Source organism: Gimesia benthica, from assembly GCF_009720525.1.
Classification (GTDB): Bacteria; Planctomycetota; Planctomycetia; order Planctomycetales; family Planctomycetaceae; genus Gimesia; species Gimesia benthica.
Map to the genome: position 1 here is coordinate 1,878,186 of NZ_CP043930.1, position 57,671 is coordinate 1,935,856.

37 protein-coding genes (2 of these 37 cut by a window edge) are annotated in these 57,671 nt (G+C 56.2%); 19 read left to right on the forward strand and 18 right to left on the reverse strand.

Annotated features, from left to right (window positions below; translation table 11 throughout):
• From F1728_RS07135 to F1728_RS07160, 6 genes are all read right to left on the reverse strand, one after another.
• Positions 1–1,230, reverse strand: partial view of a DUF1501 domain-containing protein gene (locus tag F1728_RS07135; RefSeq protein ID WP_155363529.1) — the 5' portion only. It extends 186 nt beyond the left edge of the window; 1,230 of the gene's 1,416 nt are visible here — the first part of the coding sequence; its start codon is at positions 1,228–1,230; its stop codon lies beyond the left edge, outside the window.
• Positions 1,231–1,281: 51 nt separating this feature from the next.
• Entirely contained in the window at positions 1,282–4,620 is a 3,339-nt protein-coding gene (locus F1728_RS07140; RefSeq protein ID WP_155363530.1) for a DUF1553 domain-containing protein, read from the reverse strand.
• A gap of 418 nt (positions 4,621–5,038) precedes the next feature.
• On the reverse strand, positions 5,039–7,489 hold the full coding sequence (gene pheT / locus F1728_RS07145; protein ID WP_155363531.1) for a phenylalanine--tRNA ligase subunit beta: 2,451 nt from the start codon (positions 7,487–7,489) through the stop codon (positions 5,039–5,041).
• A gap of 53 nt (positions 7,490–7,542) precedes the next feature.
• Complete coding sequence (gene pheS, locus F1728_RS07150; RefSeq protein ID WP_155363532.1) at positions 7,543–8,526, reverse strand: phenylalanine--tRNA ligase subunit alpha; 984 nt, start codon at positions 8,524–8,526, stop codon at positions 7,543–7,545.
• A 298-nt stretch (positions 8,527–8,824) separates the two neighbouring features.
• Positions 8,825–10,234, reverse strand: coding sequence for a DUF1501 domain-containing protein (locus tag F1728_RS07155; protein ID WP_155363533.1), 1,410 nt, complete (start codon positions 10,232–10,234; stop codon positions 8,825–8,827).
• Positions 10,235–10,295: 61 nt separating this feature from the next.
• Positions 10,296–13,277: a DUF1553 domain-containing protein gene (locus tag F1728_RS07160; protein ID WP_194242722.1), complete on the reverse strand. Its 2,982-nt coding sequence runs from the start codon at positions 13,275–13,277 to the stop codon at positions 10,296–10,298.
• Positions 13,278–14,442: 1,165 nt separating this feature from the next.
• Here F1728_RS07160 and F1728_RS07165 point away from each other — a divergent pair.
• The gene (locus F1728_RS07165; RefSeq protein ID WP_155363535.1) at positions 14,443–15,753 is read left to right on the forward strand and encodes a Gfo/Idh/MocA family protein; all 1,311 of its coding nucleotides are present in this window, start codon (positions 14,443–14,445) and stop codon (positions 15,751–15,753) included.
• Positions 15,754–16,457: 704 nt separating this feature from the next.
• Positions 16,458–17,306: a type II and III secretion system protein family protein gene (locus tag F1728_RS07170; protein WP_155363536.1), complete on the forward strand. Its 849-nt coding sequence runs from the start codon at positions 16,458–16,460 to the stop codon at positions 17,304–17,306.
• Positions 17,307–17,649: 343 nt separating this feature from the next.
• Here F1728_RS07170 and F1728_RS07175 read toward each other — a convergent pair whose 3' ends face one another.
• Positions 17,650–19,014 carry a hypothetical protein gene (locus F1728_RS07175; protein WP_155363537.1) on the reverse strand — a complete coding sequence of 455 codons (1,365 nt, stop codon included), beginning with the start codon at positions 19,012–19,014 and terminating at the stop codon, positions 17,650–17,652.
• A 187-nt stretch (positions 19,015–19,201) separates the two neighbouring features.
• Between F1728_RS07175 and F1728_RS07180 the strand changes: the two genes are divergently transcribed.
• The 3 genes from F1728_RS07180 (at position 19,202) to F1728_RS07190 (ending at position 22,905) form a co-directional block, all read left to right on the forward strand.
• Positions 19,202–20,308, forward strand: a complete 1,107-nt coding sequence (locus tag F1728_RS07180) for a saccharopine dehydrogenase family protein (RefSeq protein WP_155363538.1) — start codon at positions 19,202–19,204, stop codon at positions 20,306–20,308.
• Between the two features lie 24 nt (positions 20,309–20,332).
• Positions 20,333–21,871: an L-piperidine-6-carboxylate dehydrogenase gene (gene amaB / locus F1728_RS07185; protein WP_155363539.1), complete on the forward strand. Its 1,539-nt coding sequence runs from the start codon at positions 20,333–20,335 to the stop codon at positions 21,869–21,871.
• A 536-nt stretch (positions 21,872–22,407) separates the two neighbouring features.
• Positions 22,408–22,905, forward strand: coding sequence for a hypothetical protein (locus F1728_RS07190; RefSeq protein WP_155363540.1), 498 nt, complete (start codon positions 22,408–22,410; stop codon positions 22,903–22,905).
• Between the two features lie 406 nt (positions 22,906–23,311).
• Here F1728_RS07190 and F1728_RS07195 read toward each other — a convergent pair whose 3' ends face one another.
• Genes F1728_RS07195 through F1728_RS07210 form a run of 4 tightly spaced genes read right to left on the reverse strand, consistent with a single transcriptional unit; the run spans position 23,312 to position 30,180 of the window.
• On the reverse strand, positions 23,312–24,766 hold the full coding sequence (locus tag F1728_RS07195) for a DUF1501 domain-containing protein (protein ID WP_155363541.1): 1,455 nt from the start codon (positions 24,764–24,766) through the stop codon (positions 23,312–23,314).
• Positions 24,767–24,780: 14 nt separating this feature from the next.
• Positions 24,781–27,858: a PSD1 and planctomycete cytochrome C domain-containing protein gene (locus F1728_RS07200; protein ID WP_155363542.1), complete on the reverse strand. Its 3,078-nt coding sequence runs from the start codon at positions 27,856–27,858 to the stop codon at positions 24,781–24,783.
• Between the two features lie 34 nt (positions 27,859–27,892).
• A complete protein-coding gene (locus F1728_RS07205; RefSeq protein ID WP_155363543.1) occupies positions 27,893–29,653 on the reverse strand; it encodes a FecR domain-containing protein in 1,761 nt (586 codons plus the stop codon).
• A complete protein-coding gene (locus tag F1728_RS07210) occupies positions 29,650–30,180 on the reverse strand; it encodes a sigma-70 family RNA polymerase sigma factor (RefSeq protein ID WP_155363544.1) in 531 nt (176 codons plus the stop codon). The genes F1728_RS07205 and F1728_RS07210 overlap by 4 nt, the downstream gene beginning before the upstream one ends.
• Before the next feature lie 663 nt (positions 30,181–30,843).
• On the opposite strand from F1728_RS07210, the gene F1728_RS07215 reads away from it, so the two are divergent.
• Positions 30,844–31,326 carry a hypothetical protein gene (locus F1728_RS07215; protein ID WP_155363545.1) on the forward strand — a complete coding sequence of 161 codons (483 nt, stop codon included), beginning with the start codon at positions 30,844–30,846 and terminating at the stop codon, positions 31,324–31,326.
• A gap of 168 nt (positions 31,327–31,494) precedes the next feature.
• Here F1728_RS07215 and F1728_RS07220 read toward each other — a convergent pair whose 3' ends face one another.
• The 3 genes from F1728_RS07220 to F1728_RS07230 form a co-directional block, all read right to left on the reverse strand.
• Positions 31,495–33,804, reverse strand: coding sequence for an SGNH/GDSL hydrolase family protein (locus F1728_RS07220; RefSeq protein WP_155363546.1), 2,310 nt, complete (start codon positions 33,802–33,804; stop codon positions 31,495–31,497).
• A 430-nt stretch (positions 33,805–34,234) separates the two neighbouring features.
• Positions 34,235–35,107 carry an alpha/beta hydrolase gene (locus tag F1728_RS07225; protein ID WP_155363547.1) on the reverse strand — a complete coding sequence of 291 codons (873 nt, stop codon included), beginning with the start codon at positions 35,105–35,107 and terminating at the stop codon, positions 34,235–34,237.
• A gap of 322 nt (positions 35,108–35,429) precedes the next feature.
• Complete coding sequence (locus tag F1728_RS07230; protein WP_155363548.1) at positions 35,430–37,310, reverse strand: FAD-dependent oxidoreductase; 1,881 nt, start codon at positions 37,308–37,310, stop codon at positions 35,430–35,432.
• A 100-nt stretch (positions 37,311–37,410) separates the two neighbouring features.
• Here F1728_RS07230 and F1728_RS07235 point away from each other — a divergent pair, with 100 nt between their 5' ends.
• The 5 genes from F1728_RS07235 to F1728_RS07255 all read left to right on the forward strand — a co-directional run bounded on the left by F1728_RS07235 (position 37,411) and on the right by F1728_RS07255 (position 44,814).
• On the forward strand, positions 37,411–38,124 hold the full coding sequence (locus F1728_RS07235) for a FadR/GntR family transcriptional regulator (protein WP_155363549.1): 714 nt from the start codon (positions 37,411–37,413) through the stop codon (positions 38,122–38,124).
• A 26-nt stretch (positions 38,125–38,150) separates the two neighbouring features.
• A complete protein-coding gene (locus F1728_RS07240; RefSeq protein WP_155363550.1) occupies positions 38,151–39,224 on the forward strand; it encodes a hypothetical protein in 1,074 nt (357 codons plus the stop codon).
• Between the two features lie 34 nt (positions 39,225–39,258).
• Complete coding sequence (locus F1728_RS07245) at positions 39,259–40,377, forward strand: sialidase family protein (protein WP_155363551.1); 1,119 nt, start codon at positions 39,259–39,261, stop codon at positions 40,375–40,377.
• Between the two features lie 107 nt (positions 40,378–40,484).
• Positions 40,485–43,499: an outer membrane protein assembly factor BamB family protein gene (locus F1728_RS07250; RefSeq protein WP_155363552.1), complete on the forward strand. Its 3,015-nt coding sequence runs from the start codon at positions 40,485–40,487 to the stop codon at positions 43,497–43,499.
• 211 nt (positions 43,500–43,710) lie between these two features.
• Positions 43,711–44,814 (forward strand): EF-hand domain-containing protein, encoded by a 1,104-nt coding sequence (locus F1728_RS07255; RefSeq protein WP_194242723.1) that lies wholly within the window; start codon positions 43,711–43,713, stop codon positions 44,812–44,814.
• 83 nt (positions 44,815–44,897) lie between these two features.
• On the opposite strand, the gene F1728_RS07260 is transcribed toward F1728_RS07255, so the two are convergent.
• Together F1728_RS07260 and F1728_RS07265 are read right to left on the reverse strand one after the other, a co-directional pair.
• A complete protein-coding gene (locus F1728_RS07260; protein WP_155363554.1) occupies positions 44,898–45,287 on the reverse strand; it encodes a hypothetical protein in 390 nt (129 codons plus the stop codon).
• A 91-nt stretch (positions 45,288–45,378) separates the two neighbouring features.
• Positions 45,379–46,335, reverse strand: a complete 957-nt coding sequence (locus F1728_RS07265) for a DUF1559 domain-containing protein (RefSeq protein ID WP_228030538.1) — start codon at positions 46,333–46,335, stop codon at positions 45,379–45,381.
• A 766-nt stretch (positions 46,336–47,101) separates the two neighbouring features.
• On the opposite strand from F1728_RS07265, the gene F1728_RS07270 reads away from it, so the two are divergent.
• Entirely contained in the window at positions 47,102–48,514 is a 1,413-nt protein-coding gene (locus F1728_RS07270; protein WP_155363556.1) for a response regulator, read from the forward strand.
• A gap of 265 nt (positions 48,515–48,779) precedes the next feature.
• Positions 48,780–50,099, forward strand: a complete 1,320-nt coding sequence (locus tag F1728_RS07275; protein ID WP_228030810.1) for a neutral/alkaline non-lysosomal ceramidase N-terminal domain-containing protein — start codon at positions 48,780–48,782, stop codon at positions 50,097–50,099.
• 22 nt (positions 50,100–50,121) lie between these two features.
• Here the strand turns inward: F1728_RS07275 and F1728_RS07280 are convergent, their stop codons facing one another.
• Positions 50,122–51,033 carry a dihydrodipicolinate synthase family protein gene (locus F1728_RS07280; protein ID WP_155363558.1) on the reverse strand — a complete coding sequence of 304 codons (912 nt, stop codon included), beginning with the start codon at positions 51,031–51,033 and terminating at the stop codon, positions 50,122–50,124.
• A 27-nt stretch (positions 51,034–51,060) separates the two neighbouring features.
• Complete coding sequence (locus F1728_RS07285; protein ID WP_155363559.1) at positions 51,061–52,113, reverse strand: pyridoxal-phosphate dependent enzyme; 1,053 nt, start codon at positions 52,111–52,113, stop codon at positions 51,061–51,063.
• A gap of 321 nt (positions 52,114–52,434) precedes the next feature.
• Between F1728_RS07285 and F1728_RS07290 the strand changes: the two genes are divergently transcribed.
• The 6 genes from F1728_RS07290 to F1728_RS07315 form a co-directional block, all read left to right on the forward strand.
• Positions 52,435–53,175: a FadR/GntR family transcriptional regulator gene (locus F1728_RS07290; RefSeq protein ID WP_155363560.1), complete on the forward strand. Its 741-nt coding sequence runs from the start codon at positions 52,435–52,437 to the stop codon at positions 53,173–53,175.
• A 201-nt stretch (positions 53,176–53,376) separates the two neighbouring features.
• Positions 53,377–54,288, forward strand: a complete 912-nt coding sequence (locus tag F1728_RS07295; RefSeq protein WP_145181509.1) for a DUF1559 domain-containing protein — start codon at positions 53,377–53,379, stop codon at positions 54,286–54,288.
• An 86-nt stretch (positions 54,289–54,374) separates the two neighbouring features.
• Entirely contained in the window at positions 54,375–54,797 is a 423-nt protein-coding gene (locus F1728_RS07300; RefSeq protein WP_155363561.1) for a hypothetical protein, read from the forward strand.
• Positions 54,798–54,828: 31 nt separating this feature from the next.
• A complete protein-coding gene (locus F1728_RS07305) occupies positions 54,829–55,899 on the forward strand; it encodes a sialidase family protein (protein ID WP_155363562.1) in 1,071 nt (356 codons plus the stop codon).
• Between the two features lie 150 nt (positions 55,900–56,049).
• On the forward strand, positions 56,050–56,988 hold the full coding sequence (locus F1728_RS07310) for a sugar phosphate isomerase/epimerase family protein (RefSeq protein ID WP_155363563.1): 939 nt from the start codon (positions 56,050–56,052) through the stop codon (positions 56,986–56,988).
• 35 nt (positions 56,989–57,023) lie between these two features.
• On the forward strand, positions 57,024–57,671 hold the 5' end (the start) of the coding sequence (locus F1728_RS07315; protein WP_194242724.1) for a PSD1 and planctomycete cytochrome C domain-containing protein. The gene runs 1,905 nt beyond the window's last position; the window shows 648 of its 2,553 coding nt (coding positions 1–648); its start codon is at positions 57,024–57,026; its stop codon lies beyond the right edge, outside the window.

Consider the following 57,671-nt stretch of genomic DNA (forward strand, 5'->3'; position numbering starts at 1 on the left):
CAGGCCTCCTTTGATTCCGCCCCCGGCCAGCCACATGGTATAGCCCTGCGGGTTATGGTCCCTGCCGTCCGCTCCCTGGCTCACAGGGGTCCGACCGAATTCGCCACCCCAGAGCACCAGCGTGTCTTCCAGCAGGCCCCGTGATTTCAGATCTTTAATCAGGGCCGCAATCGGCTGATCCACTTCCTGACAGTTTCGTGGCAACGCGGTCTTTAATCCGGAATGCTGATCCCACTTGTAACTGTGCGTAATCTGCACGAACCGCACGCCCCGCTCCGCGAACCGCCGCGCCATCAGACACTGCCGCCCGAAGTTTTTCGTCACGTCTTTATCAAGTCCATACATCTTCTGAGTCGCTTCCGACTCATCACTGATGTCCTGCAGCTCCGGAGCCGTCGTCTGCATCCGGTACGCCAGTTCGAACGAGTTGATCCGCCCCTCCAGTGCCGCATCAGGACCCGCTTCACTCAGGTGCTCCCGGTTCATCTGCTGCAGAAAGTCGAGTTCCTTCCGCTGCGTCGCCAGCGGCACACCACTCTTGTTCTTGATAAACGGAATCAGCGCCTTGTCCGCAGGAATACTCGCATTGCCGATCGGCGTCCCCTGGTAATCGGCTGGTAGAAACGACGAGCTGTAGGCATTCACGCCCCCATGCGTCAGCGTCGGACAGACCGTGATAAAGCCGGGCAGATCCTGGTTCTCCGATCCCAGGCCGTATGTGATCCACGAGCCCATACTCGGACGCACAAACGTGTCACTCCCGGTATGCAGTTCCAGCAGTGCTCCGCCATGCCGCGAGTTCGAACCGTACATCGAGTTAATGATACACAGGTCATCCACGCAGCCCGCCACATGCGGAAAGAGTTCGCTCACCCAGGCGCCGCTCTCACCATGCTGCTTGAACTTCCAGGGAGAACCGAGCAGGTTACCCGTCTGGGCAGAAAATATCTTCGGTTTATCAAAGGGGAGCGGCTTCCCGCTGTCTTTCTGCAGCTGCGGTTTGTAATCGAACGTATCCATGTGCGAAGGACCGCCGTGCATGAACAGAAAGATCACGCGTTTAGCTTTGGGCGCGAAGTGCGGCTGCTGTGCCAGTGACGTTCCGGCCGCCTGGCTTTCGCTCCCCAACAGTCCCGCCAGTGCCAGACTGCCAAACCCGGCTGAACTCCGTCGCAGCATTTCCCGCCGCGAGATCCTGGCCGGTCCCTGATGATGATTTCCGTGTTTCATATCTCGTTCCATTTCCTACGGAGGGAATCTTTATTCCCGCAATGTTTTCCCTCAATCCACAAACAGAAACTCGTTCGAAGAAATCAGTACCCGGCACAGGCTCTGCCAGGTCCGCTGCTCCTGCTCTTCCGGTTTCATCTTCAGCGGCTCGAGTTCCTGCCTATACTGATCCAGGTAAGCCAGTGCCCGCGACACCTCTAACTCGCTCGCCGGCCGACTGTAAACCCGCTCGTAAACCAGCTTAACCTTCCCCGCCCGATCCAGGTGCGTCTCGTGCAGCACCTGCTCCGCGAAGTCGCCGGTCTGCTGCATGATGAAATCGCTGTTCATCATAAATAACGCCTGCGGTGCGACCGTCGTATGTACCCGGTTCCCGGACAGCACACTCGGATCGGCAAAATCAAAGGCCTGCAAAACTTCATACAACGCACTTCTCACAATCGGCAGATAAACCGAACGCCGGTTGGTCTGATACATTACAGGATTGACGTTTCGCGTACTGGTGACGTACTTCCGATTCTCGACCCCCAGCATCGAACCGCCCATCTCCAGGTCTAGATTGCCGCACACCTTCAGAATCGAATCCCGAATCGCCTCCGCTTCCAGACGCTTGCGATTCACCCGCCACATCAGACGGTTCTCGGGATCACGTGCCGCCAGCTCCGGATTGTACTCAGAACTCATCTGGTACGTCGACGAAAGCATGATCAGCCGATGCATCTCTTTGATCGACCAGCCCTGCTTCACAAACTGCACTGCCAGCCAGTCCAGCAGTTCTGGATGCGTGGGACGTTCTCCCAGATTTCCAAAGTTGTCCGGCGTTCTGACCAGTCCGTCACCAAAGTGCCACCGCCAGATCCGGTTCACCATCACGCGAGCCGTCAGCGGATGCGAACCGCTGGTCAGCCACTCTGCCAGCTGCAGTCGACCGCTGTGCTGGTCATCGATGGGGGTCTGCTCTTCGCCCTCAATGATCTGCAAAAATTGCCGGGGGACTTCTTTCCCCAGCGTGAAATGACTGCCCCGCAAATGCACTTTCAAGTTTTCCGGCTTCTGCTCGGAGACCGACATCGCCGTCGGGTAGACGGGCAAAGCCGCTTCCTGTTTTTTCTTCTGCTCACGCCGGGCTGTCAGTTTCTTTTGAGCCGCCTCTGCATACCAGGTCTCCCGATCTGAAGGCAAGGCAAACAGGGACTTCGTATCGGTCAGCATCTGCCGCAGCTTTTCCCGCTGTGGCTCAGGCAGTCCCTTCGCCTCTTTCCCGGCTTCCGTTTTCTGATAAGCCTCCCACTCTGCCTGCACTTCCTCAAACAGATCCCCGTAAAGCGCAGCGGCTTTCAGAATCCGATCTTTCTCCGGAAGTTCATTCAATCCACTGAAGCGTTCCCAGGTGGGACTCAACGTTTCGGGTACCGATCCTTTTTGAATCAGATGATTCCAGATGGCAAACGGCGAATCCGGGTCTTCGGCGGACTTTTTAATCAATGAAGCCCACTGCAGCGTCAGACTCGAAACCAGATTCTCCGGAACCGGGATCTCAGCCAGCACACCACCGGGCTGCTCAGTCGCGGTGCGGGGCTCTGCAACCAGCAGCTTGTCAATGTGCGGGAAAGGAATCTTGCTCTCCAGCCGTACCCGGTTCTTCCCCTGCTTCAATGCATAGAAACCTTCCACCTTCCACTCTTGCGACTTGGGATACCAGCTGCCGGTCACCGCGCTGGCCGCATCTTTCTTGACCAGCTCACCGTTGATCGAAAGTTCCACCGGCCGGGACTGAGCCGCCGCATAGCGAATTTCCAACTGATAGCGGCCGGCTTTCGGGACCTCAATTTCATACTCGGCAATGTTGGGCAGTGTCCCCTTGTTATAGATGACGCCAATCCCCTCGCCGTACCCGGTCGTCGCTTTCTTCACGTTACCGGTCTGAAAGTTTTCCGCTTCGACCAGGATAGCCGCGTGAGACTTATAAGCACCGGGGTCGGCACCAATCGGACCGGTCGATTTCAACAGTTGATCGTGATAGTTTTTAATCGCAGACGCCAGGAGATAATCGCGGGACCGCTTTCGCGCCGCACTCAGAAACCGTTCATCGGCCTGTTTCACAATCTGCTTAATCTCAGCATCCAGCTTCGCGATCTGCTGTTTCTGCTGTTCCAGCGCCTGGATCTCTTCCGGACTGGCCAGCATCTGTTCCTGCCAGCGGGCGACCACCTTGAAGTTCTCCATCGTCTTCGTACTTTTGAAGATCCCCGCCAGCGAGTAGTAATCTTCAATCGGAATCGGATCGAACTTATGCGAATGGCAGCGGGCACACCCCAGGGTCAGCCCCATGAAAGTCCGCCCCACCGTATCCAGCTGTTCGTCGATGATATCCATCTGCATTTTGACCTGATCATCTTCGGCCAGCATCTTGGCCCCGATCGACAGGAAGCCGGTCGCTGTGATTTTTTCGGGACGGTTCTCAGCCCCCGGTTGATTCGCAAGAATGTCTCCCGCCAGCTGTTCCTGCACAAACTGATCGAAAGGTTTATCCTGGTTGAAGGCAGCGATCACATAATCCCGATAGCGGAACGCGTTCGCGTACGACAGGTTTTCATCGAGACCGTTCGAATCCGCATAACGTGCCACATCCAGCCAGTGCCGCCCCCAGCGCTCACCATAGCGCGGTGATGCCAGCAGACGGTCAATCACTTTCGCAAACGCATCCTGGGAATCGTCGGCCAGAAATGCTTCGACTTCCTTACTCGTTGGAGGCAGGCCGATCAGATCGAACGTCGCCCGCCTGATCAGCGTCCGCTTATCCGCGCGTGAGGCCGGCTCCGCGTCCGCCTGTTCCAGACGCGCCAGTACAAACTGATCCAGAGGCTGCTGTGCCCACTCCCGATTGCGGGTTTGCGGCACCGCAGGTTCCCGCGGCGGTTGAAAGGCCCAGAACTCCTGCTCTGCTTTCGTAAACAGCGGCCCTGTCTCCCCCGCGGCTTCTTTGCGGATTTCCGAGATCGGCTTCGCATTCGGCCAGTAAGCGCCTGCCTCAACCCATTGAATCAGATCGGCAATCGCCTTCTGGCTCAACTTATCTTTCAGGGGCATATGCAACTGCCCGCTGTGCTGGACCGCGCTGATCAGCAGGCTCTCTTTCGGCTTGCCCGGCACCAGGGCAGGACCCCGCTCGCCTCCTCGAATCAATCCTGACAGCGAATCCACTCGTAACCCACTCTCGATGGAATCTTCACTGTGGCAATCATAACATTCGGCAATCAGCAACGGACGAATCCGTTTCTCGAAGAATTCCGCCTGCTTCAGATCCGCTTCCGCCGCGAATAACGTACGTTTCTCGACCGCAGAAACGAGGCAGAAGAATCCAAATGCCAATAGCAACAGTCGTCTCATAGCTCAGCATCCTGGCACGCTTGTAATGTAACTGACAATACTTAGGCGCTTGATTGATTACACGGGAATGAAGCTTGGGTCGGAAGGATCAGCCTGACAGCAAACTGATTATATATAATATATAATCTATTCCAGATGCACTTTCAACCACAGTCTGAAAGATCTTCGGCACTTTCTGAAATTGCCGGAATCTGCCTCAGTCCGCTCTGATGTGACAGCCGGTCGCCATTCAGCAGAAACGCCGGGATAACAATGCACGACATGGCTCAGGATGACAACCAGTTATACCCTTTGGGACGAACCGAAAAAGGGCAACCTGTTCAGTGAAAGACGCTCTCACCCCAACGAAAAAAGCACACCCCAAACCGTTGAGGTGTGCTTTGAATTCAATCGATTGCATCGGCGGCAGCAGCGACCGTTACCGCTGGACTGCTCCATGTTCGGACTGCAGCTGCTTCACCACAAAGTCCATCAGTTGCTGCGCTTCACCCGAGGTCAACGTGTGGTTCGCATCGCGGAACAGCATCCGGATCGTCAGGCTCTTGGCCCCCTCTCCCACGCTCTCACCGACGAACGTATCGATACAGACCACGTTCTCCAGCTTCGGCTGCAGGCTGATCTCCCCTTCGCTCTCCTTGCGGGGTTCTGTCTCCAGATTCTCCACGGCCGCAGCAAAGGCATTCTCCAGCGACCGCTCGATCTCCAGGTAAGGCAGATCGACGGGTACCAGAATCGAAATATCGCGGGCAATCACCTGGGTTCGTGCCAGACCGGCGAACATCCGGGCCGGTCCTCTCCCCTTCAGCAGCGTCGAGATATCCAGTTCGAAACCATACAGGGGCACGCGTGCCCGGTCTTTGATTCCCAGGGCTCCCAGATCGATGCGGCCCAGCGCCCCGATCCGCTCGCCGTCATGTGAAATCACCGCAAACTCTTCCACCCGGTAACCCAGGGCCGGCTCTTCATTGGTGTAGGTGACCTGCTCGACTTCCAGATGTGCCAGCAGGTTTTCCAGCAGCCCCTTGGCACGCAGGAAGTCGATCTCGCTCTCCCGGGCAATCCAGGCAGCGTCATTGATCGGACCGCCCAGTACGCCGCCGACCATCCACCGCTCATCGTTTTCAGAATTGTTCTCGCGGAAGGTCCGGTCGATTTCGAAGAAGCGGAAACTGCTGGCCCCGCGGCGAGCATTCCGTTCCGCGACTTCCACCAGGCTCCCCACCAGACTCTGACGCAGCGTCGTCATCTCCTTGGAAATCGGGTTCTGCACCTGAATCGATTCGCCCGGCCACTGGCTGAACGCCAGCGCGGTCTGCTCGGTCGTCAGCGGCGGTGTCCGGCTTTCCAGGAATCCGTTTCCGGCCAGGAAGCTCGCAATTTTGCTTCGCAGCGTATCCGCTTCGGAATATCGCCCCTTGGTCGTAGTCGCCACCATCGGCTTCATCACGATACTGTCATAACGCAACAGCCGGGCCACATCCTCGGCCAGCACCACCGGGTTATTCACATCCACCCGCCAGGTCGGCACCGAAATGGTCTTATCGTCGTGCGTCATTTCCAGCTTGGAAAGACAGTCCGTAATCTGCTGATTTGTAATCTCGGCACCCAGGATTTTCGAAATGCGTGGTGCATCCAGGGGGAACTGTGTTGGCTGTTTAACGTTGGGATAACTGTCCGTCACAGGCGAAGCCGGCTTAGCTCCAGAGAGTTCCGGATCCTGCAGCAGCTCCGCAGCCCGGTTGAACGCGCCACTCAGCATCCCGTTCGGATCGGTTCCCCGCTCGAAACGATAGGAAGAATCCGTGCTGATCTTCAGCTTGCGGGACGAAGTCCGGATGCAGACCGGATCGAAACAGGCCGACTCCAGCAGAATCCGTTTCGACTCAGTCGTCGTCTGCGAATCTGAGCCCCCCATGATGCCGGCCAGCGCGATCGGTTTCTCACCATCGGCAATCACCAGCGGCTGCTCTTTGGCATCGATCTCTGTCTCATCCAGCAGTTTCAGGGTTTCGCCCTCTTTAATCCGGCGGACTTCGATCTTGTTCCCTTTCAGGCTGTCAAAATCGAAAGCATGCAGCGGCTGTCCCCATTCCAGCATCACGAAGTTGGTGATGTCGACCACGTTGTTGATCGCACGCAGACCGGCCGTCTGCAACCGGCTCTGCAGCCAGTGAGGTGACTTCCGCACCTGGACGCAGTCAAATACCTGGCATGTATAACGTGAGCAGAGTGAATCGTCGGCAATCTCGACAGCCACAGCGTCACCCGCCCCCGCAGAACTCAATTCACGGGCACTCGGATATTTCAATTCCATGTCGAGAACGGCAGCCACTTCGCGGGCCACACCAATCATCCCCAGGCAGTCGGGACGGTTCGGCAGTACCGAGACTTCCACCAGCGATTCTTCAATCGGAGCGACCGACGGCAGACTGGCTCCCAGCGTCGCTTCGTCTTCGAAGACCTGCAGCCCCGTCGAACGGGCAATCAGCCCCATCTCGCCGTCCAGGCAGATCATCCCCTGGGACAATGTTCCTTTGATCTTGCCTTCGGAAATCAGGGCTCCACTGGGCAGCTTCGTACCGGCCACCGCCACGGGCACGCCCCAGCCCACTTCCACCGGATGCGCGGTCGCACAGACAATGGTAATCAGTTTCCCTTTTTGGATTTCCACCTGGCATTCGAACAGATGATCTGCACCGGCCAGCGGCTTCTTCTCCCGGATAAAACCGATCCGGATGGGCGCCAGGGCCTGGCCCAGGTGATGTTCTTCTTCGATTTCCAGCCCGACCGTCATCAGGGCATCCAGCAGTTCGCTCTCTTTGCAATCCGCCGACAGGTAATCGCGCAACCAACCAGTATTAATGTGCATCGTTTTCTCTCTATGCCAGAAAAATTACGTCAGTGAGTGTTCCGAAAGAATAATTAGAACTGACGTAAAAACGCTTCTTCGTTTTCATACATGTAGCGGATATCGGTAATGCCGTGCCGGATCATCGCCATCCGGTCCAGCCCCAGGCCAAAGGCAAAGCCCTGCCATTTCTCGGGGTCGACACCACCGGCTTCCAGGACTTCGGGACGAATCATTCCCGCGCCCAGAATCTCCAGCCACTTCCCGTTGAACATCACATCCACTTCCGCGCTCGGCGTGGTGAACGGGAAATAACTCGGGCGGAACCGGAGCTGCACATCGTCGCCAAACAGACTGCTGGCCACCTGGTACAACACCCATTTCAGATCCGCAAAACTGATATTCTCATCAATGGCGATCACGTCCAGCTGATGGAAAATCGGGAAGTGCGACGCGTCAATCTCGTCCCGCCGGTAACAGCGTCCCGAGGTCATCGCCCGCAAGGGCGGCGGACCGAACTGCTTCATCGCCCGTGTCTGGAACGCCGAAGTATGGGTTCGCAGCACATTCCCTTTGGTGGTGTAGAACGAGTCGTGCATGTCCCGCGCGGGATGCCAATCGGGCGTGTTCAAGGCATCAAAGTTGAAGAACTCCGATTCGACTTCCGGGTAATCGTCGTAACGAAATCCCAGGCCGAGCAGAATCGATTTCACCTCTTCCATCGTCGCGATCAGCGGATGGCGGTGACCCGGCAGCGTTCGAACGCCGGGCAGCGTCACATCGACCATCTCGAGGTCCGGCCCCGATTTCTCGCTGGCTTCCAGAGCCTCTTTGCGATCATTCAAGGCACTCTGAATTCGTTCCTTGACGCTGTTGAGCATCTTCCCGAATTCACGCTTCTCCTCGGGGGACAGCGATTTCAGTTCGGCCTGCAGGGCTCTCAGTTTTCCCTTTTTCCCCAGGTACTGGACACGCACCTCATCCAGTTCGGCAAGGGTTGTGGCAGCTGCCATACTCTCTACCGCGGTTTCGACCAGCGCGTCGTTGTTGTCAGCCATTATAATTCTTCAGGTTTTCAAAGTTATCTAAGACTGGAATTCAGCACTTTACAGATCCGCAACAGGCACATATCTCAAGGATTGACAACGAGTTGCGCGCAAAGCCCACCAAAGCAAAGGATTGTACCGATTCCAGCGAAATTCTGCAACCACCCACAGCGGGGCCATACGCATCACCAGAACCCCTTAAACACTTTCGGTTTAAGGGCTTTTGAACAGAATCGAGAAACATGACAGGAATCCTTTCCCTGTGGACAGTCTTCAGAATGATCAGGTTCCCTCCTGCGATCGGTCCTGTTTAGCTGGTCATAATCTCATGCACGACTTCGCCGTACACATCGGTCAAACGGAAATCGCGGCCCGCATAACGATAGGTTAGCCGCTTATGATCCATGCCCATCAGATGCAGCAGTGTCGCATGCAGATCGTGGATATGCACCTTGTCCCGGGTCGCGTAGTATCCATACTCGTCGGTCGCTCCGTGCACATGCCCCTTCTTCACCCCGGCTCCCGCCAGCCACATCGTGTACCCCTGCGGATTATGATCGCGGCCGTTCTTCCCCTGGGCAATCGGGGTCCGGCCGAATTCACCGCCCCAGACAACCAGTGTATCTTCCAGCAACCCGCGCTGCTTCAGATCCGCCAACAGCCCGGCGATCGGCTTGTCGACCTGTTGCGAGTTCCGTTCGTGTCCACTCTTGAGTCCGCTGTGCTGATCCCAGCGATTGTTCCCCAGCGCGACTTCGATGTAACGCACGCCCGCCTCGGCGAACCGTCGCGCCATCAGACACTGACGCCCGAAGTTCTCCGTCGTCTTGTCATCGATCCCATATAGCACGTGCGTCTCTTTCGTCTCGGCACTCAAATCCATCAGCGTGGGCACTTCCGACTGCATCCGGAAAGCAAGCTCGTAAGAGTTAATCACCCCTTCGATTTCATTATCGACTTTGACCTCTTTCAGATGTCGTTCGTTCATCGCCTGCAGTAGCGACAGCTGTTTCCGCTGCTCAAGGGCCGACGTGCTGTTGTTCGCCAGGAACTTGATCTGTGCCTCTTTGGCTTTGGTATCCGCATCGCCAATCGCCGTCCCCTGGAAAACCGCAGGCAGAAACGCGCTCCCGTAATTCCGCACGCCCCCATGTCCCCGCGAAGGACAGATCGAGATGAACCCGGGCAGATTGTTGTTCTCGGTCCCCAGTCCATACACCATCCACGATCCGACCGAAGGCCGCACCAGGCTGTCCGAACCGGTATGCAGCTTCATCACCGCCTGCCCGTGCGACTGACCGTTGGTGTGCATCGAATTGATCACGCACAAATCGTCCGCGTGCTCCGCCACGTTATCAAACAGTTCCGAAATCCACAGGCCACTCTCTCCCCGCTGTTTGAATTTCCAGGGAGACTTCATCAGTCGCAAATTTTCCTGCGATGACTTCTCGATGTTCTTCGCCGCCTTGAAAGGCAGACGCTGACCATCCTCTTTGTTCAACCGGGGCTTATAGTCGAACGTATCCACGTGGCTCGGACCGCCATGCATAAACAGAAAGATCACCCGCTTCGCCCGCGGCGCAAAGTGCGGCTCCTTCGACGCCAGCGGCGACGCACTCTTGAGCGCTGCTTCCGCGCTCAAGCCCGCCAGGGCCATATATCCGAAACCACAAGCCGAAGACTTCAACATCTGACGTCGGGAGAAATTCAATGCATCCATAGCCTATCCAACTCTCTCTATAACAGTAAACCAACTCGAAACTCAGGTTTCAGTTGTCAGTCTAATTCAAAAAGCGAAACTCGGTCGAAGCAAACAGAATCTGACAGTACGAAGCCCACGCATTACGACGGGCCTGATTCTTGTCGTCATTCTCCTTCAGATTCAGTCCGAACAGCGAATCGATGTACTGCAACGCCTCGGCCTGCTCTTTGTCACTTGCCTCGCGTCCCAGGCAGGTCAGGTACAATTGTGAGACCCGCTCGCGATCACTCTGCTGCTCGTCTTTTAAAATCCGCTCGGCGGTTGCTTCCGCCTGGGAAATCACAAACGGGCTGTTCATCATAAACAGCGCCTGGGCCGGCACCGTGGTGACCGATCGATTCCCCACCAGCATTTCGGGGGCGGGAAAATCAAACACGGTCAGCGCGGAAGGCACACTCCCCCGCACAATCGGCAGATAAACGCTCCGACGAAACTCGTCCGGATTCGCTCCCAGCTTCTTGTTACTGTTCGGGTTGATCGCCTGCTCCGGGTAATCGGAGACCACCGAACCGCCCATTGTCAGATCCAGCTTCCCGGAAATCGTCAGCACCGAATCACGAATGCTCTCGGCTGACAACCGTCTGCGGTTCATCCGCCACACCAGATGGTTACCCGGATCTTTCTGATACTGATCTGCACTGAAATCCGAACTCATTCGGTAAGCACTGCTCACCATGATTTCACGAATCAACGTCTTCATCGACCAGCCTTCCGAAACGAACCGCTGCGCGAGGTAGTCCAGTAACTCCGGATGCGTTGGCTGCTCACCCAGGTGACCGAAGTTATCGACGCTCCGCACCAGGCCATTGCCAAACAGATGCTTCCAGATCCGGTTCACCATCACACGGCTCGTCAGCGGATTCTGCGAGCGGCTCAGCCACTCCGCCAGTTCCAGGCGTCCACTCTGTTTCGGACTCACCGCAGGCTGCTCTTTCAATGTCGCTATAGTCAGGAAGCCTCGATCAACCTTATCACCCAGTTGGTGAATATTCCCCCGCCGGGCAATCCGATAATCCGCAGGGTCCGGCTGCTCACCCACTGCCAGCGCCATCGGTGCGGGCGGCGGTGCGTTCTCTTTCAACTTCTTAAGGTCCGCCTTCAACTGCTGCACACGAGCCTGCAGGGCTTCAACTTTTTGATCATGTGCCGCTGCAGCAGCCCCGCCAGTCGGCTTCTGCGCCACCAGCACGTCCCGCTGTTTCGGCAGCTTGAATTGCGGCAGGAACTGCATGGCATCGACGACAACGTACCCCAAAGACTCTTTGTTCGAGATCTCCACAAAGCCCGCATCACCGGCGGCAAATTCGAACGTTCCCAGCGAAGTGAAGATCCCATCAATCGGACCCGACTTCGTCTGATCAATGTAGATGGTCTTTGAACCCTGCAACGATTGAATCGTCACCGGTACCCGTTTCGCACGACCTCTGCTTCCCGGAAAGGCAAAACGAACTTCATACTTCCCGGCAGCCGGCAGATCAGGAGTGAACCGAATCGACTTCTTCCCCTGCCCTTCATTCATATCGTGCACATAACCGACACCCAGGTAGTTCTTGGAATAAGTCGATTCCTTCCAGTTTCCTGTTTTCTGGGCCTGAGCATCATCGACGACAATCCCCGTCAGTGCTTCCAGTTTGGTCTGCTGTGGGGTTCCGCCCTGCAGTTTCTTCAAGGCTTCGGAATCGTCCTTCAACTCTTTTTCCAGCTGTGCCAGGTCGGCTTCATATTTCTTGATCGCAGCCGCATGTTCCGGCTTGATCGGTAACGGCCGCGTCATCCAGCCCGAGACGAACTGGTTATTCAGACGATTGCCATGCACCGTCTCCGTACTGCGGAAGATCCCCGCCAGTGCGTAATAATCGGTCATCGGAATCGGATCGAACTTATGATCGTGACAGCGGGCACATCCCAGCGTCATTCCCATGAACGCCCGGCCTGTCACATCGATCTGCTCGTCGACCACATCCATCCGCAGCTTCTCTTTATCCCGCTCGCTGAGCATTTTCGCGCCCATCACCAGGAAACCAGTCGCCACAATGTTCCGCGTCCGCTCTGCATCGTTTTCATAAGGCAGCAGATCGCCGGCAATCTGCTCGCGGATGAACTCATCGTATGGCTTATCTTCGTTGAACGCCTGGATGACGTAATCCCGGTACCGCCACGCATTGTAAAACGTGAGGTTGATATCCAGCCCGTTCGAATCCGCATAGCGGGCCAGGTCCAGCCAGTGACGTCCCCATGTCTCCCCGAAACGGGGCGAATCCAGCAGCCGATCGACCAGATGCTCATACGCCTGCGGCGATGGATCGTTCACAAACTCCTGAATCTGTTGCGGCGTCGGAGGCAGTCCGGTCAGATCAAAATAAACCCGCCGTACCAGCGTCTGTCTGTCCGCTGCTGCTGCCGGCTGCATCGACTTCGCTTCCAGCCGATTCAGAATGAAGCAGTCGATGTCATTCCGTACCCAGTCCTGCTGTTTGACTTTGGGAACCTCGGGACGGGTCAACGGACGAAACGACCAGAACTCCCGTTCCTTGTCAAAATCAAATCCCTCATCAGCGTTGACTTGCTTACGGGCAGGCACATCTCCCTTTCGCGGATCGGGGGCCCCCATCTGAATCCACTTCCGGAAGTCGGCGATCACTGCTGCAGGCAACTTCTCATCCGGCGGCATCGCGTAAAAATCGGGATCGTGTTCCAGTGCCTGCAGAATCAGACTCTGCTTCAGATTTCCCGGCACCACCGCTTTCCCGGAATCGCCCCCCTGCAACATCCCCGCGCGACTGTCCAGCACAAACGATGCACTCTCCGGATCAGGTTCCCCCGAATGGCAATCGTAACAGTGCTCCACCAGTACCGGGCGGATCTTGTTTTCAAAAAATTCAATACCGGCCTGTGGTGAAACCTTCGTTACAGGCCCCTTGTCAGCGGCACGGGAATCCGTCACCAGCACAGCGGAAGAAACGAGGAGTGTCAGGCAGGAGGAAATCAGGAAAGAACGCAAGGGAGTTCTCCTTCTCGAAGCTTTTAATGATGAACGCACTCAATACGCTTTGGGAAAGCAGACTCTGATGGAATGATTCAGACCTGGAGGGATGGAGAGACGTTAAAATGGCCTGAATTTCAATCATCGTCGATTATAAACCCCGACAGGCACTCGATGAACTAAATAACAACGCATTTTGATACTTTTACTCGTATTCCCCCCGAAAAATCCATTTCATCCCCCTTCCAGACCGGAATTTCATCCACACAGCTTCCCATTCCCTGCACATCCACAGCTCCCGTTTTTTATTAACGAAATAAATAAACAAGACTTCAAAAAACACACATGAATCGAATTCCATTTCCAACGTTTCAAAGGTCTGCATTGTCTCCTGCTGACCATGCTCTCAGTTCAGCCTGCCCACCACTGAAGACCAGATGTACTTGCTGCATAAACTGGACTTGATCGTCACTCTCCGAATCGTATTCTTGTGCAATTGTGCTTCGCGCGCGAGGCGGATGATGCGTGCACTGGAACACGGACCACAACTGACTCAGATGCACCTGAATCGGCGTCGAATTTTCCAGTTTTTCACCAGAACAAAAATCACAGGTTCGCAATGTCTCGTCCATTTTCAAATCATCTCGCAGCACACTCAACGCAGTTCGACACAGACTCACTGCAAACTCAACACATCTCACCCCACACTCAATCCACGATTCCCTCTTGACCCCCACACGCCATTCCACAAAATCATCAATACAGTAAACCACAACCACAATAACCAAGCCCCCAAATCAAGGATAAACCCGAATGCCATTCGGACCGAGCACAGCGAGCAGGAAACAGAATGAGAAAGCACTCAAATAGAAAAACCGCACCTCACCACAAACGCAGGGGCGGTGCCCATGTGCCCACCCACCTCGTGACTCACGAACTCAAATACCATTTACCATGGTTCCCGAATCCGACAATCATACCCATCGGCTCAGCAGCAGTAAGGTAGAGAAACAACCACCAATGCCAATCGGCATCAGAAAGAATTTCGTGCCTTTCATGTCTTTCGTGGTAGAAAAAAACTATCTCCAAGTTTTCTTTTGCTCTCGAATCCCTGCCTCCTATAATAAAAGTTCGTTTATCCGTCTCCCACCACCGTGTCTCACCAGTCAGGAGCACACCAACCATGGACCGCAGGACGTTTCTACAGGGTTCAGCCGCCGGGCTGGCCACTCTCTCCCTGGATCAGGTTGCTAAAGCCGCTGCCAGCGAACGCATTCGCATCGGCATGATCGGTGCCGGCGGTCGCGCTGCCGCCCTCAACCGTCACTTCGCGGAAAACCCCCAGGCCGAAATCGTCACCATCGCCGAGATCGACTCCGCCCGCCTCGGCAACACCGTGGACACCGTCACCAGACTGCAGGGCAAACAACCAGAAGTCATCCGCGATTTCCGTCACCTGCTCGACGACAACAGTCTCGACGCCATCGTGGTCGGCACTCCCGATCACTGGCACGCCATCCCCACGATCCTCGCCTGCCAGGCCGGCAAAGATGTCTACGTCGAAAAGCCGGACGGCCACAACATCGTCGAAGGCCAGCGGATGGTCGCCGCCATGAAAAAACACAACCGCGTCGTGCAATTGGGCTCGCAGCACCGTTCCACCGAACGCCTGAAGTCGGCCCTCGCCTACATCCGCAGCGGCGCCCTCGGTCGCTGCCTGGTCGCCAAAGCCTGGGAAAGCACCCGGCAGGGAAACATCGGCTACCCGCCTGACAGCACGCCCCCCGACACTGTCGATTACGACATGTGGCTCGGCCCTGCCAAAAAACGCCCCTTCAATAAAAACCGCTTCCACGGCCGCTGGCGCTGGTTCCACGATTATGGCACCGGCGACCTGGGCAACGACGGCGTGCATCGTCTCGACATGGCCTTCGCCGCGCTCAATGCCGCTTGTGAAGCACAAGGCGACGCCGCCATTTCGCTCCCCTCCAAAATCTCCGCGACCGGCGGCAAATGGTACTTCGACGACATGCAGGAATGGCCCGATACCCTGCAGGTCACCTACGAATACCAGAGCGATACGCCCAAAATCCTCACCTACGAAATGCGGATCTGGGCCCCCTACCATTATCACGGCGAATCAGAAGGCGCCGTCATCTACGGCGATAAAGCCCATATGACCATCGGCAACAGCCGCTGGCGCGTTTACGGCGAGCGCGGCAAGCTGATCAAGGAAGTCAAAGGGGACAGCGACGCCGGCCCGCACGTGGCCAACTTCCTCGACTGCATCAAGACCCGCAGCAAACCGGCCTGCGATCTGGAAACGGTGGGACACCCCGCCTCCATCCTCTGCCACGCCGGCAACATCGCCGCTCGCGTCGGCCGCACACTGACTCTCGATCCCCAAACTGAAACCTTCAAAAACGACGACGACGCCAACCAGCTCCGCGGCCGGGAAGAATGGCGCAAACCCTGGACACTCCCCGAAGTCTAAAAAAATAGGGGCGGTCCCATATTCCCGCCCGCCTGGCGAATAACAAATCAGAAACACACTACCCAAGGAACGATAGCAAGCCTCCAACCCCGGGTAAGCCCGAATGCAATTCGGGCCGAGCGCAGCGAGCAGGAAACTGACAGTGTTGCATTCAAGCAAGAAACAGTTAGTTTGCTCTCAAAACCATTCTGAACTGAGGTCGGAAAGAGAATTACCAGTTCGCACCTTTACCCAGACAACCTCCTGTTGCCTACGGCAATACCGGATTACATCCGGTACCACCCCCATCCGCTCCCGTAACACAACCAACCTGCGTCAGCATTTTTTTCGTGCCTTTCGTGTCTTTCGTGGTAGTAAAATTCGATTCCATTTCGGGTTCCCACCGGGTGGGCGCGGATGTAATCCGTGCCGAGCGCAGCGAGCAGGAGGTCCCAGCTCACCAGATCAATTCATAACAGGCCACTAACTAAATTAATTTACCTTGAGGAACGCGTACTCTTCACATTGTCTGCCCTGCAACATCCGGTACCACCCGCTCTAGTAACGCCATCAACCTGCGTCAGCATAATTTTCGTGTCGTTCGTGCATTTCATGGTAGCAATTAAAACACCCGACAGGCCAGTTCCAGATCACATTGACACAGTTTGTACTGAACTGATAGCATCCGGTCTCCCGTTGCTCGCCCAAATTCAAGGAGGTTCAAAATGCCGGTTCTTGGTCGCATTGTTTTTGCCTGTCTGCTCTGCTTTGGTACAGTTTGTCTGGCTGCTGATCCGCAGGAACGTCCGGCTCTGCTGAAGCAGGTACCCTCTGAAACCAATCAGCGGCCAGCAGCCCTCGATCATCTTCGCCTGGCAACAGAACAACTGCAGGCGGCGGGCCTGAAAACAGAAGCAGAGAGACTGCGGGAACTCTCTCTGCAGATCAAACAACGCATTCGTCAGAAACAGGCGGAATTGGAGACACAGGCAAAACAACTGCAACAGCTGGTGGGAACGCCGGCTCAGATTTTGTGCCGCTGTTGTATTCTGGAACTCACCCCGGACGCTGCAGAAGAATTTGCCACAGCTGCGAAGCCGGTGAATCAGGTTCAATCAGGAGTCGCAATCTACAGCAACGCCGAATCAGTCTTCGCAAAACTGAAACGGGAGGGGAAAATCAAGCGGGTCCACGCCAGTCCGCAGATTGTGACCAGGCCAGGAAAACCGGCGACCTTTAAAAGTGGCGGCGAATTTCCGATCCCGATCCCGGCCGACGACAGGCAGCCCTCAGTCGAATGGAGAGAGTTTGGCATCATCTGCAAAGTCGAGCCGGATCTGTTGGAGAATGGTAAAGTCCTGCTCCGCTTCTCCCCCGAAATTTCAGAATGTGACTTTGCGCACGCGGTCCAGGTCAACGGCACCACGGTCCCCGGCCTGACAGTACGACGCGTCAACACCAGGGCAGAAATGAATCTCGGTGAAACGCTGGTGGTGAAAACAGTCTCGAACACGAAAGACCAGGCAGAGACCGTAACCCTGTATATGGTCACGCCGGTTAACTTTGAAGAATAATCGAACAACACGATTTCACACTCTGCCCCGGCACTGTTTCGCCCCGTCCCCGGGTAAGCCCGAATAAAATTCGGGCCGAGCGCAGCGAGCAGGAAACTGTCTGTGTTGCGTTCAAGCAAGAAACATCCCGTTTGCTCTCCAGACTATTCTTGATTGAGATCAGAAACTGAAATACCAGATCGTACCTTCACCCTGTCAGTTTCCTGTTGCCTTCGGCAATACCGGATTACATCCGGTACCCCTCACATCCGCTCCGGTAACGCAACTAACCTGCGCCAGCATAATTTTCGTGTCTTTCGTGCTGGCCGTGGTAGCAAAAAAATTCGTGCGATTCGTGGTACCATCAAGCCTGCTGCTTCAACGGGTTCGTCTCCAAAATAATGTCATTAATCCCCGTCTGGTTAAATCCTTTGAACCCCTCTTCCCGCTGCAGAATTTCCAGGTGCGAACCGATGGCCCCTTTTTCGCGGAACTTGTCCGCTTCTTCTTGAGAGATCAGTCCGTCTTTCAGCAGCGACTGAATCCGGCTCTCTTGCACCGGCCAGATTTCCCCTGCCGTAAACGCCTGACGCAAATGTGGCAGATCGGTAAAGGGCTTCATCGTTTTCACGTCCCCCTCTTCCGCCAGCTGGTCCCGTGCGGCGTCGAAGTCGAACTGGCATTCCAGGTGATGCATGCCCGCCTGCAGGAACGCTTCCCCATGCAGTCGGTACCACAGCCCCACCGTACCCAGCTCATTCCGTTGCTGAAATGCCTCGTGTGCAAAGTCCTGCGATACCTCTTCGGCTGAGAGATCGACATCCGCGAATATTGTGATCCTCGCGTGAGGCTGCTCAATCACCTGGGCACCCCAGCCCGCTTCCTTGCCGGCATAGAACCGTTCACGCAGATTGAAACCCAAGAGTTCGAAGATCCCAATCAGGCTCTGGAAATACTTCCGGCTCGAACGATACGTATGGTGATCGTGATTCGCCCAGCCCATGCCCATGGCATCCTGGCGGGCCTTCTGAATCCGAGCCGCCAGGTTCCGCTGCTGCCAGTAATCCCGTTCGCCGGCAAAGAACAGATCGCAGGTCCGGTCCACACCCAGATCCGCAATTGATGCCTTAATCAGCGAAGCCGCATGCGCGAAACCCGCACTCGCTTCCGCGAAGTCCCGCTTCCGTAGCCGCAGCGCTTCCGCATGGGCGGCCAGCTTTTTCAGATCCGGAGTGGCAGGCGGTGTCGTACACGTTACCGGGCAACCGTGCCGCTCAATCACATGCAGTTCAACGCCTTCGCCGTCAAAAGCAATCCGCTGTCGCACCGCAGCACCGACATCACCTTCAATCGGAATGTCCATATCACGCTGCTGCACCAGCAGAAAGTCAGCCACACTGTCCACCCTGACAAACAAACGCTCGACCGCCGACGCAGCCGCCTTCACCGCAGGAAACATCGCCGCAGGATGATGATACAACGGACGATCCGCATCCGTCACCGGCTCATATCCCAAATCCACCAACTCATTCGCCAGCGCATCAGACCACTTCACTTCCAAATGATCCACCCAGTCCCTGAGCCGGGTTCCTGTGCGGGTCTGGAGATCATGGGCAAACTGTTGAATGTCGGCTGACTTCTGACAAAACACATTTATCCGCTCATCGATAAAGCGGGCCGTTTCCGGATACCGTTTCCAGTCATAAACTGTAAGCTGTTCGCTGGACATGGCTTATCTCCTCTATTTTCATAACCGTTTCCACTCGCTCAAAGTCAAGTGGCGTCTCTATGAATTAATACGTCAAAACCTGCGAAAACAGAAACTCAATCAGAAAACAGGTTTTCCACGTATATAATCATAGTGAGGTCTTTCACATCACTTCTCACATCATGAATTCTACACAGGAGGACCTGCGATGTCTCAAACAATCCTGCTCATCGGCGCGGGAAAGATCGGCCGCATGATCGCCACTCTGCTCAGCAGATCCGGCGACTATCATGTGCGCGTCGCCGACCGCGTTCCCGCCGCTTTAGACCATATACAGAAACGAATTCCCACCGTCGAAACACGCGTACTCAACGCCGAGTCGCACGAGGAACTGGTACACCTCATGCAGGGCTGCACTGCAGTCATCTCGGCACTCAGCTTCCGGGAAAATCCCTATGTCGCTCGCGCTGCGCTCGAAGCGGGCATCAATTATTTCGATCTCACGGAAGATCGTCAGACAACGGCCGCTGTTAAAGAGATTGCCGACGGTGCCTCCGAGGGTCAGGTCTTTCTCCCCCAGTCCGGCCTGGCCCCCGGCTTCGTCACCATCGTCACCAAACACGTGATGGACTGGTTCGACGAAATCGATACCGTCCGCATGCGCGTGGGGGCCCTCCCCCAGCGGCCCACCAACGCGCTCGCCTACAACCTGACCTGGTCAACGGACGGCCTGATCAACGAGTACTGCAACACCTGCGAAGTGATTCACAATCGCAAGATTAAAAATCACCTCCCTCTCGAAGGGCTGGAGCAGTTCACCCTCGATGGCAACGTTTATGAAGCCTTCAATACCTCAGGCGGACTGGGTACGCTCTGCGATACCATGGATGGCAAGGTCCGTGAATTGAATTACAAAACAATTCGTTACCCCGGCCATCGCGAACTCATGAAGTTCCTCCTGCAGGACCTGAGACTCAACGAACGCCGCGATCTGCTCAAGGACGTCATGGAACACTCGATTCCCGTCACCTTCCAGGACGTGGTTATCGTCTTCTGCACCGTCCGTGGTCACCGCAACGGACAGTTCGTCGAAAAGAGTGACCTGCGTAAAATGTACGCTCAGGAAATCAACGGCGAAATCTGGAGCGCTATCCAACTCACCACTGGAGCCGGCGTCTGTGCCGTCTTTGACATGATTCAACAGAAACAGCTGGAGGGTACCGGCCTGATCCGTCAGGAACAGATCCCCTTCGAACAGTTCATCCAGAACCGCTTTGGACAGTTTTACGAAACCGAAACCTTTGCCCTGGACTAATTCATTCAGCAAGTGAGGCTCAACATGACTCATCCGATACAGGAAGTGTTACAGCGGATCGGCGTCAACGATCATCCCGTCGCCGTTGCCGTCGGAAATACGTGGCAGGCAGGCGCCAGTGAAGCACTGACGGGCAAGTCCCCCATTGATGGATCGACGCTCGTCACGCTCACCCAGGCCACGCCGAGTGACGTCGACATGGTGGTCGCTACCGCCCAATCCGCTTTCTGGACATGGCGCAACGTCCCCGCCCCCCGCCGCGGCGAATTCGTCCGGCTGATCGGCAACGCCCTCCGCGAACACAAGGCAGACCTCGCTGCCATCGTCAGCTGGGAAGCCGGTAAAATCACGCAGGAAGCCCTCGGCGAAGTACAGGAAATGATCGACATCTGCGACTTCGCTGTCGGGCAGAGCCGCCAGCTCTACGGCAAAACCATCGCCAGCGAACGCCCCGGCCATCGCCTGATGGAACAATGGCACCCCCTCGGACCGGTCGGCGTGATCAGCGCCTTCAACTTCCCGGTCGCCGTCTGGTCCTGGAACGCGATGCTCGCGTTCGTCTGCGGCGACCCGGTCGTCTGGAAGCCTTCGGAAAAAACGCCGCTCTGTTCCATCGCCTGTCAGCAGATTGTCAACAACGTCGCCCGCGACTTCCCCGAAGCCCCCGATGGTATCTCCAGCCTGCTCATCGGCGGTGCCGACGTCGGACAGGCGCTCGCCGCACACCCCGATCTCCCGTTGATCTCAGCCACCGGCTCGGTACCCATGGGACGCGCTGTCGCCTCCACGGTTGCCGGTCGGCTGGGGTTGAGTCTGCTCGAACTGGGCGGCAACAACGCCATGATCGTCACCGAATCCGCCGACCTCGAAATGACGGTCCGCTCCGCCCTCTTCTCCGCCGTGGGGACCTGCGGCCAGCGCTGCACGTCACTCCGCCGCCTGATCGTCCACAACAGCATCGCCGACAAACTCCTCGCGTCGCTCAAGAAAGCTTATGAGAAATTACCGATTGGCAATCCCCTCGATGAGGGTACGCTCGTCGGCCCGCTCGTCGATCAGCGTTCGCTCGACGCGATGCAAACAGCCCTCCGCACCGCCGAGGAACAGGGAGGCACCGTCCATTTTGGTAATCCGATCAATCACGATGTCCCCGCGGGCGGCTGTTACGTCCACCCCGCCATCGTCGAGATGCCCGACCAGACCGAAATCGTCCGTCAGGAAACCTTCGCCCCCATTCTGTACGTCATCCGCTACACAGAACTGGACGAAGCCATCGCCCTGCATAACGGCGTCCCCCAGGGGCTCTCCTCCTCCATCATGACCAACGACATCCGCCAGGCGGAACAGTTCCTCTCCCCCACCGGCTCCGATTGCGGCATCGCCAATGTCAACGTCGGTCCCAGCGGCGCAGAAATCGGCGGCGCATTTGGAGGCGAAAAAGAGACCGGCGGCGGCCGCGAATCCGGCTCCGACGCCTGGAAAGCCTACATGCGCCGCGCCACCAACACCATCAACTACTCCACCGAACTCCCCTTAGCCCAGGGCATCAAATTCGACCTCTAAAACTGAGCGGCAAGGCGCCGGGTACCATCTGTCAGCTTGACCGACAGTGCTGATAAACCAGCATTCAACCAGCCAACCAAAACTCGAAAAAACATCGGATGGGCCCGAATAAAATTCGGGCCGAGCGCAGCGAGCAGGAAACTGACAGTGTTGCATTCAAGCAAGAAACAGTTAGTTTGCTCTCAAAACCATTCTGAACTGAGGTCGGAAAGAGAATTACCAGTTCACACCTTTACCCTGACAATTTCCTGTTGCCTTCGGCAATACCGGATTACATCCGGTACCACCCACATCCGCTCCTGTAACACAACCAACCTGCGTCAGCAAAATTTTCGTGTCTTTCGTGAATTTCGTGGTAGCAAAACTTTCGCCTCTTTCGTGGTAGAAAAATTTCGAAGTGTTCGCGGTCTACCCAAAAACCTCTCCCACCACTTCCCCAGTTTGCGTTTTTTCTTGCTCGAGCGATGAGGCATGGCTAAAGTATCTACTGACCATCAAGTCTCGGAAAATCGAGACATCTCTTGGGAAAAGGGCTGATGAAAGAGAAACCCATCGCCAAATTCAAACTATCATTCAAGCGTATGTACCTTGTGGTGATGGCCTGGGATCTTCTGGGATTTCTATTGATTGTGATTGCAGATGCAGTGGATTGCGGTGTTGAAAACATGCATTTTGCTGGTACTCTGATCGCAATTCTGGTGATTATTATTGGAATGGCAGTCGCTGCAGCGGCTCTATTAGCCCTTGTAGTCGCATACTTTAAGGTCAGCGTGTATCAGGATCGAATTGGAGGCCATGACTTTTGGGGGTTCTATCGAGAGCAAACATGGAGTGAAGCAGAGAATGTGCGACCGCTCAGCTATCTGCTTGGGCTTAAAATGGCGATACTTCAAAGCCGTTCAAACAATATTTGGCTTCCCATGTTCCTTGCGGATATGAATCGTTTCCGAACCCTGGTTTGCGAACTGGCCAGCCCCGATTCAGCACTGGCAGAATACCTGACACAAAACGAGCAACAAGAGATCGACAACTAGTCAAACGACTCCACGCCGAGTGCTACCTGTCGGCTTGACCGACAGTGCTGATAAACCAGCATTCAACCCGCCAACCAAAACTCGAAAAAACATCGGGTAAGCCCGAATGCCATTCGGGCCGAGCGCAGCGAGCAGGAAACTGACAGTGTTGTATACAAGCAAGAAACAGTTAGTTTGTTCTCAAAACCATTCTCAACTGAGGTCGGAAAGAGAATTACCAGTTCACACCTTTACCCTGACAATTTCCTGTTGCCTTCGGCAATACCGGATTACATCCGGTACCACCCACATCCGCTCCCGTAACACCATCAACCTGCGTCAGCAAAATTTTTCGTGACTTTCGTGCTGGCCGTGGTAGCAAAGCTTTCGTCTCTTTGGTGGTAGAAATTTTCGAGCGATTCACGGTCTACCCAAATACCTCACTCACCACTTCCCCACCCAGCACCGTCGCAATCTCCTTCCGGTTATTATGCCGATACACGAGCTTATGCTGATCCAGCCCCAACGCATGCAACAGCGTCGCATGCAGGTCTGCAGGCGACATCGGACGTTCCACCGGCGTATAACCCAGCTCATCCGTCTGACCGATAATCTGGCCCCCCTTCACGCCGCCGCCAGCCATCCACATGCAATACGTCGTTGGCAGATGGTCGCGGCCCCGCCGGTCTCCTTTCGTATTCCCTTCCGTCGTCGGCGTCCGACCAAACTCGCCTCCCCACACCACCAAAGTCTCATCCAGCAGCCCCCGCTGTTTCAGATCTCTCAAGAGCGCCGCCACCGGCCGATCCGTCGCCCTGGAGCGTTTCGTGTGATTCGCCTTGATCGCCCCATGCGCGTCCCAGCCTCCATTCCGCAACTGCACCACCCGCACACCCCGCTCCACGAGCCGTCGGGCAATCAGACAGTGCCTGCCGAACTCCGCCGTCTCCTTGTCATCTAGACCATACAGCTCCGCCGTCTCTGCCGATTCACTCTTCAGATCGAACACCTCCGGCGCTGATGTCTGCAGCCGGAACCCGAGCTCGTACGAGGCAATCCGCGCCTCCAGTTCCGAATCCTGCCCCAGCTGTTGCAGATGCTCTTCGTTCATCCATTTGATGAAATCCAGCTGCTCGCGCCGGTTCGCATGCGAATAACCGGCGGGCATCTTCGTATACGGAATCCCCCGCTTGCCGTCCACCAGGGTCCCCTGGTAGCGCGAAGGCAGAAACCCGTTCCCCCAACCCGGCGTCTGAGGTGCCGGCCCGGTGCTGTTCGACAGCATCGAAATAAATCCAGGCAGATCGCGGCTCTCACTCCCCAGGCCGTACGTCATCCATGCTCCCAGGCTGGGCCGGTCCCCCACTGCCGACCCGGTCAGCGCGATACATTCCCCGGGACCATGCACGGGCACCCGATGATTCACCGACCGCAGCACGCAGATCTCATCGATCATCTTTGCCGTTTCGGGGAACATGTTCGACACGGGAATCCCGCTCTCCCCATAATTCTTAAACGTGAAGGGCGACGCCATCAGCTTCGAACCCAGCCCCGCCCGCGGAATGTTGGGCACCCGGGCCGCGATGCTCGCCGGGACCGGCTCTCCTTCAAGCTTCGTCAGCAGCGGCTTCGGATCGAACGTATCCACCTGGCTCGGCGCACCCGACATGAACAGAAAGATCACGCTCTTCGCTGTCGCCGGAAAATGACTCTGCCCGGTCATCGCCTGCTTTTCCTCAGCAGCCTCGAGCAGTCCCTCGTCGGCCAGCAGCGCCGCCAGACCGACCGCTCCCATGCCCAGCACGCTCTGCTCCAGCATCGCCCGTCGGCTCACAGGCGACGTGGAAAAACCATGACTCACCTTCTTCGGATCAAACAACATCAAAGCCCTCGCCTTCAGGGAATATACATAAACTCGTTGAGATTCATTAACGCATGACACAGCATCGACAGCCGCCGGGACGCCGCTTCCGCAGTCTCTTCACCTTCAAAGAAGACCAGCGACCGTTCCCGCTCCTGCGCATTCGGCTTACGTCCCAGCACACGCACAAACGCCTGCGTCACCTGCTGACCGTGATCTTCGCCCACATCCTTTGTGATCTTCTCCGCCAGTACCTGCGCCCGTCGATCCATGAACTGGCTGTTCAACATAAACAGCGGCTGCAGTGCCACCGTCGAAACCTGCCGTCGCGAACAGCTGGTCACACTGTCCGGCGCATCGAACATCGCCATCACCGAAGGCATTTCGCTTCGCCGCTGGAACAGATAAATCGTCCGCCGCAGATTCTGCTCTTCCCGCTCCTGGGGCACACTCGGTCCCCCGACCTCCGGTTTCAGTTCTCCCGTCGCACACAGAATCGAATCCCGGATGACTTCCGCTTCCAGTCGACGTCGTGGCCAGCTCCACAGCAGCCGGTTCTCCGGGTCCCGTTTCAGGTTCGCTTCGTTGAATGACCGCTGCTGCCGATACGCGGAAGACAGCACGATCTCCCGGTGAATCTGCTTCGTACTCCACCCCTGTTCCATCAGCTCCGATGCCAGCCAGTCCAGCAGCTCCGGATGCGAAGGCGGCTCCCCCTGCACGCCGAAATCACTGGGCGTCGCCACCAGTCCCCGCCCGAAGTGATACTGCCACAACCGGTTCACCCACACCCGCGAAACCAGCGGATTCTTCCGATCCGTCAACCACTCCGCCAGCGCCGTCCGCGACAGTTGATCCGAACCGCTCGTCGTCGCTCCCAGTACCGCCGGCCAGCCTTTACCCACCTCCGGCCCCCGCTTATGCACATCCCCGCGAATCAGGATCTGCGACTTCGTCTGCTTCAACTGTTCCGCGGAATACGGAATCGGATCCCGGTTCACGACCGGCAGCCGCTCGATCTCTTCCTGTCCGGTCAGCGGCGAATAATAACCCCATGTATGCGGTTCCTGCGTATGCGCGAATCGCTTGCGGTTGATCAGCTTCTTTGCCTCGCGCTGATAAAAATCATACGTCCCTTTCGGCATCCAGACATTCATTTCGGTCGGGTTCGGCAGTTCGTCCCCTTGGAGCGACAGATTCCCCAGCTGTCCATTCACGAAGAACCCCTGCAACCGATAATAGTCCCGCTGCGTCAAGGGATCGAACTTATGATTATGGCACTGGGCACATTCCAGCGTCAGCCCCAGTAGCGCACTGCTCGTCACATTAACAATGTCCACCAGCACGTCGTTCCGCTGCGCCGCCTTGTCCATATTGTTCCCGCTGATCCGGGCCGAAGCCAGAAAACCGGTCGCGATCACGTTTTCATCCGCGTAAGGCGTCAGCTCATCCCCCGCCAGCTGCTCCTTGAGGAACTCATCATAAGGTTTGTCCGCATTGAAACTCTCGATCACATAATCCCGATACCGCCACGCATAAGGTCGCGGCAGGTCATGCTGATACCCGTGACTCTCGGCCCACCGTGTCAGGTCCAGCCAGTACCGCGCCCAGCGTTCGCCGTAATGGGGAGAAGCCAGCAGCCGCTCCACCAGTTTCTCATACGCCCGGGGATCGGTATTAAATTCAAACGCCTCAATCTCCTCTGCACTCGGCGGCAGCCCCGTCAGATCCAGATACAACCGGCGGATTAACGTCCCCCGGTCTGCTTCAGGAACCGGTTTAATCCCCGCCTTATTCCAGGCCCGCGCCAGGAATGCGTCGACAGCCGTCCGAATCGGCTTGCTGCTCTTCACTTGCGGCACTTCGGGACGTTTTACCGGCTGAAACGCCCAGTGATCCGATTCCGTCTTCGGTGTGGGCAGCAATGCATAATCCCACTTCGCCCCCTGGTCGATCCACGCCCGCAGCTTTGCAATCTCCTCTTTCTTCAAAGCCGCCCCCGCATCGATGGGAGGCATCCGCGTTTCCGCCACCTGCGTGGAGACCAGTTCGATCAGCTTGCTCTGTTCGCTGTCCCCCGGCACAATCAGCGTCTCTCCCGTACTGAAGCCCAGCAGTTCCTCATGCACATCCAGCCGATACCCGGAATCCGGATTCGCCCCCGCATGACAGTTGAAACACCGCGACTTAAGCAGCGGGTAAATCTCTTTTTCAAAGTTCACCGGCTTTGACCACGCCGCCTTTTTCTTGCCCGCCAGTTTCGGAATCTGCCCGGGTGAAAGATCCAGCACATCGTTCCACGTCCGGCTCAGCACCAGGTCACTCACGTAGATCCGGTCTTCCAGTTCCGTCTTTAATCCAGTTGCAAAACCGACCCACCGCACGGCATTCACACTCTGCGGATTCACGGTCGAAGCCACCGGCTCACCCAGTTCGTCCGGCTTCGGATCCACCCACAAATCAAACCGCGTGAACCCGGCCCGCAACGATTTCTCCGGCTTCGACAGCCGACCCACAACCACGTAATCCCGGTCGCGTTCCAGTTCCACCGAACTCCAGGCCGTCTGCTGTGAGCCAATTCGCACCATGAAGACAACCTTCCCCTTCTGGGGACCACTGGAGGCAATATGCACGCCGATATTCGGAACATGATTCGCATGCACGGCCTTGTCCGAACCTTCGTAACGATCCAGCCAGAAGACGAAAAACTCCCCTTCATCGCGCGGCTTCTGATCCGCCGCATACCGGAAGCGAAACCGCAGAAACAGTTCCTGATCCTGATACGTCTCCTTCAGCTCCCGCCGCAACGGGTTGTTCCGCTCTACCGATCCCTGAATCAACGCCTCATGTTGAATTACAGAGCCGGAGGCCTGTTTCGGCTTTGCATCCACAAACAGCGCCGGATGACGATTCGAAAGCACCCAGCCCCCATTCCAGCCAAACCCTTTCTGCTCCCGTTTTACGGAATCTATCTGCGGGTTGACCAGCCCATGCGCCAGCCGCGGAGTTTCCTCGGCGAACGTCCGTGCGGAACAGAACAGTAACCCGCCCACCAACAGCGCCGTAATCAGGTGCCTGCCTGCTATGTTCGATATCTGAGCCCGATGTATCATCCTGCCTTCAATCCTCTTGAGTCAAAATCCGAGTTCAATTCTCTGTCGGTTGTGTCACTGATTCAAAAGTCTTCCCCAGTACCAGTCGATCCACGAACAGGGAATCAGAAACTTCCGTGTACTGTCCAATCCGCATTCCCACGACGTTGATCTCTTTCAACGGCTTCGCCCCTGTTTCCTGCTGCACCACCGCATCCGGAGTCGCACTCCGATCACCGTCCGGATTCACCCAGAATTCCAGGCGATTGAAATCAGACGACTGATCTTTCATCACCCGCCCCACCAGCAGAAAACATTCCCCGTCGATCAGTTCCCTGGAAAAGCCTTCCTGGTTCACCTCGAAACGGGCGAAGAACTGTTTCTCTTTCAAGCCGAAGTTGGGCACCCGCGAATGACTGCTCCCTTTACCCCCCGCCACATCGTCGAACCAGAGTGCAAAGAAATCGTTCTTGTCCAACCCTTCGTACTTCACCAGCAGACTGAAATAGAAATCCTCGGTGAGTGGTTCTGCCAGTTTGCGGGCCATGCGATGTGCCAGCGAAGGATAGGCATGATGATGACCACGGGATTGCAATACCATCGGTCCCCCCTCCAGTGCGCCCCACTGCAGACGCTGTTCGGGAACGATCAGCCGCGTGAAATTCGCATCGGCCCACCAGCCCTCATGGCCAAAGCCCACGCCCCCGGTCTGTTCTGACAACGAAGTCGCTCGGTACTCGAATGCTTCCCCTGCCAGAATGTTTTTGGGTAATGCCGTATTGATGTGCAGCAGCGCAAATTCATTGAAGGGTACTTCCGCTTCAAAGGGAACCGCTTCCAACGGTGGATAGTTTCCTGACTTCGCCGCGATCAGCTGCTCGGGGGTCGGTACATCCGCAAACTTCGTCGGCGTCACCCGGATGTCGGCCCCCTGTGCATTCCCGCGTGTGAACAACACCGCCTGGCTCGCTTTCAGAATACGGGGCTGCTCCGCCTGCGCCTTGGGTTTGATATCGACCTCTCCTTCAAACACATGCACTTCGGCCTTCCCAAACGGATCGACAACCGTCCCGAACCGCGTCCCCTGATCGACAATCTCCATCTTCGGCGTATCGACGGTAAACCCATGCGCTTCGTCAGGCACATAGGCGGCCAGCTTGCCATAGTTCAACTTCGCATTCATGGACGAATTCAGTTCAATCTGCGCGGGACCTTCCAGCACCACTCCCGCCCCGCTTTCAAAGCGAATCCGGGCAATCCCCGATTTCAACCACAACTGCTTCCCCGCAGTAAACCGGGTTCCATAAGCGATGTCATCCCCCAGTTCCTCGTCTTCCCAGACCGCATCCTCTGTATCCAGCAGCATCCCCACAAACTCAACCGCGGGCAGTTCGAGCAGCGGTTCCGGCGCAACCGCCACCGGCTCTTCTGGTAAGTTCGTCTCTCCGTTTTCCTGGAACCAGACAAAGCTCCCCACCAGGAGCAGCAGTACGACGACGACAGAAACCCACGCCTGAAAACCAAACGTACTCCCCGCAGCTCCCGCAGCCACGGCTTTCACCACTACAGGTGCGTCCTCAGTCACCGCATCTGCTTCCAGCGACTCCAGGCTGATCCCGTCCGGCACCGCCGCATACAGGTTCGTGTTCAAGAGCTGATCCAGGTGCAGCTGGTCCGTATATTCGTCGATCAGCTCCGGATGCGCATTGAGAATCTCGGTCAGCCGCGCATCCTCGGCGGTCGTCAGCTCATCCGTCATCAACCGGCTGGTCAGCCGCGCCAGTTCATTCCGCAAAGCATTGTCGGGGGAATTCATGTCTGCGCCTCCCGGGCCATCGTCTTCTGGATGCACTCCATCAGCGTTTTGCGAATGCGATACAGGGTCATCGAAACCGCATCCGCCGACCGCCCCTCATCCGCAGCGATCTGATTCACGGGCACCGCATCCCGATATCGGCTCTCCACCAGTTGTCGATGCGAACTCGGCAGCTTTTCCATACAGTGCGTCAACGCCTCCGCATGCGATTTCGCCTCCATCGCCCGCCGCGTTGTTGCAGCCGCGATCTGCTCCAGCGTCCGTTCTTCCAGCACCGCCTGACCGTCGTTCCGCACCCGCTTGAAAAAGGCCAGTGCCTGCAGCTGAGCAATCCGGCATGCCCAGGGCAGAAACGCCCGCTCCGGGTCATACTCATCCCGCTTCCGCCATAGAACGGTATTCGTCTCCTGCAGCACATCATCCACATCGGCCGCCCGACGAATCAGCGCCACCAGCAGCCCCCGCAACACAGGCTGGCTCCCGGCAATCAACGCCACATATTCCTCATCCAGATCACGATTCGTCAAAACAAAGGCCCTTCCGCGCGCAAGTCAGGTCGATTCAAAACATCCTGTATCAGTTCATTAGATCAACCATCCCCAATCTAACGCAGTTTCTGATAAAAAGATATTTATTCATCAAACCGAGAGGAAAAGAATTCCTCTAAAACCTTTTCATATATAAACATGCAGCGAATAAACGGGTGGGCCCGAATGCAATCCGTGCCGAGCGCAGCGAGCAGGAAACTGACAGAGAAACCACCCAACTGAGAAAGACCGCTCCTCAACTCAAACGTAGGGGCGGTGCCCACGTGCCCGCCCGCCTCACGGCGAACGAGTTCATTTCCCCGCTCAATGGAACCAGATCAGACAAGCATCTTAGAGGGTGGGCACGGATGCAATCCGTGCCGAGCGCAGCGAGCAAGAGGTCCCAGCTAACTCAGATCAATTCACAACAGAGCTACCAACCTGCGCCAGCAATTTTTTCGTGCCTTTCGTGCCTTTCGTGGTAGAAAAACTTCCGAGCCTTTTGCGGTCAGTTCCAAATGCGAATCGATACCATTTAGTATTCCACCTGAACCCCTTCTTCTAATCACCTGTCTCTGTATTGACAAAACATCCAGTATTCATGACTTTCGAGATTCACCGTTCTATATTCTGAAAATCCAATCATATTACAGGGAATCAATTTTGAAATTTTTTACTGATAAAAAACTGCAAAATTCCACTGCCCACGAGGAATACGAAGAATACTGTGAAACCATCTGGAATGATCTCCCTCACGATTTGAAGTGTATCCATGGAGGGATGCTTTCTGAAAACCTGACAGCTGGTCAATCACATGTAACGTTGCATGATGCAAGAATCACCAGTTTCGAATTGAATGTAACCGATTTAAAAGTTTCGTTTAACACTGACCATAATGGTGGTCTCAGAAAAGTCTGGTTTCACTATCAACATGTTCTTCTAATCCATCTTCCCAGCGAAAATGTCTTGGGGAAAAAAGAGATTGCTAATCCGCAAAGTGATATCATGTGTCACGAAATAGAACAAACAGCTGAGAAGGAATGGACACATACCCTACTGTTTGCCAGCAGTGAGGAACTGGTGATTCGGTTTAAGGACTTTTCCATGTCCTTTGAAGATACAACCGATGGAAATCATATCGAATGAACCTTGTAAACCTGGGTGGCACAGCGAGCAAGAAGTCGCAGCTCACCACATCAATTCACAACAGAGCCATCCACCTGCGCCAGCAAATTTTTCGTGTCTTTCGCGCTTTTCGTGGCAGAAAAAATCCCAATCCATTCGCAGTAGTATTTTTCGAACTCTTCGTGGTCCCTACCGCCCGTCATAACCAAACACCCCGATCACCCGCACCGGCTTCCCTTCCGCCTGCAACCGAATCTGATGCTTCCCAAACGGCAGCCCCAATACGCCGCGACGGTTCTCAATAAAATGCGTCCGCCCCTGCGAATCGGTAAACGGCTGATTCGTCGGCTGTGACCAGGCCGGCTTGCCGTCCACCTCCGCCACCAGCGTCCCGCCAGCCGGATCATCCAGCCAGGCGATCGACAGCTCATCCGCCTCCACTTCAATCTCCAGCGTCTCTCCCGGCTGCAGCAGGAACGCCTGCTCCCCATACGGTGCCCCCCACTTTGACTCGAACTCCTGTACCGGAGACTTCCCCTTCCAGCCTTGCGCCTCCACGCCATAAAACCGACGCTTCAATCCCACCTTGCAATCCACGGCACCCAGTCGCGCGCTTTGGTTCGGAATCTCGATGATGTGCCGATCCCCGCGCGACAGCCGTCCATGCACGAACGTCGAATTCCGCGGATTCGGAACTGAGAAACTGTTGCGGCCATGCCCTGCATGCTCTGCCGGCTGACCATCGATCAGCAGTTGCATCATCTCCCGTTTGTTATCCGCCCACAGATTGAACGCGGCGTCTTCCAGGATCAGCATCCGTCCATCCACTATCCGTGGACTGTCCTTTTGAAACCGGACCATGGTCCCTTCCCAGTTCCGCGCAAACGCATTCATCCGCGGAGGCAACTGTTTTTGCGGCACTCCCTGCAGTGTCGCTTCCGCCGGCATCTCGAACACCTGCTCCAGCTGTTTGAACCACAGGTAATGACTGCCGGCGGCTGGATGCCCGCCATCGGGGGCCATCGCATAATAATTGGTCGTCGCTTTGAGATCGATGATCAGCTGCCCCATGTCCACAAACGGAATTTCGTAGTAGGCACACAGTTTCTGCATCGGCTCTGTCATCGAATTCGACTGTCCCTTATCCCGAATCCACATGCAGGAGACGAACTCCACACCCGGATAGTGTCGTTGAAACCAGCGGATCGCTCCTTCATAGGCGGCGATTTCATCCGGCCGGTCGATATGCTCATTATGCCCGTGCCCGAAGATCACCAGGTCCGGCCCCGGTTTCTTCCCATTCTCAAACAGCGCGGGATACAGTTCCTGCCAGGACTTCCCGGTCGGGTGTCCGTTCTCATTCGGGTTCGGCGGCAGCTCCAGTTCCGCGTATGCTTTGAAGCCGCTGTGCGATTCGCCGATCGACGAACCATCGCAGGCCATTACGTTGAGCAGCATCTTCTCGACCGGATAATGAAACTTCCGCAGCAACTCCCGTCGCATCCGTCCCGTATACATGAAATAGTGCTGCGACCAGCCCACATAATCCTGCAGATCGGGCCGCCCCATGCGTTCTGCGATCAGACGTTTCATCGCCTCGGGATTACCAGACCGGGCTTCGATCAGCGGTTCCTTATAATGCGGGCTCGCGGGATCTTCGTCATAAAAATAAAGACGCGGATTCGCACTCCCCCGGTCGATACTCGACCCCAGCGTCAGGATTGAAATCGGCTGTCCCGTTGTCAGCTTCTGCATCGTGCGGGGAATCTTCTGATACAGTTCGGGCAGTGCGCGGGACGTGGTTGGTACTGTCTTCGCGGCAGTTTCCCCTTTGACCAACGCGGGCGAATTCACCCAGACTCGCTGGTTAGAATCGTTCACAAACTCGACCAGCACCCCCACCACATTGCGAAAGTCAGCATCCGCTTCGCGCTGTTCTTTAAACCGGGGATCGATCTTGAGTCCGTTTAACTGCAACTCAAATTCTTTTTGCGTCTCCTCAGACGAAGCCTCCTGCTGCGGCGAGCGTACGAGTTCCCCCCGCCCGTGCTTCGCAAACGTCCGCTTATCGGGCATCCCGAAGTCCGCCGGTGACCACTGTCCATCGGCACTTTCAATCAGCATCAGGCAAAGCCGCGCCTTGAGTGCCCCGCTCTGTTCCTGATACCCGTTGACTGAAAGACTGACTGCATCCCCGCCCTTGAGCCCCAGTTCCGGCAGCGTCGCAAACTGCCAGATCCGTTTGCCCGGCAGAATCTCCACCGCCTTTTCCAACGACTCCAGTTTGAGCTTTTCTGCTCCGCTCCCGGCAACCACATCACCCCAGCGATCCGTATTCCAGTAGAGGATCGATCGCCCCGGTTCAGAGCCAGCCGTCTTCCGCAACCGAAACTGGGGATTCTGCAGCAGATTAACCGTCGGCAAAGTGTTCTCAGCCATCACAACCGAAAACAGAGAACAGACAAAAACAGACAGAAACAGCAAAGTGATTTTTTTCACGGCAGGACTCACAGGCAGGGGATACAGAAAATAGAAATCAGAATAGAATCACCCTTCGATCATACCGGAGACCTTAACCAGATCACAAGAAAACCAGGACGCCCGACACAGAAAACAGATCAGGACACAGAATAAAGATCAACGGGTGGGCCCGAATGCAATTCGGGCCGAGCGCAGCGAGCAGGAAACCAACAGTGTTTCATTCAAGAAAGAAAAAGTTGGTTTGCTCTCAAATCATCTTTACTAAGGTCGGAACAAGAAATATTAGATCGTATCTCTTACCTGACAGTTTCCTGTTGCCTACGGCAATATCGGATTACATCCGATACCACCCATGGAATACTCTTTTATTGATCTCCCCACACCAGCAATTTTTCGTGTCTTTCGTGCCTTTCGTGGTAGAAAAACTTCCGTGTCTTTCGCGGCAGCATCAATTTCGCGTCTTCCGTAGTAGCACGTGTTGCGTATGCGCCAGTACAAGCGGAATCGCCGCCCGCACCACGGGAAACGTGTGCCCCCCTTTGAGCTCCACATACTGATGCGGCAGTTCCAGCGCAGTCAGCCGGTCACGAAAATGCTCGTTCATCGTCCGGTCAAATGCCTGGTCCGCGGTGATAATCAATAGCGATGCCCCGCGCAGTTTCTCCGCCTGATTCAACGGATTGAACTTGTTCCATTCAACTTCATCATCACCAAACCGCTCCACCGGCACTTTATACGACTGTCCCGCCGGCAGACCATTGCGGGGAAAATCGAGCAGCCCGATCATCGAACTCACCGCCGCAAACCGACCAGGATGCCGCTCGGCAAACCGCACACAGCCATACCCGCCCATCGACCAGCCCGCAATCGCCCACTGCGGCCCCTGTTCGGGCAGGTCATACGCGTTCGCCATCTTCGTCAGCACCTCTTCCAGATACGTCTCGTACACATCCTGTTGGCGCACGGGCGAATTGAGATACCAGCCGTCATCGCCGTCCGGCAGGATCACAAACAGCCCCGATTCCAGCAGCTGTTGACGAATCACTTTGTCATCCACCAGCGACCGCTCATGCCGCCCCCGCCCATGCAGTATGACCAGCGTCCGCCGCTCCGCAGGTTTGATCGACCGCCAGTTTTCCGGTAACACAATCACCGCCCGCTTCCGCTGTTTGAGACTCGCACTCTCAAACGAAACCACTTCAATCCGCGGAAAGAGTTCTGCTGTTTCCAGCTCTGCTGCAGAACCAGCGGCAACAGGAAAGCTCCCCGAGATCACCAGCATCCACACCACAGGCATTCGCATTAAATACCGAGTTTCCATCTTATTTTCTTCCTGTTGATATCAACGCTCGGGTGCCATCTGTCGGCTTGTCCGACAGTGCCAAAGAACCAGCACCCAACCAACCTTCAAAAGTACAAATAAGAAATCAACGGGTGGGCCCGGATGCAATCCGGGCCGAGCGCAGCGAGCAGGAAACTGTCAGTGTTGCACTCAAACAAGAAACAGTTCGTTTGCTCTTAAGATATCTTTACTGAGGTTGGAATGAGAATTGTCAGATCGTAACTTTTCCCTGACAATTTCCTGTTGCCTGCGGCAATACCGGATTGCATCCGGTACCACCCTGTTTTTTCTATTATTTGAGTTAATACACCCTGATCTCACAAACCCGTGCCTGCTCCACACCGTTCGTCCCCGTCACCACCAGCCGCAGTTGAGACACTCCTGCCACCTCCACCCCATGCTCCCGGCGGCGCTGCCAGTTCCCCTCCACTGTCACCACGGTCTGCCAGTCATGCCCGTCAAACACCTCAATCGCATAATCCCGCACCGTCTCCGGCTGCGCCTGTCCCCACAACATCCGCGATGTATACCCGTCATGCTGACTCAGCGTCAGATGCCGATGCAGGCCCGTATCAAAAATCAGCTGAACCTCACGCACAACGATCGGCGTCTCCCACTCCAGCAGCAGCGTCGCCGGAAGTCCCGCAGCCGAATCCGACATCCAGCGATGACCACCCGGCACAGCCCGCTCGGGCGGTGCGCCCCGTTCCCCCTGTACGCGCCGCGTCTGCCCCGAAACCACTTCCGTCGCCCCGAATCCCGGCTGCTCACTGCTGGCAGAAATCCGGGCCGACCGCGCGAGGTCATTCTCATCTGCACTGCGAATCCCCACCAGGTACGCATCATCGCGTAACAGCCGCTGCTGAATCTCTGCCATCACATCGGCATGGGAACTCAGCTCCGCGGGACTCAACTTTCGCTGCACCGCACACGCCGCCGCGGTCCCTACTCCCTGCCCGATCACCGCGCAGGTCGCCATCACGCGGGTCGACGAAAACGCCACATGCGTCGCCGAAAGATTCCGCCCCGCAAACATCAGGTTACTCCGGTTCCCCGAAACACAGGCCGACAACGGCACATTATAGAGATGCGGTACCGGATGCTGTCGGCACGGCTCCTCCTCCGCCGCATCGATTCCCGCGGGAGGATGCAGATCCAGTGACCAGCCGCCATAGGCAATCGCATCCGGAAAGTCACGGGACGCAAGCAGATCCTGCTCCGTCAACACATGCTGTCCGATGAACCGCCGACTCTCCCGCTTGCCCGGCAGAAAACCAAACCAGTCCAGTGCCCAGTAAGCCGCCTCGAAAGGATCATCCCCCTCCGGTGTGCCCGGCGGTCCGTTCTTGACGTGATCCCAGATCCCCAGCACAATCGCCAGCAGCTCGTCACGGATCGTTTCATTCTCCTTGATCGTATCCAGCGTGCCACCCCACTCGGCCCACCAGTAACCATACTCGTGCGTCGGCTCCTCTTCGCCGGGCGTCGCGTACAACCGCAGCTTGAGCTCGTCTTTAGTAAATCGACGTACCCAGTCGGGAGCCACAAACGGCATCGGCCGCTCGTGACGGCGGGCCTGCATCAGAATGGTCGATCCCAGCCGCTCATTGTCCGCCTCAGCGGGAGCCAGTGTTTCCCGGTAATCATCCTGCCCTTCGCGGCCCTCCATGAACAGCGCCCCGGCTTCCGCCGCCAGACGACCATCGCCGGTACAGTCGATGAAAATCGACGCATCAATTGTAAAGCGGTCTTCCGTGCTCTGTCGTTCGGCAATCGCCTGTGTGATCCGCTCCCCCTCCAGCCGTACCCCGGTCACACAGGTATTCAGCAGCAGCGTCAGATTTGATTCGGCGCGGCACTTCTCATACAGAATCAGATCAAACATCGACGCCGACCGCTGCGGATTCCGCACGCAGTTCTCCAGCCGCAACTCTTCGATGATCCCTCCTTCGCGGGCTTCGGTCTCCAGTTCCGCCCCCCGATCGAAGTGCCCCGTGCCGTTCGCCCCGACGATATGCATCCGCACTTCGCTCGAAGCATTCCCGCCCAGCACCCCACGATCCTGGCAGAGAATCACGCGTGCCCCGCACCGCGCCGCCGCAATCGCACAGCAGCACCCCGCCATGCCTCCCCCGGCCACGAGGATCTCAGTCTCCAGAAGATGGTCTTCCAGCATCGACATCGAATATTTCGTCCTTTGAATTTGACACACCAATTAAATGTCATATAATAATCGCCAATTGTCATTATTCAAGATTTTTCCACCAAAACAAGACACTGTAATGACACTTATCAACAAAGAATCGCCCAACTCGCTGGCCCTGGATCTCTCCGAACGCATTCGGCACCGCATCCAGTCCGCCGAGTTCACCGATGGCGATTTCTTTCTCACCGAAGCCGAACTGGCCGAAGAATACAACGTCTCCCGGCGGATTGCCCGCGAAGCCGTCAATCGGCTCTGTGCCCTGGGTCTGCTCGAAGGCCGCAAGCGGAAAGGGCTGATAGTCCGCCACCCCGACCCGGTGGAAGTCTGGGCCAACTGCCTCCCCTCACTGGCCCGGTCACCGGAAAAACTGGCCGACCTGGCCCACTTCCGTTACGCCCTGGAAGTGGGTGCCATTGAACTGGCCATCATAAATGCCAGCGAGGAACAGATCACACAACTGGCGGCACTGGCGGAAGAATTCCAGCAGACCGCCGGCACTCCCGAAGATCGTCCCCGACGCATCGAGGTCGAGCGTCAGTTCCACGGCCTGATCCTGGAAATGTCCGGCTCCCCGATCATTGCCGACATGCAGAAACTGCTGGCGACCCTGTTTGAAAATTCCTACCCCGCCCGGGAAACACCCGTCCTGGCAGAGGAAACCAACCAGCGCATTATCTGGCAGCACTTTGAACTGGTCGACGCCATCAAAGACCGCGACGTCGAACGGGCCCGCTCCGTACTGCGCTCGCATCTGAAATACCTGTTACTCACACCACCGGAAACCACCTGATACTTTTTCTGACGAGGTTCGACAACATGCAGCAACTCGCCCCCTCCCTCCTGACCGTCCTGGCCCTGCTCGGCAGTCTGTTGACGTCTCCTGCATCACTGTCTGCAGGCAGTGACAGTGATCTGCCCGCCGTGGAAGTCACCAATGTCCGCCAGGTCTTCGATAACGGCGAACACAATGCCTTCACCGACATGATCGAATTCAAAGGCAAGTACTACCTCACCTTCCGCACCTGCCCGGGTGGCCACATGCTGTTTCCCACCTCCCGCATTCTGATCATGCAGAGCGACGACACCAAAACCTGGAAACAGGTCGATGAATTTTCGGTCCCCAAACGCGATGTCCGCGATCCGCACTTCCTGATCTTCAAAGACAAACTCTTCGTCTATACCGGCACCTGGTATTGCGGCGACTCCGCTCCCAAAACCCGCACCATCAACGAACACCTGGGCTACGCCGTCTGGTCGGCCGACGGGGAAAAATGGTCGAAGCCGATCATGCTCGAAGGCACCTACGGCCATTACATCTGGCGGGCCGCCGCCTATGACGGTAAAGCCTATCTCTGCGGACGCCGCATCCGTCACTTCGCCAAAGATGATCAGGGACGCGAACTGATCGAAACCGCCATCCTGGAAAGTGACGACGGCCTGGTCTGGAAAACCGCCAGCCTGTTCAACGAACGCCAGGGCGACGAAACTGCCTTCCTGTTCGAAAAGAACGGAGACCTGCTGGCCATCGGCCGCAGCGGATCCAACCCCGCCTGGGTCATGCGTTCCCGGCCCCCCTTCGACCATTGGGACCGTAAACAACTCGACCGCTACATCGGCGGCCCCCTGCTCGCCAAATGGGGCGACCGCTACCTCGTCGGTGGACGTCAGCGTAAGAATGGCAAATACGTCACATCGCTCTACTGGTTCAAAGACAATCAGCTGCACGAATTCGCCACGCTCCCCAGTGGCGGCGACAACTCGTATCCGGGTATCTTGGTCCTCTCGCCGGACCACGCCGTCATTTCCTGGTACTCCAGCCACGAAAAAGATAAGGACGGCAAAACGATCACCGCCATCTACATGGCCGATCTGTGGCTGAAGAAGAAATAATAGTCCGACTGTCGCCCTGCGAAGGAACCGCACCATGCAACTCAACCAGCTCGAAACCGGCGTCCTGTTTCGAAATGCGAAACCACACGTCAAAAGCGTGCACACCTACTTCCCCTCGGTTGCCGTCCTCCCCGATGGTTCGCTGATCGGGCTGTATTCACTGGGCGAAGCGTTCGAAGCCGTCAACCTTCAGGTGCACTGGTCCCGTTCCTTCGATCAGGGACAGACCTGGGAATACCAGGGACAGCTCAATCCGGATACGAACGACCGCCTGACATCCACCTTCGGCCGCGTGACCATCACGCCGGACGGGGAACTGCTGGCGAACCTGATCCGCTACGATCGCAGCGCGCATCCCGACGAGGGACTGAGCAATCCGAAAACACTCGGTCTGGTGCCCGCGGAACTGTTGCTCATGCGCTCTGCCGATCAGGGAAAAACGTGGAGCGAGCCTGCGTCGATCACGCCTCCGCTGATTGGCCCCGCCTTTGAGATGTGCAGTCCGATCACCGTTCTGCAGGATGGCCGCTGGCTCTGGCCGACTTCTACCTGGCGCGGCTGGGACGGCGAACTCCCCAACGGCAACCGCATGCTGGCCCTCGTCTCGCACGACCAGGGGAACAGCTGGGATGACTACCTCGACATCATGCGCAGCCCCGACGATCAGTTGATCTTCTGGGAATCTAAGGTCCTCGAACTGCCAGACGGACGCCTGCTGGCGGTCGCCTGGTGTTACGACGAAGCAGCCGGTATTGATCGCCCCAATCATTATGCACTCAGTTCAGATGGAGGTGCCAGCTGGTCTGCCCCCGCTTCCACACAACTGCTGGGCCAGACACTCACGCCCCACCTCCTGGAAGATGGCAGCCTGCTCTGTATCTATCGTCGTCTCGATGAGCCGGGCCTGTGGGCCTGCCATGCCCGGCTCACCGAACAGGGAGCGTGGGAAAACAGAGACCAGATCCCCCTCTGGGGTGTAAACTCAGCAGCGGGCACCACACAGACTGGTGAGAACATGTCCGAAAACTTCGCTGCCCTCAAATTTGGAGCCCCGCACATCGTCCGCCTGCCAGACGGCCAGTGGTTCGTCACCTTCTGGTGCTACGAACAGAACGTCAGCCTGATTCGCTGGTTCAAATTCTCCGTGAGCTGATCGTGAATATTCTCTGCAGAAGAGTGACAAGCCGCCGTTGATGGTTTACCATTAACACATCAAACCACGCCGATATTCACACCCAACCAGTCGCTCAGAGGCGCTCCATGAAATTCCCGCCGGTTTTCCTGTTTCTGTTTATTTTTGTATGCACCCCTGATTTCATTCTCGCCGACTGGCCCCAGTATCGTGGTGATGCCGCCCGCAGCGGATCGACAGAGGAACCGCTGCCCAACCGCATGGAACTGCAGTGGACGTTTCGCACTACCCATAAACCCACTCCCGCCTGGCCCACGCATACCCGCATTACTTTTGACGAAGTCTTTCAGCCCATCGTGGTGAATCAGACGGTCCTTTTCGGCAGTTCCACCGACGACCAGTTATACGCCCTCGATCTCAAAACCGGTCAGCTCAAATGGAAATTATTTACCGAAGGGCCGATCCGCTTTGCTCCCGCTGCCTGGAAAGATCGCATCTTCGTGGCCAGCGATGACGGTTGCCTGTATGCATTGAACATCGATGACGGTTCACTGCTCTGGAAAAAACGGGGCGGCCCCGAACGGAAATTCATCATGGGCAACGATCGACTGATCTCACACTGGCCCGCCCGAGGCGGCCCGGTTGTCCTCGAAGACCAGGTCTACTTTGCAGCCGGGGTCTGGCCTTCAGATGGCGTTTACCTGTATGCCCTCGACGCGGAAACCGGAGACGTTGCCTGGAGCAATCAGAACTCCGGACAACGCCTCATGAATCAGCCGCATGGCGGTGCGAGTGCCAAAAGTGGTGTTTCATCACAAGGCTATCTCGCTGCCAGCCAGGACCAGATCTTCATGCCCACCGGCCGCGCCGTCCCCGCCGCCTTTGATCGAGCGACCGGCGAATTTCGCTATTACCATCTGCAGAAAAATCAGCAGCGCGGCGGCTCGGAAGTCATGCTGGCCGACCGGTTCTTCGCGAACGCGGGCTGCCTGTTCGACCAGCTGACAGGCGACCTGTCACAGCAGACCGGCACCGGTCCCATCGCTGCGACTCCCCAGGGCATTCTCCGCGGCAGTGGACAATCACTGGTTTACAGCACGTGGACCGACACCAAAACCAACGACCGCAAAGGCAAGCCGATCTCGATCAGAAGCCTCAAAGAAAAACGGCTCATCCCCCTGGATTATACGATCACCGATGTCATCATCGCCGGCAATGACGCGTACTGTGGTTCGCACAATAAGGTCACCGCGGTCGACTTCAAAGGCCAGGCCAATACCTGGTGGTCGCATGAAATCGAAGGTACCGTTCGCGGCCTGGCAGCCTCCGATGAATGCCTCATTGCCAGCACCGATCAGGGAGTCATCTGTTGTTTCGCCAATGCACAGCCACCGGAAACGGTCGAGGCACAGCCACAATCGCCCGTCACCACCAGCCCGCTCTACCAGCAGGCAGCGCGAGCCATCTGTGAAAAGACCGACGTCACCACCGGACTTTGTGTTGACCTGGGCGCCACCAACGCAGACCTCGCCCTCGAACTGGCCCGCCAGTCCGACTTTCAGATCTATGTCGTCATGGCGGATCCCGACCAAGCCCAGCAGGCACGCGAACGCCTCACGGCAGCAGGCCTCTACGGTTCGAAGGTCGCCGTGCATCTGGCCGACCCCGCACAGGTCCCCTACTCAAAGAATTTTGCGAACCTCGTCATCTGCTCGGCTTCGCTGAATCAGAATGTCTCTCCGGCCCTCCTCAAAGAAGCCCGCCGGATTCAACGTCCTTTCGGCGGTCAGCTCTGCTGGGGCCCCATTGAGAACCTGCAATTGGAAACCAAAGACGATCTCAAAGGGGCCGGTAGCTGGACGCACCAGTACTCCAATTCCACGAATACGGTGAATTCCAACGACGAAATCGTCAAAGGCCCGCTCCGCATGTACTGGTATCGCGATGTCGATTTCCAGATCCCCAACCGGCACGGACAGGGTCCGGCCCCACTCGTGAATCGCGGCGTCATGGTTGTCGGCGGTCTGCACGGTCTGTGTGGACTCGACGCCTACAACGGGCATACGCTCTGGAAATATCAGCTCAGGAATAACCTGACCGACATGAACGGCATCCATCATGATGTGAGCACGGCCGAGGTCGGCAGCAACTTCTGCCTCGGGGGCGACTATGCCTTCGTCTACAAAGACACCTTCTGCCATCAGATCGAACTGAAGACCGGGAAGCTGGTCCGCAAGATCTCCACCCCTGTCAGCCGCGACGATTCCAACCAGAACTGGGGCTACCTCGCGTACCATGACGGCGTAATCTATGGCACCGTCAGTAACGACGCGCATCACACCAGTCCCCGCTATCAGGGTATCAGCCTCCGCAATGAATCGGTTCTGTTTTTCGCCGCCGATGCCAAAACCGGGAACATTCTCTGGACTTACCAGCCCGAGTATTCGATCCGCAACAACGCGATCACGATTGGTAACGACAGCGTCTTTCTCGTCGATCGGGAAATCGCCAAAGCGGACCACGTCAAACAGGCCCGCCGCAACGGTCGCCCCAACCCTCCCTCTCCGGAAGACGCACACCGCAAAGGCAAGCTGAAAGCCTTCCAGGCCAAAACCGGGGCTGATCTCTGGGAAGACGATCAGGAAATCTTCGGGACCCAGCTGGCACTCTCCGCAGACCACGACATCCTGCTGATGTTCTACCAGGGCATCCGGCACAAATTCTTCCGGCTCCCTTCTGAAGTCGGCGGGCGTCTCGCTGCCGTCGATGCCAAAACGGGAAAACGGATCTGGGATATCGCAGCCGAGTACCACTCGCACCCGGTCATCAACGGTGACAAAATCTTTGCGCAGGGAGGCGCCTGGGAACTGAAATCCGGGAAACCAATCCCCTTCACCTTCGAACGCTCCTATGGCTGCGGCCAGATCTCTGCCAGCAAACACCTGATGGTCTTCCGCTCGGCCACACTCGGGTACGTCGACCTGACCCGCAAAGCCGGCGTCGAAAACTTCGGCGGCATCCGCCTGGGCTGTTACATCAACGCCATCCCGGCCGGCGGCCTGGTACTCGTTCCCGACGGCTCGTCCCAGTGTAACTGCTCCTACCAGATGCAGGCCTGGTTCGCCCTGGAAGGCAGTGAATAAGCCCCAGTCCTTCCCTGCTGTTCGTCAGCTCCACCTGCCAGGAAGTTCACACTCCCGCGATTAATTTCATTTCCTTCGAAAAAATCGGTAGTCATCTCCCCACCGCTCCGTTAATTCCTGCATCGGGCCGTTTTCTATGCAATTCCGTTGCAGTGATTGCTGAAATCGTGCTGAATTGAGTCCCTTCACTCATAACGGGAGAGCCATGCTGATGAAATACCTCATTGCGTTTGTTGCTGTCGCGGGATTAATTACTACCGGCGTCTCATCTCAACAGCCACGTGGCAGAGGAGATCGTGAATGTCATCGCCCGGGAGGTCATCCACCTGATCCCTTTATGGTCCTGTTCGATACCGATCAGGATGGCCGCATCTCCACCAACGAAATGGATCAGTCCGCAGTCGCCCTCAAAAATCTCGACCGCGATCAGGATGGCAGCCTGACCCGGGAAGAACTTCCCCGTCCTCCCCGCCCTGCAGAAGATCAAGGACATCGACGCGATGATCGTCACGGACCGCCCCCCATGGAGCGAGGCAGACATCAACATGCAGAACGTCCCGGACATCATGGCCCCCCGCAGCGGGAAGAACGACCAGACGCCCATCATGACCGCCCGCGCCACGGGCATGATCGACATGAACGTGACCGTCGCGAGCAAGGTCGCCCGGGTCCGTCCTCTGATCGCAACCATCATGAAGGCCGCCCTCACCACGGTCCACCCAGAGAAAATTTCCCACGAGAAAATTTCCCACGCGAGAATTCTCCGCGACCGACCCGTCCCGATCGTGATCACATTGACGCACCACTTCCCCCTGCTGTTTCCGAGAACGTCCCCGCAGGTACCGTGATCATTGAGGGAGGCTACGAAACCGATCCCCGGGATCATGGTCGCCCTGTGAACCTGATCGCCGCTGCCCTGGGAGTCGAACCCCAGGTCTTTCGTGATGCATTCAGCAACGTCCGTCCCGCCCGCAACGGTGCCCCCACGGAAGCCCGGGCCCGCGCCAACAAAGAGGTCCTGCTGGCGGCCCTCGGCAAATACGGCATCACCAATGAGCGACTGGACGAAGTCTCCAACTACTACCGCTATCAGCCCCACAACGGGGAGGTCTGGAAACGAACGCCCGCTTCAGCGACCGCCGTCATCAAAGATGGTAAGGTGACTGGTTTCAAAATCACGCGCGCCGGCTCCGGTTACACGACGCCGCCACGGATTACCGTCGCCGGCTATCCCGATCTGCAGGTTACCGCGGCCCTCCAGTTCGGACAGGATTTTTCACAGAACGGCAGCTTGAAATCACTGGCCATCAAATAGACGTAAAAAAATCCGCTGATCACATCTCTGTCTCCAGAATGCGATCAGCGGATCTGTCTTTTTGCTTTCACATCGAATGCCGATTACTCAGCGGCTGCCCCACCAGAGAGGGAGCTCGCCTTCTGCTTGAGCACCTCCAGTTGGGCTTCGATCTTATCTTTCGCTGCAGAACTCTGATACAGCTCCTGCAGTTTCTTTGCTTCGTCCCGCAACTCGATGTAAGGGCCCTCGAATTCGGTAGCGTAAGCCTCCAGCGATTCCATCAGAATCGACAGATTCTGAGCCGCTGCTTTGGGCTGTTTTTTGGCAGAGGCAATGAATTCATCAATCGATTTCTGCACCATTTCGCTTTTTTCCGTATCGCTGGGAGGAGGTGTGGAAGGCGGACCACCACAGCCAGTGAGCGAAACAGTGAAGAGAAACAATGCCAGGCAGCAGAGCAATTCTCTGCCGATACCAATACTGAATTTCATTTGTCTAAGCCTTTGTCATCTGAAATAAAAAACAGCTCCAATCAATTTCATTGGAGCTGTTTGTGTTTACGAATTCGTTATCGCGAATCGTTTAGAATTCACCAATTACGTTACCATCTGAAATCGACAACAGATTCAGGTAAGTATTCTGATCGATGTTTTCTGACAGGAAACGCACAGCTCCGTCACCCATGGTAGCATGTACGCCACCGACATGGAAACTGCGTGCTGCCTGGCCGGAAAGAGTACCGGTTCGGTCAGGGTTATTCCGACGGTTGAAATTGTTGTCGGAAGTGTTGTTAGCAGAATAAGGAGTCGCGTCGTAAACTTTCGCGTTGGGGGTCAGAATCCCGTTGTTGTTCCGTCCTGCGAACAGAGCCCCCGTGCACCAGCCCCAGGCGCCTTTGTCATCACCAGTGCTGATGCCGACTACAATTTCGCTCAACATGATTGAGTTGGACGAACCGTCGGTGACGTCGCGGATCTTGGCACCATTCTGAGCAACCGCACTGAAAAAGCCGCGGCGGTTCGGGTTCGTGTAGTCCGAACGGGTCATGGTCGATCCGGCTCCGACAGAGGCAGCATAAGTGATCTTAGAGAATCCATTGAAGTCCTGTGTCAGGTTGGAACGATCCACGCCCGGCTGAGAAGGACAAATCAGGCTGGGAATCTTGGCCCGCAGTACACTGTCTGTGGAACTTGCATTCGCACTGCGAGCATTCAGTGACATGTTGTAGTTGTTATACAGGTTGGCCTGATCCATGAAGGGCAGAATCTGAACCACCCAGGTCGTACCCCAGTTGGCATCACGACCATTTTCCGGTGCGGAACCGATACCATACCAGACGGCTCCCGGAGGAAATGTGCGGTGCGTATCGTGATAGTTGTGCATCGCCAGACCCAGCTGTTTCAGATTGTTCTTACAGGTACTGCGACGGGCAGCTTCACGTGCCTGCTGTACCGCGGGCAGTAAGAGCGCGATCAGAATCGCGATGATCGCAATGACCACCAGCAATTCAATCAAAGTAAAACCTCGTTTTGCTTGCATCTTTGAGTGCATAGTTTGGACCCCTTACACTGTTAAGATTGTGATGACTCCGTACCGGGTCGTACGGAATGATTGAATAATGGTTCGATTTGAGCGCTTCACCCGGGGAGGAACCGTGATCGGATAGAGGCGGGTATCATGGGAAGACCGACGCACTCAGAAGATCTCGAAGAACATATTCTTCGTTAAAGCCAGATGAATTTTATGTAAACTTGACGTGTGGGCAATCTATACATCCATGAATTCAAACCGGAATTCATAAAAAACAGTCGATGTTCACCACACATTCACCACTTACAGACGATTAACAACTTCCTTTACAAATCAGCATTGGTTTGAATTAAAAATCCCTCCTGCTCAAACTAAATATTTCCAGCAGACTTATTACGTGCATTTCGATTCAATTCATCAAAATCAATGTCAGAAAACATCCTCTGAATCTGCATTCCAAAGATGCCCAAAACGGCTCATTCGGACACCACCTTCAGTCACCTTCTATCAAAACCAGCCAGAATCGGTCAGGGCAGCCACGGCGATCAGGTTGCTGGAAACCACTCACTGAAGCAACAGGTGTTTCCCTTAAATCCCCGTGTGTCTCTCAGACTCCACAAAATCAGGTTCGCGCCTGACGAACGGTGACCGATAACGAAGAAATCCTGAGATAGAAAGCCGTTTTAAGAAGACATGCATCAGGTTCTCATACTTCAGAAGACTTGATGCGGCAGCGGTACTGGCCCGCTCGCCCAACCAGTGGAGTAACGCGGGAATGCCCAGACCCGATTTATCACACACACAAATTTCGCAGATTCTCAACAGACTCGAAGAGTCGGTGCGGGAGACATTCCGCGAAGCGTTCTCTCCTCAAAACAACCGCGTGCCCTCCAGTCTGCCAGTCGTCCCTCAAGAGCCCCACCAGGACACATCCGCTACAGAGGAAACAGAGACAACCCGGTTGCGTCGGGAACTGCAGGCGACGCGAGAAGAATTGAAGCAGGCACAGGCTGTCGCTGCAGCAGCAACACGCGCCCGCTGCGAATTCCTGGCTTACATGAGTCATGAAATCCGCACGCCGATGACCGCCATCCTGGGTTTCACGGAGCTGTTGCAGAACGAAGCCCTTTCGGATGAAGATCAGAATCGAGCCGTCAAAACCATCCGGCGTAACAGCAACTACCTGCTGGATGTCATCAACGAAATCCTGGAACTCTCCCGGCTGGAATCGGGACTTCTCGAAATCGAACAGTTGCAGGTCGATCCCCTGCAGCTCGGACGCGAAGTCGTCGACCAGTTATCCGAACAGGCCCGCGCGTTGAACAATACGATTCACCTGGAGATCGAAGGCTCTGTTCCGGAAACAATACAAACCGACCCCACGCTGCTGAAACAGGCGCTGGTCAATCTGTTGACCAATGCACTCAAACTGACCACCGAGGGACACATCCGACTCACACTCAGCTGCGATCCGTCACATCAGGTGTTCTGCTTTGGTGTCAGTGATACCGGCATGGGCATTCCCACCGATCAGCGTCAGCACGTCTTTCAGCCTTTTCGCCAGGCAGCCGCAACGACGACAGGCAAGCGAGGAAAAGCCGGCTCAGGCTTTACGATCATCAGCCGCATCGCAGAACTCCTGCAGGGCGAAATCCGCCTCGAACAGGACGCCTCAGAGAACAGCGAATTCACTTTTATGATCGCTACTGGCCCATTGGATCAGGTCCGCATGCTGTCATCACAAGAGGCAGGAGAACTCGATCTACCCGATCCCCGATCATTCTCTGCCAACAGTCGCCTGCAGGGGCGCATCCTGGTGGTGGAGGACAATCTCGACAACCAGCGGTTGATCCGCTTCCTGCTCAACCGCGCTGGTGCCGAAATCACGATTGCCGCGAATGGTCAACTAGGCGTCGACATGGCCCTGCAGTCGGAATCCCCTTTCGACCTGATCCTGATGGATTTGCAGATGCCCGTCCTCGACGGCTATCAGGCAACCATTGCCCTCCGCGCCGCAGGTTACACAGGTCCCATCGTTGCACTCACTGCGCATGCTCTCACGGGCGAACTCGAACGCTGCCTGAGTGTCGGCTTTGATGACTGCCTGACCAAGCCCATCGACCGCAACGTTCTGATTCCTCAGATCGCCGCGCGACTCGCCCGCAAGTCGACCTCCGTCACGCGCTGACGTTCTCTCACACGCCTCTCAACGGGCGCGTCCTCCCAGCCCCAGCATGGCTTTCTTTACAGATACTTCTGGTGACTTCATTCGCTCTCATCCTATGAATCCCCTTGCGATTTCCATTTTATAAACATACATTAGAATTTAACCGATTCTTTCAGAGCTCCTGTTTCCCGCACACAGAAAGCAGCAACATGCCCGGCCTCACCTTGCTCTCCCGCACACTCCGCCTCCCCCGACGTTCGTTTCTGTTAATCTTAGTGTTCTGTTCCTGGGCACAACAAGTCTCACGGCTGCAGAACAGTGGCACGCCGGTTTAGCCAAGGCCAAAATCACTCCCGAAACCGATGTCTGGCTGGCAGGCTACGGATCCAAACGTGCCCCCGATGGCAAGCTGCATGACATCTGGATGAAAGCCCTCGCACTCGAATCACCAGGTGGCGAACGCGCTGTCCTGATCACCAGCGATTTCCAGGGCGTCCCCAAAAGCATGAGCGATCGCGTCTTCAAAATAATTAAAACGAAGTTTGACCTGGAACGCCGCCAGATCATGTTTACCTTCTCGCATAATCACTGTGGACCCCGGCTGGGAGACGACCTTTACGATTACTATCCCACCACGCCGGAGCAGGACAAAACCGTCGCCGAGTACACGGACCGTATGGTCGAAAAAACCGTCGCCATGATTGGTGAAGCACTTGATAATCTTGCCCCCGCAACACTCAAGCAAGGCAACGGACACACCACGTTCGCCGTCAATCGCCGCAACAACCGTGAAGCCGACATTCCCAATCTGCTCAAAGCGGGCAAGGCACTCGTGGGCCCCGTCGATCACGACGTCCCCATCCTGACCGTCACCCGCCCCGATGGCCAGCTGGCGGCTGTCCTGTTCGGCTATGCCTGTCATCCCACGACGCTCAGCTTCACAAAAATCTGTGGTGACTATCCCGGCTTCGCACAACTGGAGATCGAAAAAAATCATCCCGGCACGCTGGCCATGTTCGTCAACACCTGCGGCGGTGATCAGAACCCGCTCCCCCGCCGGAAAGTCGAGCTCTGTGAAAAATACGGACACATGCTGGCTGTCGCCGTCGAAGAAGCCTTAAAGCAGCCGTTGCAGAACGTTTCGCCCGGTTTAAAAACCGCATTTACCTATGTTGATCTTCCTTATCTCAAAGTCGTCACCCGCGCTGACCTCGAAGCGGATGCCAAAAGCGGAAGTGCCATCAAACAAAGGTGGGCCAAACGGCTCCTGAAAAAACTGGATCAGGGAGAGACCTTCCCCACCGCCTATCCCTATCCAATTCACGCCTGGCGGCTGGGTAAGGAAACTCTCATGATCGGCATGGGAGCCGAAACTGTCGTCGATTACTCACTCCTCTTCAAGCGGGAATTCGGACCGGGGACCTGGGTCTGCGGCTACGCCGACGACATGATCTCCTACATTCCTTCCAAACGGGTCTGGCTCGAAGGAGGTTACGAAGGGGGCTGGAACCTCTATGAATACGGCCGCCCCGCCTATCGCTGGTCCGAACAGACGGAAGATCTCATTTCAGAAACCGTGCACAAGCTCGTCAAACAGGTCGAGTGACCTGTTCTCCTCAGACGTGCTTTCACTCCGCTGCGGTGACCGCTTTACCAGCAAACATCTTTTTCACCAGGGGCAGTTCAAACAGTGCTGCCTCTTCGGCCTCCGTGATGGGACGCATGGGCCGCGGCGCAAAATTACCGGGAATCCCCCGCCGGTTCAGTAATGCGGTCACCGAGGAAAACAGCGGCGCAGAAAACGTCTGCAGCAGTGTGAGTAAGGCAGAAAGATCCTGCTGAACTCCCGCCAGTGTCTCCCAGTCTTCCGCTTCTGTCGCGGTCACCATCGCCGCGATCCACTCTGGCACAACGCCATAGATCCCATCCAGATGCTCGCGAACGCCGGTACGCAGCAGCACATCCATCAGTGTCGGCTGGGCGACGATCACGCGAAATTCATCGCCAATCGCATCCAGCACCGGCCGGATCGTCACAAAGTGATCGGAACACTTAATCCCGTGAATGTTCGGATGCTGTGCCAGCTGCAGCACGGTCGCCACTTCCAGTTTGGTCCCCGTCGTCTGAGGCAAGTCATACAGAAACAGGGGGCGGGAACTCGCATCTGCCAGTGACTGGTAATAATCGATCAGGTCGGATTGACTGTACTTGATGAAAAAGGGAGCTAATGCCACCACGCCGTCGATGTCATACTCTTCCACCATCCGAATCCGCTCCAGCGTCCGCACATAGCTCGTATCGCCGACGCCTACCAGCAGTTCCGCCCGTCCGGCGTTACACGCCACACTCCGGGCAACCAGATCGCGATAGGTGCGCTCCTTCAAGAGCTGCATCAGCCCCATCGTGCCCGCAACCAGGAAACCGTTAATACCGTGGTCCAGCTGATCCTGCAGATGGGCTTCCAGCCCTTCGACGTGCAGGTCTTCTTCCGGAGTCAACGGAGTCCCCAGGGCGGTAATCATTTTGATCGAACTGGTCATATTGTAACTGCTTCCCTTATTAAGAATTTACAAACTTTGTTTTTGGAATTCCGACAGGCTGATCACGGGACATGTCGTATCAGACAGCATCCGATCGATGGCACACTGGTCCTTGAAACCGGTACCGGTAATCAGACAGACCACCGTTTCATCCGCAGCGATTTCTCCCTGCGCCACTGCACGTAATACACCTGCCAGCGAAACGGCTGCCGCCGGTTCACAGAAAATGCCCTCCTCGCGCGCCAGGCGGGCCTGTACTTCAAATATGTAATCATCGGCAACCAGATAACCGTTGCCTCCGGTCTCTCGACAGATGCGAATCACCTCGTGACCATCCAGCACGTTCGCCACCTGCAGACCTCCCACCGCGGTCGTACTTTCACAGGACCGGGCCAGACTGCTTCCCTCTCGCAACGGGCCGGCAATCGTATTGTTCCCCGCCGGCTGAACGCAGTGGATGGCCGGGAAATTGACTTGTTCCTTCCCCTCCAGCGCCGTCTTTAAACCACGGTAGACCGCCAGCAGCAGACCTCCGCCGCCTGCACAGCAGACAACATGATCAATCGATCGGTTGAAAGCAGCCGCCTGCGTGACCAGCTCGTGTCCAATCACTTCGACTCCCGCCATGCCCACCGGGTTGAACTGATAACTGCTCACCTGCAGCGCCGCATCAGCGGCAGCCCCAATCTGTTTGAGACATTTGAACGTGGCGCGGCTGATTTCCGGATCAGCACCAAAGCCTTCAATCCTCCAGACACGAGCACCGTAGGCCAGCATCTGTTTCAGTTTATTTTCGGGAGCGCCGATGAAGACCGCGACCTCACATTCCAGTCCCGCAGCGGCACTGTAAGCTGCCAGGGCCGAACCTGCATTTCCGCTCGAACAGGTCACCACCCGTCGCTTCCCCTGCGACAGCATCTCGTTGATCGCGGCTGCCGCAAAACGATCTTTATATGAACCGGTCGGATTCACCGTCTCCAGTTTGAAATATAAATGCGCCAGCCCCATAGCAGGTCCGATCCGCCGCGATCGCACCAGCGGGGTCTCTCCCTCGCCCAACGTAAACGGCTCAACTTCCATTTCGATATCCCTGGTAAGTCAGTCTCGATTCCACTTGAAATAACAGTCCCTGTAACAAAGGCGTACCTTACCAGAGGTACTTCGTAAACATGAGCATTCTTGAGCAAAAGATCAGAATTGTCTTGACGAGTAAATATCGGGTTATATGATAATAAATCAGATTGTCATACAATCTAAATATTTATATTACATTAGTCTATGGCAGATGCCATAACAGACATACGGAAATCTGTGATGTTCTTCGCGTACGGCCGCTTGAGTCACGCGTTGAAACGCCATCATTTCTGACATTCATTGTCGCGCTCACAGGATATTCGTTGCATGAACACACTGCAGAGTGATTCTCCGGTCATCGGTTCCGACTCCCGAACATTAAGTGCAGAGCTTGCAGAGCAGCTGTGCGCCAGGATTCGCAATGATCGTCTCGCTCCCGGAACCCGTCTGGGAACCGAAGCCGATCTGGCCAGTGAATTCGGCGTATCACGAACCGTCGTCCGGGAAGCGGTCGGCTCACTCCGCGGTCTGGGAGTAGTCGTCGGCAGACAGGGGCTCGGGCTCTGTGTCGGCGAAGCAGATAACTTCTCCACCGTACTCCGTAATGCCCTGGTCCCCCAGGTCGCCAGTGCAGACGGCTGGCGCGAACTGCAACAGTTGCGGGCCGTGATTGAAATCGGCTCCATCGCCCTGGCTGTCGAATCGATCTCCACCGAGGAAATCATCCGCTTGCAGACCATCGTAGCAGAAATGAAACGGGTCATGCGGAACCTGGACGAAGATCCCCAGGGAACCAGCAAAGCCTACAAGGAACTGGACTGCCTGTTCCACGAGACAATTCTGGGTGCCTCACATGGAAACTTTGTGCAACAGTTCCATGGCGTACTGCTCGACTACTTCCACGCAGGCGATGTCTATGGATGTCCGCCCCGGGAAAGTGGGTTGCATGAACACGAACAGATTGCCAATGCCATCGCCGACCGCGATGTCGACCTGGCTACGAAATACTTGACAGAACACTTGAAGCCGCAATTAAAGGCGCCCAGTAAAGAATCCACGACAAATTAAACGCCTCAGGCAAATAACATAAATTACCTGAATCTTGAACAATTGATTTGGCAACAGAACCAGTTCTGATCCGGTGCGTTCCGGTCAGCCCTGAGACTGCAGCAGTTTTTTATCTATATCCCTGAATCTGTTATCTATGCACCTGTGTGCCAGGGTGATCATAGCATTTATTTTTTTGCGTTTATGTTGGGAGATGCTTCCATGTTCCGTTTCCATTCCAAGGTGAGAGCTCGTGGATTTACGCTGATTGAACTTCTGGTCGTGATTGCCATTATCGCCATCCTGATCGCTTTACTCCTGCCCGCGGTTCAGCAGGCTCGTGAAGCAGCCCGCAGATCGTCCTGCAAAAACAACTTCAAACAGGTTGGACTCGCTCTGCAGAACTATCACGACACCTACACTGTCTTTCCCATCGGTGCCGGCATCAGTGGAGGCTGCAGTGGCTACTCAGGCGCGCACATGTTTTCCTGGGGCACCCGTATCCTGCCTTACCTCGATCAGGCCAATATTTATAACAATCTGAACTTCTCCGGGCCGACTCCTTTTGTCCCCGCGAATTTCTCCAACACCACCTGCCTCAACCCGGTAGTGCCGTTCCTCTGTCCCAGCAATCCACAGCCTGACACCATCGTCAATAAAAACGGTGCTTTCGCAGGCGCACTCCCAAACGGCATGCCCCGGACCGACATGGGCGGCGTTGCCGACTCCGTCAGCTGGAAATGTAACAGCGGCTCTGGCGTGCGACCCACTTCGGTCGGTAACGGGGTCCTCTATGCCATCTCGAAAGTCAGAATGCGCGACATCATCGATGGCTCCAGCAACACTCTCATGGTGGGTGAAATCACAGGCTCGCTCGCTTCGAGTGGCCTCAATGGAAACTCCTACACCGGCTACGATGTCTTCGATACCAGCAATGGTATTAACAGCATTGACACCGTTCCCGGAGGCGGTACGTTCGCTTTCCGGCCGCAGGGCTTCTCCAGCTATCACGTAGGCGGCTGTCACTTTGTCTTCGGCGATGGTTCGGTGCATTTCCTCTCCGAAAACATTGACCAGGGAACGCTCACTGCACTCACAACCCGGGCCGGTGGTGAAGTTGTTGGCGAATATTAATTCTCGACGCTGATTCATTCGATGACTGCATTCATAATATTCGTGCAGGCCTCCGCGTCAACCTGCACTGTTTCAAGGAGTTTACCATGCCCGCAAAAGGGTTATTGCTCTTACCGGCTCTCTTACTGCTGGTCGGCTGCGGGGGGATCAGTGATGCCCCCGACCGCCGCGTTGTCACTGGTACCGTCACCCTGGATGGCGCTCCCCTTGAAGGGGGCGTGATCCGCTTTCGTCCGCTGCCCGAAGGACCTATCGCTGCCGGAAAAATTCGGGACGGCAAGTATGAAGTTACCAACAAAGGGGGCGTCCCCCTGGGAAAACAGCGTGTCGAAATCAAAGGCACGCCCATACTCCCCGCCGATACCGCCGGTATGTCACTGGGAGAAATTGACGCCGCCACGAAACCCGCCATCCCGGTTCCCGACAAGTACCACAAAAATTCGGAACTCGAAGCCGACATTGAAGCGGGCGGAGACCCACTGGTTCTCGACTTCGATCTGAAAAACTGAAACAGGCTCTCGCATAAGTCAGGTATCAGACATGCAACTTAGACCCAACTTCATCCTGCTCCTCACCGCGCTCCTGCTCTCCCTTTCATCAGCGAAAGCTGAGGAATGGAATCACCCCCAGACCAGCAGACTGCCCCATAAGCATCTCGGGCCTTTTATCAGATTGACGGATGGCAACATCCTCGCCCCCGATGCCAAACAGTCGCTGATCAGCGCGGATGAAGGAAAGACCTGGCAGGCCACGCCCCTCTATGCCGAACCGGAAAAGTTCCACACCAGCAACGAACGCGCACTGATCCAGACCCGCAAAGGGACGATCATCCTTGTCTGCATGAATCTGGCCGAACGCAAATTCAACTGGAACGACAAACTGGGAGGCCCACAGCCCGACTGCTACCTCCCCGTCTATGTCATCCGCAGCACCGATAATGGAAAAACCTGGCTCACACCTCAGATCCTTCAGGACCACGGCTGGTGCGGTGCCGTACGCAGCATGATCCAGACCAAATCGGGCCGCATCATCGTCGTCGTCTCCCAGTCCATCGCCAATCCCGGCAGACACGTCTCGCACACCTATTATTCAGACGATGAAGGCGAGACCTGGAAGCACAGCAACATGATCGACCTCGGCGGTTCCGGCGATCACGACGGCGCCATGGAGGGGACCATCGTCGAACTCAAAGATGGACGCATCTACCAGCTGATCCGCACAAAATTCGGCCGCTTCTGGGAAGCTTTCTCCGAAGATGAAGGAGCTTCCTGGCGGACCATTCGTCCCTCGAAAATTCCTGCAAGTTCCTCCCCCGCGATTCTGCAGCGACTCGACAGCGGCCGCATTGTCATGCTCTGGAACCGCTTTCGCGATCCCCAGAAACGCACAGGTCGCCGCGAAGAACTGTCTCTCGCTTTCTCCGACGATGAATGTCAATCCTGGAGCAAGCCCACGGTCATCGCCCGTGATCTGACTCCTCCGGGACAGAAACGCGAAAACCGCGTCTCCTACCCCTACGTCTTCGAAGCCCATCCCGGCGAACTCTGGGTTACCACCATGCAGGGGCCCGTCCGTCTCAAGTTTAAAGAGGCCGATTTTCTTAGCCCCTGAAGATGACTCCGGCTTCCTGAAAATGTCCGGTGTGAAAGCGGAATAGTGATGGTTTAGCCAGCTGTTTGCTGCTATGATAAAGATCCGCCTATATGTAAACCCACTACGGATCTCAGTCAGAACTCACTCCCCGCCTCAGGAGCAGCTTGCATGCAGTCTATGTCCCGTCGTCAGTTTCTCTCCTCCGCCAGTGCCGCCTGTCTGGCAGTACCGGGCCTGCAAACCGTCTTCGCCGGAAAAACCGCACCGCCGACGCTCACCCTCGGCTTCAGCCTCTACGGCATGCCGCATATGCAGACCGAACAGGCCCTGCAGACCGTCGCAGATATCGGCTACGACTCCACCGAACTCTGCCTGATGGACGCTTGGGACGCCACACCGCTCAAACTCAATCCGCAGCGCAGAAAAGCAATCGCCAGTAAGCTCGACGACACCGGCCTCAAGCTCGCATCCTTGATGGAACACTGTGACCTCACCGGCTCACCTGCCAGTCAGCAACCGGTCCTCGAACGTCTCAAACGGGCCGCCCAGCTCGGCCACGATCTCAAACCTGATCATCCCCCGCTCATCGAAACCACCGCGGGCAGCGGCAAGTGGGAAGACCGCAAAGAGGAAATGCGCGACAACCTCAAAGGCTGGGCCCAGGTCGCGGAAAGCACACAAACGGTCATCGCCGTCAAGCCGCATCGGGGTGGCGTCGTCGATCGACCCGAACAGGGCGTCTGGCTCGTCGAACAGATCAATAGCCCCTGGATTCGCCTCAACTACGATTTTAGCCATTTCACGCACCGCGACATCTCCCTGGAAGATTCGCTGAAAACCATGCTCCCCTACACCAGCTTCATCCAGATTAAAGACACCGTTCTCAAAGACAACAAAGCTCGCTTTGTGCTCCCCGGCGAAAGCGGCGACATCGATTACGTCCGCCTGCTCAAACTCGCCGTCGCGGGGGGTTACCGCGGAGATATCTGCTGCGAAGTCAGCGGCATGGTCTTCAAACAGCCCGGCTACGATCCCGTCGCGGCTGCGAAGACCTGCTATCAGAATATCGCCCCTGCCTTCCAGAAAGCCGGCATTCAGCGCAGCTGATCAGATATTGAATCCGTCCCATGAAGGGTTCGACGATGACGAAACAGAATCAAATTCAAACTGCCAGTATCGTGACCATAGCAGTCTTACTCCTGCTTTGCAGCTCGCTCTCCGCAGCGGAACCGGCCCCCTCCCGCGACCAGCAGCTTGAATTCTTCGAACTGCATATCCGCCCGGTCCTGATCGATAAATGTGCCGACTGCCACACTGGTGATGCAGATGCGGAAAGCCCGCTCGCCCTGCAGTCCCGCGCCGATCTGCTCAAAGGGGGCGACTTCGGCCCTGCCATCGTCCCCGGCAAACCACAGGCCAGTCTGCTCTTTCAATCCATACAGCGCACCCACAAAGAACTGAAAATGCCCCCGGATGAGGAAGATAAGCTCAATGCCGAAACACTGGGGCACTTCAAACGCTGGATTGAATGGGGCGCTCCCTGGCCTGAAGAAAAAACGAAAGCACGCCCCACCACCACAGACACAAAGTCAGCCGAAAAACTGACCACCAGCCACTGGTGCTTCCTGCCCCGCAAAGAAGTCACACCACCGGAAATTGACGATCCCCACTGGTCCAACACCGCCATCGATCGTTTCATCTATGCCCGCCTGCAAACAGAACAACTGACGCCCGTGCCCCTGGCCGACCGCAGAACAATGATCCGCCGGGCCACCTTCGACCTCACGGGC

Excerpts from the sequence above, each read along its gene's own strand:
- F1728_RS07140 (WP_155363530.1), bottom strand. The coding sequence starts at position 4,620 with ATGAGACGACTGTTGCTATTGGCATTTGGATTCTTCTGCCTCGTTTCT.
- pheT (WP_155363531.1), bottom strand. The coding sequence starts at position 7,489 with ATGCACATTAATACTGGTTGGTTGCGCGATTACCTGTCGGCGGATTGC.
- pheS (WP_155363532.1), bottom strand. The coding sequence starts at position 8,526 with ATGGCTGACAACAACGACGCGCTGGTCGAAACCGCGGTAGAGAGTATG.
- F1728_RS07155 (WP_155363533.1), bottom strand. The coding sequence starts at position 10,234 with ATGGATGCATTGAATTTCTCCCGACGTCAGATGTTGAAGTCTTCGGCT.
- F1728_RS07165 (WP_155363535.1), top strand. The coding sequence starts at position 14,443 with ATGGACCGCAGGACGTTTCTACAGGGTTCAGCCGCCGGGCTGGCCACT.
- F1728_RS07170 (WP_155363536.1), top strand. The coding sequence starts at position 16,458 with ATGCCGGTTCTTGGTCGCATTGTTTTTGCCTGTCTGCTCTGCTTTGGT.
- F1728_RS07175 (WP_155363537.1), bottom strand. The coding sequence starts at position 19,014 with ATGTCCAGCGAACAGCTTACAGTTTATGACTGGAAACGGTATCCGGAA.
- F1728_RS07180 (WP_155363538.1), top strand. The coding sequence starts at position 19,202 with ATGTCTCAAACAATCCTGCTCATCGGCGCGGGAAAGATCGGCCGCATG.
- amaB (WP_155363539.1), top strand. The coding sequence starts at position 20,333 with ATGACTCATCCGATACAGGAAGTGTTACAGCGGATCGGCGTCAACGAT.
- F1728_RS07190 (WP_155363540.1), top strand. The coding sequence starts at position 22,408 with ATGAAAGAGAAACCCATCGCCAAATTCAAACTATCATTCAAGCGTATG.
- F1728_RS07195 (WP_155363541.1), bottom strand. The coding sequence starts at position 24,766 with ATGTTGTTTGATCCGAAGAAGGTGAGTCATGGTTTTTCCACGTCGCCT.
- F1728_RS07200 (WP_155363542.1), bottom strand. The coding sequence starts at position 27,858 with ATGATACATCGGGCTCAGATATCGAACATAGCAGGCAGGCACCTGATT.
- F1728_RS07205 (WP_155363543.1), bottom strand. The coding sequence starts at position 29,653 with ATGAATTCCCCCGACAATGCTTTGCGGAATGAACTGGCGCGGCTGACC.
- F1728_RS07225 (WP_155363547.1), bottom strand. The coding sequence starts at position 35,107 with ATGGAAACTCGGTATTTAATGCGAATGCCTGTGGTGTGGATGCTGGTG.
- F1728_RS07230 (WP_155363548.1), bottom strand. The coding sequence starts at position 37,310 with ATGTCGATGCTGGAAGACCATCTTCTGGAGACTGAGATCCTCGTGGCC.
- F1728_RS07235 (WP_155363549.1), top strand. The coding sequence starts at position 37,411 with ATGACACTTATCAACAAAGAATCGCCCAACTCGCTGGCCCTGGATCTC.
- F1728_RS07240 (WP_155363550.1), top strand. The coding sequence starts at position 38,151 with ATGCAGCAACTCGCCCCCTCCCTCCTGACCGTCCTGGCCCTGCTCGGC.
- F1728_RS07245 (WP_155363551.1), top strand. The coding sequence starts at position 39,259 with ATGCAACTCAACCAGCTCGAAACCGGCGTCCTGTTTCGAAATGCGAAA.
- F1728_RS07250 (WP_155363552.1), top strand. The coding sequence starts at position 40,485 with ATGAAATTCCCGCCGGTTTTCCTGTTTCTGTTTATTTTTGTATGCACC.
- F1728_RS07255 (WP_194242723.1), top strand. The coding sequence starts at position 43,711 with ATGAAATACCTCATTGCGTTTGTTGCTGTCGCGGGATTAATTACTACC.
- F1728_RS07260 (WP_155363554.1), bottom strand. The coding sequence starts at position 45,287 with ATGAAATTCAGTATTGGTATCGGCAGAGAATTGCTCTGCTGCCTGGCA.
- F1728_RS07265 (WP_228030538.1), bottom strand. The coding sequence starts at position 46,335 with ATGCAAGCAAAACGAGGTTTTACTTTGATTGAATTGCTGGTGGTCATT.
- F1728_RS07270 (WP_155363556.1), top strand. The coding sequence starts at position 47,102 with ATGCCCAGACCCGATTTATCACACACACAAATTTCGCAGATTCTCAAC.
- F1728_RS07280 (WP_155363558.1), bottom strand. The coding sequence starts at position 51,033 with ATGACCAGTTCGATCAAAATGATTACCGCCCTGGGGACTCCGTTGACT.
- F1728_RS07285 (WP_155363559.1), bottom strand. The coding sequence starts at position 52,113 with ATGGAAGTTGAGCCGTTTACGTTGGGCGAGGGAGAGACCCCGCTGGTG.
- F1728_RS07290 (WP_155363560.1), top strand. The coding sequence starts at position 52,435 with ATGAACACACTGCAGAGTGATTCTCCGGTCATCGGTTCCGACTCCCGA.
- F1728_RS07295 (WP_145181509.1), top strand. The coding sequence starts at position 53,377 with ATGTTCCGTTTCCATTCCAAGGTGAGAGCTCGTGGATTTACGCTGATT.
- F1728_RS07300 (WP_155363561.1), top strand. The coding sequence starts at position 54,375 with ATGCCCGCAAAAGGGTTATTGCTCTTACCGGCTCTCTTACTGCTGGTC.
- F1728_RS07305 (WP_155363562.1), top strand. The coding sequence starts at position 54,829 with ATGCAACTTAGACCCAACTTCATCCTGCTCCTCACCGCGCTCCTGCTC.
- F1728_RS07310 (WP_155363563.1), top strand. The coding sequence starts at position 56,050 with ATGCAGTCTATGTCCCGTCGTCAGTTTCTCTCCTCCGCCAGTGCCGCC.